We start from the raw sequence: 57,671 nt of genomic DNA on the forward strand, positions 1-57,671 counted from the left end.
AAAATCGATTTTTTGTTGTTCAAATGTATGCAATACTTTATTTTTTTTAGGTGTTCGATCTAAATCGTTTTTAGGAATTAATATTCTATCTTTAAATGCATGTCTAATTTTTTCAATAATTAAATTATAAAGTTGTTCTTCTTTTGAAAGTCTAACTTCAAGTTTCGTTGGATGCACATTGACATCTACTAAAATTGGATCCATTTCTATATTGATATAGCAAATAGGGTAACGACCTATGGTTAGAAGTGTATGATATCCTTCAGTAATAGCTTTATTTAAAGCGAAATTTTTGATATATCGACCATTAATAAAAATTGAAATATAATGTTTATTACTACGAGAATGTTCCGGTTTAGCAACAAATCCTTCTAAATGATAGTCACTAGTATCGCCAGAAATGTGAACTAAATCTTTTGCAACTTTAATACCATATATTTCAGCCATCACTTCATTTGTTCTTCCAGAACCATTCGTTTTTAACATCGTTTTTCCATCAGATATAAGTGAAAAGCGAATGTTTGGATGACTCATTGCCATTCGATTAACAATATCTGTAATTTTTCCTAATTCTGTATATAAACTTTTAATATATTTTAACCGAGCTGGCGTATTATAAAATAATGATTCTACTTTAATATCTGTTCCTTTTTTGGCTTTTGCTGGTTTTTGAGATAATATTTCACCATTTTCAGCATAAATTTCGTGACCATTTTCATTATCTGTACACGTTTTAAGTGTCACTTTAGCTACAGATGAAATACTGGCCAGTGCTTCACCTCGAAACCCTAATGTTCTGATATGAAACAAATCGTCATCATCATTTATTTTACTGGTAGCATGGCGATGAAAAACAAGTTGCAAATCATCTTGCTCAATTCCAGTTCCATTGTCGACTACACGAATTGAGGAAATACCTGATTGTTCTACTTCTATATTAATTTCAGTCGCCTTAGCATCAATTGCATTTTCAAGTAATTCTTTTACTACTGAACTAGGACGTTCAACCACTTCTCCTGCAGCAATTTTATTTGCTAAAGATGTTTGTAATTCTTTAATTTTACCCATGTATTAACACCTCTATCTTAACTGATTTTGTAATTCGCTTAACTTAAGTAATGCTTCAATAGGTGTCATATTTGAAATATTTAAATTTTTAATTTGTGCTTCTATTTCACTTTGTGTTTCATTCGAATTAAATAAGTCAAAACTTGTTTGTTCAAACACATCTGTTTGTTTAATAGTTGAGTGTTCTTCCTTATTATTTAAATGATTCTTATTTTCAATATCTTTAGAGTTGTCATTATAATGTTGACGATGGACATTCTCATCTAATACTCCATTTTGTTCAAACGCATTTAAAATAACTTGAGCTCTTTCAATTACTTTCTCAGGAAGATTTGCTAATTTAGCAACTTGAATACCATAACTATCATCAACAGCACCCTCTTTAACTTTATGAAGGAAAATAAGTTCACCTTGATACTCATCTGCTGCTACATGTACATTTTTTAAACTAGATAGCTGTTGATCTAATGTTGTTAATTCATGATAATGGGTTGAAAAAAGCGTCTTAGCATGTGATGTTTCAGATACATATTCAATCATAGCTTGCGCTAGAGATAAGCCATCATATGTTGACGTTCCTCGTCCGATTTCATCAAAGATGATTAAACTATCTGCTGTTGCGTATGTTAATGCTTTTTGTGCTTCTAGCATTTCAACCATAAAGGTACTTTTACCGGATACTAAATCATCTGCTGCACCAATTCTTGTAAAAATTTGATCAAAAATCGGTAATATTGCATTATCACATGGTACATAAGCTCCCATTTGTGCCATGATACTAATGATTGCCACTTGTCGCATATAAGTTGATTTACCGGACATATTTGGGCCAGTAATCAAATAAATAAAGTTATTTTGATCAAGATAACAATCATTTGGTACATAATCATTATAATCCATCACACGTTCTACAACAGGATGTCTAGAATTTTCTAAGTTCAATGTTTTATCATCACTAAATTTTGGTCTAACATAGTTATATTTTTGTGCAATTTCTGCAAAACTTTGTAAACAATCAAGCTCTGATATCACTTTTGCTTGTCTTTGTAATCTTTCAGTATATGATTTAACATGCTCTCTCAATCGAATAAACAGTTGATATTCTAATTCAATTGCTTTATCTTCTGCACCTAAAATAATATCTTCTTTTTCTTTTAATTCGTCTGTAATAAATCTTTCTGCATTAGATAAAGTTTGTTTACGATGATAGCCATGCTCGCTTGGTTCGAATCCTTGAAGATTAGCACGTGTGATTTCAATAAAGTAACCAAAAACTTTATTGTAGCTAATTTTTAAAGATTTGATACCTGTTCTTTCACGTTCTTTCGCTTGAAGTTGTGCGAGCCAATCTTTTCCATTTTTAGATGCTTCTAAATACTCATCTAGTTGTTTACTGAATCCTTGTTTGAACAGCCCCCCATCTTTAACTGAAATAGGTGGTTCTTCTACTAAACTATCTTCCAAGACTGTCAGTAAATCTTCTAATGGTTCTAATGTGCTAAACTGCGTTGTTGTCACACTATTCATTTGTTCAAGAAGTGATTTAATATTTGGAATTTCAGAAATAGAATGTTTGAGTTGAATCAAATCACGAGCATTTACATTTCCATAACTTACTCGTCCTACTAATCTTTCAATATCATATACTTGATTAAGGTAACCTCTTAGAGTATCTCTTTCTATAAAATGATCAATAAATGATTCTACGATATCTAATCGTTGTTCAATATTGTCTTTATGAATAAGTGGGCGATCAATCCACTGTTTCAAGCGTCTTGCACCCATAGGTGTTTTTGTTTCATCCATTAACCATAACAATGTTCCTTTTTTACTTTTTAAACGTATGCTTTCAGTAAGCTCTAAATTGCGTTTTGCATAATAATCCATTTTCATAAAGTCAATCGCCGCATAGGTTATCACGTCTTCAATATGAGACAAATCTCTTTTTTGAGTATGATGAATATAATCTAACAATAATTGTGTTGTCAAAAACATTAAATTATTTTCTAATGTATTGACACTATATTCCATATCAGAAATTTCTTCTCTAACTGTAATCGTTTCTGTAGTAAGTGAAATTTGTTTTTTTAAATCTTCATTTATGTCTTCTCGTACTACAATTTCATTTGGGTTAATCGTAATGATTTCATTAATTAACGTGCTTTCATCTTCAAAATTGGTAGCTTTTAATTCACCAGTAGAAACATCACAATAACTTAATGCGTATCCATTTTCATTCTGAATGAAGCTAAGAATATAATTATTTTGATTTTCATCCATTCCGCCTTGTTCCATCATTGTTCCAGGTGTGACTACTTTAACTACTTCTCTTTTAACCATGCCTTTAGTTTGTTTTGGATCTTCCATCTGTTCACAAATAGCAACTTTATATCCATTGTTAATAAGTGTTTCAATATAGCTATTTGCTGAGTGATACGGAACACCACACATTGGAATTGGATTTTCTTTTTTAGCATCTCTTTTAGTTAAAGTAATTTCTAATACTCTAGATGCTTCTTTAGCATCTTCAAAGAACATTTCATAAAAATCACCTAATCTAAAAAACAATAAGCAATCTTGATATTGAGATTTTATTTTTAAATATTGTTGCATCATAGGTGTCACATTAGCCATATTTTTTTCACAACCTTACTGATATATACTTGTTTCTCACATTTTAACTTGTATATTTTAACATATGTCATACTGAAGCGCTCGTTATCTAAATTAGAATATTATTCTACAACTTAAAAATAAAAGATTATCATCTCTTTATTCCGCTTAATAAACACTAAACTTATTAAGCGTATGAAATGATAATCTTAAATAAAATATTTATTTGAATTTATCTAATAATCCACGTTTTTTTAACACTATAAGTAAGATATAACTAATCGCCGCACCAAGGAAACTTGAAACTAAAAATACAAGCATTAATGGTTTGATAAAGAAATGTTGCAAACCTAATATCCAAGATAGTGGAATGCACATTAAACTACCAATGATTCCAGTTCCAATCACTTCTCCAACTACAGCCATAAATATGTGCTTTCTATACATATAGAAGATGCTAGCTAGAAACACACCAATCATACTACCAGGAAAGGCAAATGCACTGCCAGTTCCAAATATTATTCTTATTAAAGAAGAAATCAAAGCCTGTGCTAAACCATACCATGGTCCTACAAAAACAGCACATAGTACATTTACAAAATGTTGTACTGGGGCTGCTTTTACTGGACCTAAAGGTATAATAATAAAACTACTAAATACGACATTAAAAGCAATGAGTAAAGCTGTAATGGTAAGTTTTTTAGTTTTCATCTTTGAATATTCCCTTCTGTTTATGAGTCATGATGTGCTTTTTCATTATGCTTATTTAAACTTTGTTCCATAGTAGAAACCATCAATTGCAACAACTCATTTGCTTCAAATTGCGCTGACCGAAACTCTTCAACAATAGGTAATGCATTGATTTCTTTTTCAAGTTGAGAAATTTCTTTTTCAGATTTTTGATAAGCCTGATGCTTGCCATAATTTTGAAAATTTACTGACTGTTTTTGTTGCAATTTTAATTGTTTCATTTTTTGGTCAATTGATGAATTCTCATGAATTTGTTGCTCTACATTTTGATATTGTTTAATCAATTCTAGTCCCTTTATTTTGTTCGATACACTATCTGCTTGTTTTAGAATATCTTCTTTCTCATACATATTAATTAGTCACCATAACTTGATTATGAAAATGTAAAAATTCACCATTTAATGAGTATTGTTTTGCTTCTTTAACTTTAACATCAACAAGTTGACCAATGGCTTCACGTGGTCCTTTAAAGTTAACTAATTTATTTTTTTCAGTATAACCTGCTAGAACTGTTTCATCTTTTTTACTTGTTCCTTCACATAAAACAGTAACAACTTGTCCTTCATAATGTTGCATTGCTTTTTCTGAATATTGACCAACTTTTTTATTTAAACGTTGCAAGCGATCTTTTTTCACTTCAGTTGGAACATTATCTTTCATTTTAGCAGCAGGCGTACCATCTCTTTGTGAATACAAATACGTATAAGCATGTTCAAATTGAACTTCATCGTATAATGAAAGTGTTTCTTCAAATTGTTCTTCTGTTTCGTTAGGATATCCTACTATTATGTCAGTAGTAAGGGCGACATTAGGAATAGCTTCTTTAATTCTATCAACTAAATCCAAGTAACTTTCACGTGAATATTTACGTCCCATTATTTTTAATACAGCATTATTTCCAGATTGCACAGGTAAATGAATGTGAGGAACGATATTTCCACCTTTTGCAATCACTTCAATCATTCTATCTGTAAAATCCCAAGGATGACTCGTTGTAAAACGTACACGTGGAATGTCAATTTTAGAAATATCCTCTAATAAATCACCTAGACCATAATCTAAATCTTTAATATCTTTTCCATATGAATTAACGTTTTGTCCTAGAAGCGTAATTTCCTTATAACCTTCACGAGCGAGACATCGAACTTCTTCAATGATATCTTGTGGTCTACGACTGCGTTCTTTTCCTCGTGTAAAAGGTACAATACAATATGTACAGAATTTATCACATCCATACATAATATTAACCCATGCTTTTGTACTTCCTTCACGCACTTTAGGTAGGTTTTCAATAACGTCGCCTTCTTTAGACCAAACCTCAACGACCATGGCTTTTGATAAATATGCTTCTTCTAAAATTTCAGGTAATTTATGGATATTATGTGTTCCAAAAATCATATCCACATTTTGATATGATTTTAAGATTTTATTTACAACAGATTCTTCTTGTGACATACAACCGCATACACCAATTAATGTTTCAGGTCTATTTTTCTTTAAATGTTTTAAATTACCTATTTCACTAAATACTTTATTTTCAGCATTTTCACGAATAGCACATGTATTAATTAATATAACATCCGCTTCATTAATATCATCAGTTGCTTGATAGTCTAAAGCTTGCAAAATTCCTGCCATTACTTCAGTATCATGTGCATTCATTTGACAACCATATGTTTTAATTAAAAATGTTCGTCCTTTCCCCATACCTTTATATTTATCTTCAATATGAAAATCTCGATTATATTGAACATCTTGTTTACCACGCTTTTTTGCTTCTTTAAGATTAGGTGGTTGATAAACATGTTCGAAATATTTACTATAGTCTTTTTCTGCTTTTTTATTACGTTCGTTTAAAATATCTATCGTACCAGCTTTTCTTTGCTCTTCATTCACTTTACAAAAATCCTTTCTATATGCCCTAATATCATTAGTACATTATATTAAAATTAGCATTAAAGTGCAAAAAGAGTTTACAAATTAATATATTCTATTATTAAATATTGAATAAAAAAGTGGAATAGATGTCATCTTGAATCTTACTCCACTTTAACTAAACTTCATTTAACTTTAACATATGTTATGCTTCATCATATTTACCAGTTAGAGTTTCAATAGATATCCCTTCTGGCACATGATAAAACTTCACTTGGCTAATAATACTAGGACATTCTAATTCAACCATTCTTTCATTCAATTTTTGAATTAAAATTAAGCATTCACTCATATCACCTTGGACAGTCGTTTCAAGAGGACCTACTCTGTAATGTAGCCCCGACTGATCGATAATTTTAATAGCTTCATCTACATAAGGAATAACATCATCATTATTAGGTGTTTTAGGAACTATTTGTACACTCATTAACGTATCTTGCATAAATTTCACCTCTATGATTTATTTATAATTTTATTTTATCATGATTATCTTTATAAATCTGAGTTATTCTATATTTTCTATTGCAGATTTTATGGCTTTTGCAAAGTCGTACATTAATTTATCCCAATTTGACTGATTTTCTCTACTTTTTCGATTTATTTTATTATTTTTGAAAAAAGCCTTACGTAATGAGGTAGTTAACTCAATTTGTACACCTCTACCTCTAGTTGTACAATTAACAATATTATTATCCTGTTGACCTGAAATATGGCTTGGTGCTTCTTTTGCTTTTATACCAATATGATTTAATTGTTCTTTGATGAGTGATTTTAGACGTTCATCTTTTCCACCAACATAAGCAATGCTCTCGTTCCCTTCACAACCATGAATAGCAATAGCTTGGTTACTTTCAGTTACCAGATTCATTGCATCTTTATTATCATAACGTGTAGAAGTTACGTGCAATTCTTTATTTCCTTTACTACGTAAACCTTCGAAAATAAAGTAATTATATCCTCCTTCATCAGCAATTATACTTGCTAATTCAGTTGTAGCAGGTTCAATGCCTCCACCATGAATTGCTAATATTGAAACACTACTATTTCGATTTCTAGTTATTATTTTCCAGTCTTCATTTTCTATCGTTTCTTTTTCCAATTCTTGCATTGATTTAAATTTGTCCAACATCCCCACTCCTTTTATTTACTATATTATTTTCTTCCCTAATAAAAATAAATAAATGAAGTTTAACAAGATTTTTATAAATTTAAACTTAAATTAAAAGACATTCTTGAAGTCATATGATACTTTCAAGAATGCCTTTAAAAAAATTATACAAATTGAGCAGTTAAGTCATTAAACTCTTGTTCAGAAAGACGGATATCTCTTTTAGTTAATGCACTTTCATCTAATTCTTCAATTTGTGATTCATATGAAGGTGTTGTTGTGTCTTGATATACAATACCTTTAACTAGTGATTCATGTTCTAATACAGTTTTCATCGCTAATTGTTTATCTGTTGGATCATAATTTTCAATATCTTCTATACTAGTTAAGTGTTCTTTAAACCAATCATACGTATTCACTTTATTATATGTTACACATGGAGAAAACACATTTACAAATGAAAAACCATCATGATTAATTGCATCTTCAATTAATTTCGTCAATGCTTTAATATCACTTGAAAAACCTTGTGCTACAAATGTAGCACCTGATGATAGTGCTAATTCTAATGGCGCAACATTTTTTTCTATATTTCCTTTAGGTGTTGATTTAGTTACAAATCCAACAGCAGAAGATGGGGACGTTTGACCTTTAGTTAGGCCATAAATTTGGTTATCCATAACAATATAAGTAATATTCATATTGCGACGTAATGCATGAATTGTATGACCCATGCCAATCGCATAACCATCTCCGTCGCCACCTGAAGCAATGACTGTTAAGTCTTTATTAGCCATTTTCACTCCCTGTGCAAGAGGTAATGCACGACCATGAATACCATGTACCCCATAAGAGTTAATATAACCTGATAAACGACCTGAACAACCTATTCCAGTAATTAATGCCACTTCTTCAGGTTCTAAACCTAAATTTGCTGCCGCTTTTTGGATTGCAGCTTGTACTGAAAAGTCTCCACACCCTGGGCACCAGTTTGGCTTCACACTGTTTCTAAAATCTTTAAATGTAGCCAATTACATCATCTCCTTCATATCTTTAGCTACTGAAAGTCCTTTTTCTTCTATTTCATGTGGTAAAAAAGGTGTACCATCATATTTAGTTTGATTAACTAATTTGTCTTGAATGGCAGTATTCATTTTTAAGATATTTGATAATTGGCCTTGATAGTTATGCTCAGCTACTATGACGCTTGAAGCTTTATCAATAGCTTGTTGAATAATATCTTTTGGTAATGGGTGAAGTTGGCGAATTTGCATCGTATTAACTTTAATACCATTATTATTTAATCGTTTACTTCCTTCTTCAATTGCACCTTTACTTGAAATAAATCCGATATATAAAATATCTGCTTTCTCATGTTTCTCATCATAATCAACAGGTGTTTCAATAAGTAAGTTCGCAGTTTTACTCATACGTTTTTCCATTTGTTCACGTCTGTTGTCAGCAGCTTCACTTGGCTTACCTTCTTGATTATGTTCAACACCAGTAACATGGTGAATACCACCTTTAACACCAGGGATTGGACGTTGTGAAATTCCAGATGTTGTAAGTGCATAACGTTTAAAGTATGATCTATCATCTTCATCACGTTCAATATCTGATTGAATAAGCTCTCCACGTTTAATTTGAATTCTATTGTAATCGAGTTGTTTTACTGTTTGTTTACCTAATGACAATTGCAAATCGCTTAATACGATAACCGGACATTGATATTCTTCAGCTAAATTAAAAGCTTCCATAGTTAAATAAAAAGCATCTTCAGCATCAGTTGGTGCTACTACTATCTTAGGAATATCTCCATGTGTTCCATATATCATTTGCATTAAATCTGACTGTTCTTGTTTTGTAGGTAATCCAGTTGAAGGGCCTCCACGTTGCGTATTAACAATAACTAGTGGTGTTTCAGTCATACCTGATAAACCAATGGCTTCCATCATTAAAGATAAACCTGGTCCCGCACTCGCAGTAAATGCTCTAACTCCTGCATAGTTCGCACCAATTGCCATATTCGCTGCAGCAATTTCATCTTCAGTTTGTACTACAGTTCCTCCTACTTTTGGAACATTTGCAATCATATACTCCATAATTTCTGAAGCGGGCGTAATTGGATAAGCTGCCATAAATCTTGAACCAGCCGAAATCGCGCCTAATCCAATTGCATCGTTACCAATCATGTATAAATGTGGTGTACCCTCACTATCTTCTAGTAAATAATCACCATTTACTGTATCTAATTTATCCTTCATCAACTCATAACCCTGATGAAGCGCTTCTATATTCATTTCAACAACTTTTTGACCTTTTTTAGTAAACATATTTGTAATTAACGTTTCGAAAGTTGTTGTATCTAATTTCATTACTGCGCAAGTTGCACCAATCGCTACCATATTTTTCATCAGTGCAGTACCTAATTCTTTAGCTGTTAATGTTAACGGTAATTCAATCAGTTGAGCGCGACAATGTTCTGGTTTAGAAGGTTTAGCTTTAGCATCTGCAATAATAATACTATCTTCTCTCATTTCATGATGATTTAATTCAATTGTCTCTTGATCAAATGCAACTAAAATATCTAAATCATCACTAATTGCATGAACTGGAGAAGTTGAGACTCTTATTTTATTATTTGTATGACCGCCTTTAATTCGGCTTGAGAAATGTCGATATCCATATAAATAATAACCTTTTCGATTCATTGCAGTAGCAAATATTTCTCCAGTTGACTCAATACCTTCACCTTGTTGTCCGCCCACTTTCCATGATATTTGTGGTTTCATATCATTAGCCTCCTGTGGAATTAATTCATACTAAATCATAACAAAAATAACCACCGTCTTACTATGTCAACAGTGGCTTTTATTTAAATTCATACTAATGGACTATACACTATTTATCAAAAGGATGATCCTCATTGATTAAAATGCGTTCTATGAGTTTGGTTCTTCCATTTTTATCTAAATCTATAATAACACCTGAAAGTACACTTCTACCATTATCAGGCACTACATGTCGTTGTGGCAAACTTGTAATAAAACGCTTAATAACTTCCTCGCGATTAATCCCTAGTATTCCATCATAATAACCAGTCATACCTACATCTGTAATATAGCCTGTACCATTGGGCAAAATACGCTCATCAGATGTTTGAATATGAGTATGTGTGCCTACAACAGCGCTGACTCTTCCATCTAAATACCAACCCATTGCATTTTTCTCTGAAGTAGTTTCTGCATGAAAATCTACAAAAATATAATTAGTTTCTTTTTTAGCTTCTTCAATCAATTGATCTGCTTTTTTAAATGGATCATCAATATCTTGCATAAATGAGCGTCCTTGCAAGTTAATGATGGCAACTTTAATATCATTAACCTGAATAAAACGCATACCAACACCTGGCGCTTCACTCGGAAAATTAGCAGGTCTTATCATTCTTTTAGCATCATCAATAAAGTCATAAATTTCTCTTTGACCATAAGTATGATTACCCATTGTCATAAAATCCACGCCATCTCTAAGCAATTGTTTATATAATTTTTCAGTTAAACCTTTTCCATGAGCAGCATTTTCTGCATTAACAATGCTCAACGTAGGCTTATAAGCTTGCTTTAATTTAGGCAAATATTCAGCAATGGTATTTCTCCCTACTTTTCCTACGATATCTCCAATAAATAAAATTCGCATTAATGTTCATCCTCTCACAATATAGTGTAATTGAAATAACTATATAATTAAAGGTAGAGTTTCATATTTTTTAAAATTACACAGTCTTAACTTTAGCATGCATACAGCATATGTTATTATAATATTATAAAAATTTAGGAGTTGTATAATTAAATGTCTATTAATATCGATCCAGAAAAATTTGCAGAACTAGTTGTAAAAGCAAACCCATCAAAATCAGAAGATGCAGAAGATATGGCCAAAGAAAGCTTAGAATTATATATTAACGCATACCGTTTAGCAGAAAGATATTCTAATATTGCTACAAATTGTTATGATACAGCTGAAATTCTTTCTGAAATCAAAAAAACTGATTTACAACTTAAATAATGAAAAACCTGAGACATTTTAAACATGTCTCAGGTTTTTTAGTACTCAGTGAGTCCCTATTTAATTTTAAAAATTACTTCGCATACTCTACTGCTCTAGTCTCTCTAACAACTGTCACTTTAATATGTCCTGGATATTGTAATTCTTCTTCAATTTGATTTTTTATATCTCTAGCTAATCGGTAAGATTTTAAATCATCTATTTCTTCAGGAGAAACAATAACTCTAATCTCTCTACCAGCTTGAATTGCGAACGCTTTTTCAACACCTTCATAACTTTCTGAAAGAGTTTCTAAGCGTTCTAATCTACGAATATAATTTTCAAGTGTTTCTTTACGTGCTCCTGGACGCGCGGCCGATAATGCATCTGCAGCAGCTACTAGAATTGAAATTATAGATGTTGGTTCAACATCTCCATGATGTGAATGAATCGCATTAATAACAGTTTCAACTTCACCGTATTTTTTAGCTAATTCAACACCAATTTCAACATGGCTACCTTCAACTTCATGATCAATTGCTTTACCTACATCATGTAGTAATCCAGCTCTTTTTGCTAAACTAACATCCTCGCCTAATTCAGCAGCTAACATTCCAGAAAGATGTGCGACTTCCATAGAATGTTTTAAGACATTTTGGCCGTAACTTGTTCTATAGTTTAAACGGCCTAAAATTTTCACTAAATCTGGATGCATATTGTGAACATTGATTTCAAATGTTGCTTGTTCACCTGCATCTCTAATGATGTCATCTACTTCTTTTCTAGCTTTATCTACCATTTCTTCGATACGACCTGGATGAATTCTTCCATCAGAGACCAAATTCACTAATGCAGTCCTAGCGATTTCACGTCTAATTGGATCAAATCCAGATAAAATCACTGCTTCAGGAGTATCATCAATAATCAAGTCGATACCTGTTAACGTTTCTAAAGTACGAATATTTCTACCTTCTCTACCAATAATTCGACCTTTCATCTCATCATTTGGTAAATTAACTACTGAAACAGTAGATTCCGTTGTATGATCAGCAGCTAATCTTTGTACAGTAGTAGCTAACAATTCTTTTGCTGTTTTGTTAACTTTTTCTTTTGCTTCTCTTTCTTTTTCCTTAACAAGCACTGCAATATCTTGTGACAGTTCTTCTTCCACTCTATGAAGTTGTTCATTAACTGCTTCCTCTTGAGTGAGACCGGAGATGCGTTCTAATTCTTGTTCATGCTTCATTATTAACGTCTGAACACTACTCTCTTTTGCATCTACTTGTTGTTGTCTTTCTTCAATTTTGGATTCTTTTTGATCTAAAATCTCATCTTTTTTATCCAATAATTCTGATTTACGATCTAAATTTTCCTCTTTTTGAAGATTTCGGGCTTCTTGTCTTTGAAGCTCACTACGTCTTTCACGTAGCTCTGTTTCAACTTGTTCTCTAATGATTTGATTTTCTTCTTTTGCCTCTAATAATTTCTCTTTTTTGATATTATCTGCTTCTTTTTGTCCTTGTTTGATAATATCATTAGCAGTTTGTCTAGCTTGAATTTGCTTTTGATGTAATATATTTCGGGCTAAAAAATACCCTACAACAACCCCTAGAATAATCCCCAGCAAAATGAGTAGGAGGTCTAATAAATTCACATAAACACCTCCTTTTTCTAGGTATTTGCTTGTATATTAAAATCTCTATGATTTTTTATAAATTGTATAAATAATATACATATTAATTGTACGTTTATGTACTCAGTAGTGTCAAGATATGAAATTTCACTTCAATTTCACTACACATACTTATAAAAGAAAGAGAGTGACATTGAATTCATTTCGAACTCATCATTCACTCTCACACAAAATAATTTTAATATTTTTAAGTATATTCTAGTTAAAGCATTAAAAATTTAACATTATTCTTCATCGAATAATGTTTGTGATGATTTATCTTCATTTTCTTCAACATCACCATCGAAAATGCCTAATTTTTCACGTAATTTGCGATCGATTTCATCTTTAATTTGAGGGTTTTCTTTAAGATATGTTTTAACATTTTCCTTACCTTGACCCATTCTCTCACCATTATATGAGTACCAAGCACCAGATTTATCGACAATATCATTTTCTACACCTAAGTCAATTAATTCGCCCTCTTTTGAAATACCTTGACCATACATGATATCTACTTCAGCAATTCTAAATGGTGGTGCTACTTTATTTTTAACAACTTTAATTTTAGTTCTGTTACCTACAATATCTTGACCTTGTTTTAATTGTTCTGCACGACGCACTTCTAAACGTACTGAGCTATAGAATTTTAATGCTCTACCACCTGGTGTAGTTTCTGGATTACCAAACATTACTCCAACTTTTTCACGAATTTGGTTAATAAATATAGCTGTAGTATTTGATTTTGAAATTGCACCTGAAAGTTTACGCAAAGCCTGAGACATTAAACGTGCTTGAAGACCAACATGTGTATCTCCCATTTCACCTTCAATTTCAGCTTTAGGAGTCAAAGCAGCAACTGAGTCTACAACAACAATGTCAACTGCTCCACTTCTTACGAAAGCTTCTGCTATTTCTAAACCTTGTTCACCATGGTCGGGTTGAGAAAGATATAAATTATCTATATCAACACCTAATGCTTCAGCATATACTGGATCAAGTGCATGTTCAGCATCGATAAACGCAGCAACGCCTCCATTTTTTTGTACTTCAGCAATGGCATGAAGTGCTACTGTTGTTTTACCGGAACTTTCAGGACCATATATTTCAATAATTCTTCCTTTAGGATAACCACCTACACCTAGTGCATTATCTAAAGTAACTGAACCACTTGATACACTAGATACACGACGACCTTTATTATCGCCTAATTTCATTACTGCACCCTTACCAAAGGATTTTTCCATATTTTTTATAACTGTATCTAAAGCTTTTTGACGATCATTATCCAAAGCGAAACCTCCTATATGAGATAGTTATCTATTTAATATTATATATATATTATACTCTTAACCATATTCAAACACAAGTATTTTGCGAATATTTGTTCGTATAAAAAGAGAACAATGAATACAAAATCGAACAAATGTGCCCGAAAATTATAACCATTTTTTAATTTAAGTACATTTTAGTGCCAATTTAATAATCTTATTAATACATAATTTTGACTTCTGTTGGGCAGTATATTTCTTGATTGTGTTATCTTAAATGTAGTCATTTTAAAATCATCTTTTGTATTAATTGCTAGATAAACTTCCTCTTTCTCATGTAATATTGCTATACCCATTTCAGTTTTATATAAATCTTTTACATATGAAGAGGCGTCTCTTAATTGCATTTCAATACTTGAATGATGATTTAAAAATATATCATTATCTGGTAATATTCCTTTTAATATATTTTGTTTATCAAAGCGTTTTAAACGAGTATAAATCGCTCCATCCGTTACCCCGTCATATATACTTACTGTAGAATTCATTTGTTCCATTACAGATTGTTCTAACAATGTGTCATCTGAACCATAATAAAATTGACCAATTCGTTCTAGTATTTCTTCTTTTATAGGTTGAATCAATGTTTTACATTCACTTTGTGTAGAAGCATTTGCTGTTAATCTAATATATACTTCATGTTTCCCTGCTAACGGAGCTATCGTAGGATTAGTTTGTTTTTCAATTAAATCCATAAGTTCTGTTTCAACTTTCGATTCTCCAATTCCTGCAAATCTCAGTTGCTCTGAAAAAATAGTATTGTCATTATCTATAAGTAATGGAAGCAACTCATTTTTAGCCATAGGTTGCATTTCACTCGGAGGACCAGGTAACAGAATTACTTTTTTATTATCCATTTCAATAAACATACCTGGAGCCATACCATAATGATTTTTTAATACTTTCGCTCCCTCTACTACAAGTGCTTGTTGTTTATTATTAGGTGTCATTTCTTGCCCTTGTTCTTTGAAAAAATCTTCAATATAATTTAATGCTTCTTCATTAGTCACTAAGTTTTTATTTAATACTTTTGCTACTGTCTGTTTAGTTAAATCGTCTTTAGTTGGGCCCAATCCACCAGTGAGCACTAATGTGTCAAATCTTTTTAGTCCTTCTCTAATAATAAATTCTAAACGATCAGGATTATCACCGATAACTGTATGTTCAACTATATTCTTTCCAATTTGATTGAAAAGTTTTGATAAATATTGGCCATTTGTATTTGCTATTTGACCTAATAATAATTCTGAACCTACTGCTATGATAGATATATTCATATGTCCCTCTCCCTTATATAGTCTTAATTCATATTTTATACTTAATCTATTATATAATCTAAAAAATAACTCAAAAAAATGAGAGTCATTTTATGCGACTCTCATTACATTTCACTTTATTTGATTATACTTTTATTGCTTAAACACATCTCTACCTTTATAGAAATATTCAATTCCTGATAATATTGTAAAGAATACGCCAATGTATAATAATACTTGTCCTAATTGGAATCCAATCCAGTTTGAGAATAAATCACCAAGTAAAATCCAAATAATTGCTACCATTGTAACAGCTGTTTTAATTTTACCTAATTGGCCTGCTGCGCTCACAAATCCTTGTTCAATTTGAAGTAAACGTAAACCTGTAACCGCAAACTCACGAGCAATGATAATAATTGCTACAACTGAATTAGTTAGCCCTAATTGAACCATAACAATAAGAGCACTAGAAACTAATAATTTATCCGCTAATGGATCTAAAAACTTACCCATATTTGTTACAAGTTGCCATTTTCTTGCTAAATAACCATCTAAAAAATCACTTAAAGAAGCTACAATAAAAATAATAGCAGCAATAAGTTGCTCTATTCTTATGTCATATCCACCTAATACAGATACACTTCCAAAACCAAAGTTTACTAGAGCAAATAATATAAATACTGGAATCAAAATCACTCTAAAAACTGTAATCTGGTTAGGTATATTCATTTTAATACCTCATTTCTTAATTTATATGTATATTATATTAATAATACTGCTAATACCCACATAATAAAAGTAATAATTATAACAATACTAATCATAATCAATAATTGAATAGGTTCTTTATTTTTAGTACGATATTCGGGCACTTCGTTGTGTCGATAATGATGTAAAAGTGTATCGAGTTGATTATGTTGATTAGGAATTTCTTCATGATGCACTTTAATGAGTTGATTTACATCCATATTAACTACACTTGCATAACGTCTAATAAAACCTTCAGCGTAATCCACTTTGGCAAGTTGATCAAATTTATTCTCTTCAATATATTTTAACGTTTCTCGCTTTAATTGTGTACGTTGTTCTAATTCTGTTAATGTCATTCCTAATCTTTCTCTTCTACCTTTTAAGGTTTCACCAATTGTTTTCACTTTTGACGCCTCCACCTTCATTACTCAAAAAAACCGAAGCCACCGCCAAACACATCTTCTCCAAAATCTAATGTGTTTTTGCTTTTAATTGCTTGTTGTTTAACTTGTTGTTTCATGTGATCATATTCAATTTTTTGATTCTCATGTTCACGTAGCTCGATAATATAATCAAAATCATCGATGCTATATTGATTTGTTTCTATAAATAAATCTGGATGCTCAACTACTTTTATTGACGGTAAAGTCATCACTTCTTCAACTAACTGTTGATGTTTAGGATTTGTTTCTCTAGCAGTTACCGCACCATCAATAATATAAACATGATTAGCATCATATTCACCTTTTATAAGAGAACTACGAACTGTCTGTTTAATTAATGTTGAACTTATAAATAGCCATCGTTTATGCGCACAGACACTACCTGCGACAATCGATTCTGTTTTTCCAACACGAGGCATCCCTCTAATACCTATTAATTTATGACCATCTTCTTTAAATAATTCTGCTAAAAAGTCGACAAGTAAACCTAAATCTTCACGTTCAAAACGAAATGTTTTTTTGTCACCAGCATCTTGTTCAATATAGCGACCATGACGCACTGCTAAACGATCACGTAACTCTGGAATTCTTAACTTTGTTATTTCTATTTCTTTCAATTCATGAATGATATTTTCAAAACGTGTGACTTTTTCAAGACTATCTGTCTTAATAAGTAATCCACGACGCCCTTGATCAACACCATTTATAGTAATAATACTAATTCCTAACATACCAAGTAAACTCGATACGTCGCCTAAAAGTCCAGCCCGATTAACAATTATCTCGTATTCTAAATACCATTCCTTTTTTTTAGCAACAGTCATCTAACCAACCCCTTGTTTAAATACAATTTGAAATATTCCCCTTATATAATTAAATTTATTATATCATTGATTATAAAAAACGAATCGTCAAATCTGCATTTAAAATTTAGGATACTTTTTAAATATACCAACCACCATTAACCTTTTGGACTGTTCCTGTAATACTCTTAGCATTAGGATGGCATAAATAAGCACACACATGTGCTACTTCTTGTGGAGCTATCATTCTTTGTTGTGGTAGTTCAGATAAGATAACTGCTTTTTCTTCATCACTGAATGCTTTAGCCATACGTCCTGAAACAAAACCAGGTGCTATAGCATTCACAGTGACATTCGTCAATGCTAGCTCTTGACTGAGGGCCTTTACAAATCCAATTTGAGCACTTTTCATTGCTGAATAAATAGTTTCCATACTTGCTCCCGTCTCGCCCCAAATTGATGAGATAACAATAATTCTACCATTTGTACTTTTTCTCAATAGGTCTATGAAATATCGACAGCATCGAATCAACTGTTTGACATGAATATGATAACATTCATCTATCTCTTTATCTTTCATATCTTGTAGCATGCCATATAATGATGTACCACTACTATAAATTAAACAGTCTAACTGTTTTATATGACTAAATATATCATTTAAATCAATATCATGAGTCAAATCCATTTGAATGAATTCTACGGCTTCACCTTTATACTTTTTTTCTAAGGATGAAATATCAGATTGATAATATTGAAGTACTACTTCATATCCCTCTTTTAATAAACGATCTACAATCGCACTACCAATACTACCAGAACCACCAAATACTAATGCCTTCATATTTAATCTATCTCCAAACGGCTATCAACAAGACGATCAATATTTAGATATTGTTTAGCAGTTTCATTAATACTATCTAAAGTAATATTTTCTACAATATCTAACATATCAAATACACTTACACCCTCAAAATACAATTTTGCATATTGATTTGCAATATATTCTGGGGAATTCAAACTAGAGATAAATTCACCAATAAATTGCTTCTTCAATAATTCAAACGCTTCTGAATCTTTTAAGTTTCCTCTATATTTCTTTAATTCAGTAAGTAACCTATCCTTTAATTGATCTGGTTCATGAGTAGCACTTGTAATAATTGAGAAACTATAAGTAGGTTCAAGAACAAATTGATATCCAAATGAATCATCAATTAAATCATCATTAAGAAGAGATTGATAGAAATCTGTTTCTTCACCGAATACGAGTTCAAAAAATAAAGTCATTTCTAAATCTCTTTGAACATATTTCTCAGGTGCTTCATCCAAAGGTTCATTTTTAAACCCTAGCATTAAACGTGGAGACTGTAATTTCATTTTTTCAGATATAAATGATTGAACTACTTCATTTGGTTCTTTTATTGCTCCTCTTTGAATAGAAGGTTGATTTGTTTTATGACGACGATTTTCATGTTCTTCAATAACATTACAAATACGTTTAGGATCCACATCTCCTACGACAAATAATACCATATTGGATGGATGATAAAACGTTTCATAACATAAGTATAAATCATCTTTAGTGATACTATAAATACTCTCAACACTACCTGCAATATCTACTTTAATTGGATGATGATGATACATTGCACGTAATGTATTGAACATAATTTTATATCCTGGTTGTTCTTGATACATTTTAATTTCTTCAGCAATAATTCCTTTTTCTTTGTCTACTGTTTCTTTTGAAAAATAGGGTGTTTCCACCATATCAAGTAAACGTAGAATATTTCGTTCAACTTGATCAGTTGCACTAAACAAATAACTCGTACGATCAAAACTTGTAAATGCATTGACTTGAGCATTATCATTGGCAAATGCAGTAAATAAATCTTCATCATTGTCTTTTTCAAATAACTTATGCTCTAAAAAATGTGCTACTCCATCTGGTACAGTCACATATTGATCTTTATGATGAGGTTTAAATGTATTATCCAACGAACCGAATTGAGTTGTATAGGTCACATATGTTTTTTGAAATCCTTTTTTAGGAATTACAAATAAGCGTAATCCATTATTTAGTTCATGTTTATAGACGCGTTCATCAATCAATTCATAATATTGTTCTTGCACTATGATTGACCTCCCTTCGTTAATACATATATCGTATCTAAATAGGCTTGATTTGCCATTTTAACGACATCTTCTTTAGTCACTTTATTAACTAATTCCATGTATTCTTTATCTGATTGAGGCTGATTTAAAAGTAGTTGATTTTGCATGACTTCAATAATACCTTTAGGTCTATCTGCAATTTCTTGTCGTTGTGAAATGATAATTTTTTTAGCTAATGCTAATTTTTCTTCAGAGAAATCTCCTACTTTAAACTTCTCGAATTCTTCAATAATTGTAGTTTTTGCAATATCGTATTTTTCAACAGATACACCACTTAATACAAATAAATAGCCATTTTTTCCATCTAATTGCGAATGAATAGAATAAGCTAGACTTTGTTTTTCACGTACTTCATTAAATAGTACTGAAGAAGGATCACCGCCAAACATAGTATTTAATACGACAAGTGCATAGTAATCTTCGTTTCCATAATGAGTTGGAAAACGATAACCTAAATTTAATTTAGCTTGGTCAACGGTATCTTTTTCAATGATTGTTTCAGTAGATTGGTCGGTACAGTCAGTATTTACATTATGATTAAAGTCAAACGTCGTTGAGCTAAGACTAAATGAATTTTCTATGAGTGATGTAACTTCTTTTTCATTTACATTTCCCACTACATACACTGAACACATGTCATTATTTATCATAGATTTATATGTATCATACAAACTTTCATTTGTAATACGCGCAATATTTTCTATTTGACCTATAGCTAAATAACGATAAGCTTCATTTTTGAACATATATTTTAATAAATTAATAAATGAATATTGCGCTTTATTGTCAATCATCGCTTCTATTTTTTTATGTAATAATGATTTTTCTTGAGTAACAAATGTAGAGTTGAATGAATTATTCTCAACAAGTGGATTCATGATGACTTCTTTTAATAAATTCAAACCTTTTTCAAATAATGGTGTAGTATCTTTAAGATAATGTTCATTTACAATTTCTAAAGAAATAGTAATGACATGTTTATCTTTAAATTTAGAAACAAAGCTATTAATATAAGCTCCATAAAGCTCTGATAATTGTTTATTAAATGATTTATCTGTTGGCCATTTTTTTGTGGCACGAACCAATACTTTACTTAGTAATGAACGAGCAGTAATTGTTTCGTAATCAAGTGGTGCTATAAATTTAAATGTGATCATCGTTGTTTTAAATTTCTCAGTTGGAAGAATATCAATATGTATTTGATGATTAGTATGTTGTTTCAAAATAATCAATCACTCCTTTACCTGTTATTAAATTTTTGTGCGTGTTAATTTAAACTTCACTAGGCTACTTTTTATATAATTTAATGAGTATAAAATAGGTTTACCCATTTCATCATAATGGACAACCTTTAATAACATTAATCCCTCATGTGGTTCAGCATTCAATATGCTAGAAATATGAGGTTCATAACTGATTGCTTCAATTTCAGTTTCAGCAGAAGCTACCTTATGCCCAGTATTAAGTTCAATTGCATTAAGCATCGATCCATCACTTTCTTGATATTCGGTACAAGTTAAATGATGTTCAGCAATCTTATCTAAACAATAAATAACTGGATGATGATTCGCAGTACGTAGTCTTTCAATAATTGTTATAGGCTGCTTATCTTCAATATCTAACATTTTTGCATCTAATAAAGAAGCGGGTTGCTGCTCTAAACTCAAATATTCTGTACTTGCTTCATATCCCGCTTTTTTAATCATTTCACTAATACTAAATAATTTATTTAAAGGATAATAAAAGGGCTGTAGAGCCTTTATACTTGTTCCTTCTTCAAAATTATCAGTTAAAACTTGTTCAATAATAAGTTCTCCAATCGCTTCATAGACATCATCTGTTTTAACGTTAACTTCTCTAGCAATGGATAAATTGCTAGGAAGTTTATCACCAGGTTTTAAAGAATGATTTTTTATTTTTTTAAAAATATATTCTTTTACTTTAAAAACTGAGTTCAATTCAGTCATACTCACACCTCTTCATTCTCAAAATCTATTAAAACTTGTCTTGGTTTACTGCCTTTTTGTGGACCAATAACATTATTTCTCTCTAAATCGTCCATTAATCTTGATGCACGATTATATCCAATTCTGAATTGTCTTTGTAAAAGCGACGTACTTGCTTTTTGTTTCTCAATTACAAAAGCGTATGCATCATCATATAGTGCATCTTCACTTTTCATTTCTGATTTCTCTACAGGAGCATCAGGTTCCATTTCTTTTACGTAATTTGCTTTTTGTTGTTCAACTACATAATTTACAACTTCTTGTACTTCTTGATCACTTAAAAATGCACCTTGAACACGTGTCTGTGTGGATTCACCATTACCAACATAAAGCATGTCGCCTTTGCCTAATAATTTCTCTGCTCCTCCAGAGCCTATGATTGTTCTAGAGTCTGTTTGTGAACTTACAGCAAATGCAATTCTTGAAGGGATATTATTTTTAATAATCCCCGTGATAACATCTACAGAAGGACGTTGTGTTGCTACAATTAAATGTATACCCGCTGCACGGGCCATTTGTGTAATACGCTGTATTGCATTTTCAACTTCTTTTCCTGCCACCATCATTAAATCTGCTAATTCATCAACAATGACAACGATATAAGGAAGTTCTGATTGCTTTTCATCAAGTTCTTCATTTTGACGTCTTATAAATTGATTGTATCCTTCAATGTTTCTAGTAGACGAATGTTGAAATAAATCGTAACGACGTTCCATTTCAGCTACAATTTTCTCTAATGCCTGTGATGCTTTATGAGGATTTGTTACTACAGGTATTAATAAATGTGGAACACCATTATATACATTTAATTCTACCATTTTAGGATCAATTAACATTAATTTTACCTCGTGTGGCTTAGCGTTTAATAAAATGCTCGTAATAATACCGTTGATACATACTGACTTACCACTACCTGTAGAACCAGCCACTAATAAGTGAGGTGTTTCATTCAATTCAATAGTCATTGGTTCTCCGGAGATGTCTCGTCCTAAACCGACTTCTAATTTATTTTTTGCTGGAAACTTTGATTCTAAAACTTCTTTTAGCGTAACTAAAGAAATTTTATCATTTGGAACCTCAATGCCTACAGCTGAACGTCCAGGTATAGGCGCTTCAATACGAATGTCCTTCGCAGCAAGTGCTAAAGCTATATCATTATGTAAATTAACGATTTTATTTACTTTAACACCTTGAGCTGGTTGAACTTCATATTGAGTGACAGCCGGTCCAATTTTAATTTGAGTCACTTTAGCATTAACTCCAAAATTTTTCATGGTTGATTCTAATATTTGACCTTTACGTTGTACTTCAGCTCTTGAAGTTGTCGTTTGTTTTGTTGGCTGTTTAAGTAATGATAAAGGAGGAATGTGATAGGCTACATTGCCAACTTCTCCTGCTTCTATGATCGAACTATTATTCGTATCGTCATCATTAGAAACGTGTTTTATTTTATCTTTTTTCATAGAATTTGACGCAGACACATGCGTAGGTTCTTTATCTTGATGGTCTATGTCAAATTGACGTTTTTTACGTTTAGATCGTACTTTTTCTTCATCCGTTGCTGCATGATGGCTATATATAGGAATATCTTCATGTTGCTGTTTCACTTCTGGGAAGTCACTCACATCTTTCATGACTTCATCTTTCCTTTGTTGTTCTTCTAATTCTCTTTGGTGTGCCAATGCTTGACGCTGTTCTTCTTTTTCACGTAATCGTTCTTCTCTTCTAATTTTATTTGCTTCTCTTTTTTCTTTTAAAGTAGATGAGGCACTCTGAGTAGAACGTTTAAAATAATCAATTGTGTTTCTCGCCACATCTCTATGATGTAATTTTAGTAATAGGATAAAACTTGATATCAGTAAAATCAAAGTCACAATGATAATCCCAGCAATAGAGATTAAAGGTACAAATAATTTTAATAAATAAAAGCCAATAATACCTCCACCGAAATTTGGAAAATGAGTATGTTCATAAGATTTATAAACGTAAGACAATACCGGTTCTCTTTTCGCAACTTCTCCTTTAGAAAAATAATAAATGAGTTGAGAAACAATCAGTAATACAAATTGTAATAAAATGAGACCGAATGTACGACGTGTTTTTGGAAAATGTCTTTGCATTGCAATATAAATTGTAATTAAACTTACTAAAATATATGTAAGGTAACGACTTGCGCCAAATAAATAATTGAAAAAGCTATCAATCATTCTACCAAAAAGCCCTAATTGAAATATTCCTAAAATAGATATAATCACAATTACAATAGCAATAATATACCTTACAGAACTATCTGTTTTTTGTTGCTTTTTCTTTTTAGTTTGGCGTGCTTTCGTTTTCGACTTTGAATTGGTTTTTCTAGTCGTTGTTTTTTTCTTAGTTCGTGGCAAATGTTACACCTTCTTTTATTTTTAATTATAATAATGACATTTTCAAAAATATAAAAAAATGTAAGTTATGTTTTAGAGTTAAAAGTATGAAAGAGGTTGAGACAATATGTATCACATAGACCTTTAAGCCCATTTTTAAATAATTAAAAATAAATGAGTCAAATCATCTTTTAAAATTATAGAGTTCACTATAAAAGTTAGGGTAAATGTCTTATCTTTTATATACTTTCAATTTAATACATCAATGAATCTATAAATAAGAATGATAAACGTTTATATTTTTAATTATTTTATAAAAGTGATATTGTCCCGACCTCTTTATTAAATGTATATCTTTTAAATTTCAGAAATAACTGGAATAATCATTGGGCGACGTTTTGTACTTTCGAATAAAAGCTTGCTAATTTGGTCGCGCATATTTTGTTTAATTTCAGACCACTCTATACGTTTTTCTTGTAGTCCAGCTTCCACAATTTCTCGAACTTTATCTTCCGCTTCTTGCATTAATTCTTCACTTTCACGTACGTAAACGAATCCGCGTGATTGAATTTCAGGTCCAGCAGCTATACGTCTATTTTTAGGGTCTAATGTTACTACTGCAATAAAGATACCATCTTCTGCAAGAAGATGACGATCTCTTAACACAATATTTCCAACGTCTCCTACACCTATACCATCGATGAGAATATTACCTGAATTTACTTTTTCATTTAATACCATGTGTGAGCCATCAAAATGAATCACATCACCTTTTTCGACAAGGAAAATCTTTTCAGGTGCAACGCCTGCTTCATTTGCTAATTTTGCATGCGCAATTTGCATTTTAAATTCACCTTGAACAGGAATAAAGTATTCAGGTTTCATAATATTAATCATCATTTTTAATTCTTCCATACAACCATGACTAGAGGCATGAATTTTTTTATTATTTGGAATAATATGTGCACCTGCTCGAACAAGTTCATTTAACGTATTGGCTATAATAACTTCCATATTTGCTGAAGCAGTGATGGCTAAATAAACTGAATCGCCTTCTTCAATATTTAAAATCTTATGTTTATGTTGGGCCATTTGACTCAACGCTTCAATAGGTTCGCCTTCCATACCTGTTGCTATAATAACGACTTCATTTTTAGGATAGTTTTCAACTTCATTGATTGGAAGCAATAAATCTTTAGGAATATCAAAATATCCCATTTTGCGTGCAGTATTAAATGAACTTTCAAGAGATTTTCCTAAGAAAGATACTTTACGATTTAATTTACTAGCAACATTTAATACTTGTTGAATTCTAATAAAATTCGATGCATAGCATGAAACAATTAAACGACCTTTTACTTTAGCAAATGCATCATAAATATGCGATTCTATGACATTTTCTGGAGTATTATAACCAGGTTTTTCTGCTTCAGTTGAATCACTAATCAAAGCAAAAACACCTTCTTCTCCAATTTCAGCCATGCGTTTCATATCAGGAGCATAATGCCCTTGTAAACTTTGGTCAAATTTAAATTCACCTGTATATACAATTGAACCGTGTGAAGTATGAATACAGATACCTAAACTATCTGGAATACTATGTGATGTATTAAAGAAAGTAATATTGACGTTTTTAAATCTCATCACTGAATCATGATTTACAGTATAATATCGTACTTTTTTCTTTATATTTCTTTCTTTGATACTTTCTTTAACTAAAGCTAAAGTAAGTTTTGAACCATAAATTGGTGCATCAACTTGCTCTAAAATATAACTCACTGCACCAATTGCATGTTCATGACCATGACTTAAAAATATCCCTTTTAATTTATCTTTGTTTTCTACTACATATTGGATGTCAGGAATAACAATATCTACTCCTAACATTTCATCTTCAGGAAACATTAATCCTGCATCTAACATAAACATCTCATCGTCTACTTCGACGATATACATATTTTTAGCGATTTCGCCTACGCCCCCAAGTGGAATAATGCGAATATCGTCATTCTTTTTCTTTACTAAACTCAAAATGTTACCTCCTATAATTAATTCCCGTCCATATAAACTCATAATTTATTATAATTTAATTTACGAAGGATGTACACTATTAAAGTGTGTTGTAACTAAGGAGTAAAAGACCTTTAATAAAAATATATATACTTTCATAAAATCATTCTTTATATATATAAAGAAGGTTAGGACTTCATTTTGTCCTAACCTTAACTTCATTCATTTATTCATCTAAAACTTTATGAGACGCATTTACACGGCCTTGTTTATCAATTTCTGTAATTTTAACTTGAATCGTATCACCGATTTTTAAAACGTCTTCAACTTTATTTATTCTATCTTTAGAAATTTGAGAAATGTGTAATAAAGCATCTTTACCTGGGAATAATTCTACAAAAGCACCATATTTTTCAATACGCTTAACTTTTGCATGGTATACCTGGCCAACTTCAGCTTCGCGGGTAATTTCATTAATAATTTCTCGAGCTCTATTTATCATTTCTTGATCAACAGCGCCAATAAAGATAGTGCCATCTTGTTCAATATCTAACTTAACGCCAGTTTCGTCAATAATTTCATTAATTTTTTTACCACCTGGACCAATGACATCACGAATTTTTTCAGGTTTGATATGCATAATTTCTACCTTAGGTGCATATGCACTTAATTCACTACGTGGTTGATCGATTGTTTGTAACATATGATCCATAATCGCTAAACGACCTTGACGAGCTTGTTCAAGAGCTTCTTCAATCACTTCACGTGTTAAACCATCAATTTTGATATCCATTTGAATCGCAGTAATTCCCTCTTTAGTTCCAGCAACTTTGAAGTCCATATCACCTAAAGCATCTTCCATACCTTGAATATCAGTTAAAATTGTATAACTATCTTCACGAGTGACAAGACCCATAGCAATACCAGCTACTGGAGCTTTAATAGGCACACCAGCATCCATTAACGCTAATGTTGATCCACAAATTGAAGCTTGTGAAGATGAGCCATTTGACTCTAATACTTCACTCACAATACGAATTGTGTAAGGGAACTCTGTAGTGTCAGGAATGATATATCTAAGCGCTCTTTCACCTAGTGCACCATGACCAATTTCACGACGACCTGGCGCTCTCACTGGACCCGTTTCACCTACTGAGAAATTAGGGAAATTATAGTGGTGCATAAAACGTTTTTCAATTTCAGGTCCTAATCCATCAATAAGTTGATAGTCTCCTAATGCTCCTAAAGTAAGTACAGATAATGCTTGAGTTTGTCCACGGGTAAACAATCCAGAACCATGTGCACGTGGTAATAAACCAACTTCTGATTCAAGCGGACGAATTTCATCTGGTTTACGTCCATCAGGTCTAATTTTTTCATCTGCAATTAATCGACGAACTTCTTCTTTTACTAAATCATTTAAAATCGCATATACTTCATCGATAAGCAACTCATTTTCTGGATCCGCTTCGTCTACAAATTCAGTAGCGATTTCTGCTTTAAGTGCATCTAAATTTTCATCACGTTGTTGTTTGTCAAATGTTAATACAGTTTCTTTTAATCCTTTTTCTTCCGTTAAAGATTTTACTCGTTGTACTAATTCTTCATCACGTTCAACAGGAATAAATTCTTTTTTTACAGGTTGAATATGCTCAACAACTTTTTCTTGGAAAGCAACTAAGCGTTTTATCTCTTCATGACCAAAGAAAATCGCTTCAAGCATTTCTTGTTCTGTAATTTCACTCGCACCTGCTTCAACCATATTTACAGCATCTTTATGACCAGCAACTTCTAAATCTAAACGAGATACTTCTTTTTGTTCAAGTGTTGGATTAATCACGTATTTTCCATCAATATATCCTACATTTACACCGGCAATTGGTCCTTGGAATGGAATATCAGACACGCTCAATGCCATTGACGATCCAATCATTGCTGCCATTTCTGGGGAGCAGTCTGGATCCGCACTTAATACAGTATTCATAATTTGAACGTCATGTCGATAACCTTTAGGGAATAATGGTCTAATTGGTCTATCAATTAAACGTGCAGTAAGTGTCGCTTCATCTCCAGGACGACCTTCGCGTTTTTTAAATCCACCTGGAATTTTACCAGCCGCATACATTTTTTCTTCATAGTTAACTGTTAAGGGGAAAAAATCACCATCACGTGGCTCTTTAGAAGCAACTGCTGTAGATAATACAACAGTATCACCATAACGTACTAAAACTGCACCATTAGCTTGTTTCGCTAATTGACCTGTCTCAATCGTTAACGATCTTCCAGCCCATTCAGTTTTGAACACTTTCTTTTCTTGAGACATTATGAATCTCCTCTCTGAAATCTAATACTTACATCATATCATTTATTTATATATTTTTATATTAGTGTTTATGATAAAAATACAAAAAAAGGAAAGTACCAATCTAAATGGTGCTTTCCCTTCAATATATTTAAAATTAACGACGAATACCTAATGATTTAATTAATTCACGGTAACGTTGAATATCTTTACTACGTAAGTAGTTTAATAAGTGTCTACGACGACCAACCATTTTTAATAATCCACGACGTGAATGGTGATCTTTTTTGTGTTCACGTAAGTGTTCGTTTAATGCAGAGATTTCTGCAGTTAAAACAGCGATTTGTACTTCTGGTGAACCAGTATCTGTTTCGTGTACACGATATTCTTTAATAATTTCATTTTTACGTTCTTGAGTAATAGCCATAATTAAATTCCTCCTAATTTTTGTTTACACCTTAATCTGAGCAAGGCGTCGGAGTTTCAACCTGCCAAGATAAAGGATTCAATAGTAATAAGTTTTTCAAAAACTCAACTTTAAATATTATACGATACATCATCACCAAAATCAACTGCTAAAAGATATTTTGCACGTTCTTTATCGTCATTCATTTGACTTACTAAAGCATCTATACCATCAAATTTTACCTCTGGTCTTAAATAATGGTGCCAATATACGATTACACGTTCTCCATAAATATTTTCTTCAAAATCAAAAATATTTACTTCTATCACTACTTCTGCTTTAGATGGATCGTGGAATGTCGGCTTAACACCTACGTTAGCTACCCCACGATATATTTTGTGTTCGGCACCTATTTCAATACTTACCGCATATACCCCTTTTTTAGGAAGGACATAATCATCGCTAGGTTGGACATTAGCTGTTGGAAAACCGATTGTTCGACCTCTTTTTTCTCCTTGAACAACTGTGCCTTTAATTCGATATAAATACCCTAATTCATCATTAGCTTTTTGTAGATTGCCTTCATGTAACGCTTGTCTAATTGATGTTGTTGAAATTTTTTCAGAATCTAAATCTAATTTACCGACTATTGTAGTATTAAATTCATCTATTTCATTTAACACGGCCATATTTCCTTTACCAAATTTACCAAATGTAAAATCAAATCCAGCAACAACTTCTTTAACATGATTATTAATAATATAGTCTTTGATAAACTCTTCAGCTGTGACGTTAGCGAAACGTGATGAGAAATTGATAACAATACAATAATCAATATCATGCTGTTCTATCATTTCTAATTTATCAGATAGTGGCGTTAAGTAATCTGTACGTTTACGTTCAGGATTTAATACTACTGATGGATGCGGATCAAATGTTGTTACTGCCTTTTTTAAATTTTTTTCTTTTGCACGTATATCTAATGCTTCAAATACTTTACTGTGACCACGATGCATACCATCAAAAAAACCAAATGCCATTGCAACATCTTCTTTTATGAGTTGTTCATTTTGTATTGGATGTGTTATTTCTATCACTTTCATATCAATCAAAGGCTCCTTTAATTAAATACTTTTTTAGGCTTTATTTCATTAATTTTGTCAGGATGATGTTCATAAATGGCTAATGCTTTTTCACTTATCTTATCAATAAACACAAATTGCTTTTCTAATGATAGAGTAAAATCTTTTTTTAGGAGTTTTTGACCATTTAAGATTCTATACTTTAAAGTGTCATCATCAATGACTACATGTTGTAAACTTTTCAAACCATATTCTATAGGAAATAGATAATGTTGTAATGTTTCATGCTCATGTAATTCAGAAATTTTTTCAAGTGATAAACTTTCATTTATATTAAATCCACCCGAATTTATACGAGTTAACAACGACATATGAGCAGGATAGCCTAAAGCTTTGCCAATATCTGTTGCTAACGTTCTGATATAGGTGCCTTTTCCACACGTTACTTTTATATCAAAATGACATGTTTGTTCTATAAATGTTAAATCAGATATTCGTTCAATTTCATCAATTTTAACTTGTCGTTTTGGCCGTTCAATAGTTTCTCCTTTTCTAGCATATTCATATAATTTTTTTCCATTTACTTTTACAGAGGAATACATTGGAGGAATCTGCTCTATTACTCCTTTAAATTCTTCTAAAACACGATCAACTTCTATAGAAGTAATCGTATTCGATGATATATTTACTTTTTCTATTACTTCTCCAGTTTGATCTTCAGTTGTCGTACTTTCACCTAATGTAATGGTTGCTTGATAAGATTTCCCCATATCCATGACATAGTCGCTTACTCTTGTTGCTGTCCCTATACAGATAGGTAGTACACCTGAAACTTCAGGATCTAATGTTCCAGTATGACCTATCTTTTTAGTTTTTAAGATTTTTCTAAGTTTAAATACAACATCATGACTGGTCAAACCACGTTCTTTATACACTGGTAATATACCGTTGTACATTTTTTCACACCCTTTAGTTTATTATGTCTCACTATGTATTATTAAATCATCTAATGTCTTATCCATATTTTATCAGTATTAATCATATAAAAAGGAGTAGGACTGAATTCATGTAAATGTTATCGTCCTACCCCCATCATATGTTGCATCTAAACTTCTTTTTCTGAAGTTATTTGATTGAATGTCACTGATTAATAACAATGATAAAGTATTATTTATCTTGTTTGTGTAAATCTTGAATCATTTTTTCAATTTTATTACCGTATTCAATTGATTCATCATATTCAAAGAATAACTCTGGTACTATACGTAATCTCATTCTTGAACCTAGCTCAGATTTAATGAATCCTTTTGCTTTATCTAAAGCTTTAAACGTATCATTAACTTCCTTCTTATTGCCAAGCACTGTTAAGAAAACTTTGGCTTGTGATAAATCATTTGTTAATTCAACGTCAGTAATAGTAATAAATCCTACTCTTGGATCTTTTACTTTATTATTAATGATATCCATAACTTCTTTTTTCATTTGTTCGCCAACACGTTCAGCTCTCATATTACTCATGGATATGTCACCTCTTTATTATTTAACATATGATTAGAAGAGAATGCTAAAGTGCCTACCTATATCATATACACTTTAGCCTCTTACAAATTAGTTATCTTTCAATTTCTACCATTTCGAATGCTTCAATAATGTCGCCTTCTTTAATGTCATTAAAGTTTGCAATTGTAATACCACATTCGTAACCTTGTGATACTTCTTTAGCGTCATCTTTAAAACGTTTTAACGTATCAAGTTCACCTTCGAATTGAACAATACCATCACGAATGACACGTACGCCTGCGTTACGAGTGATTTTACCTTCAGTCACGTAACTACCAGCAATGGTTCCAACTTTTGAAACTTTGAATGTTTGACGTACTTCAGCTTGTCCGATAACTTGTTCTTCAAATTCAGGATCTAATAAACCTTTCATCGCTGATTCAATTTCTTCTATAACATTATAGATGACTCTATGAAGACGCATATCAACATTTTCAGCTTCTGCTGCACGTTTCGCACCTGCATCAGGACGTACGTTAAATCCAACAATAATACCATTTGAAGCATTAGCTAATGTAACATCTGATTCATTGATTGCCCCAACAGCTGTATGAATAATACGAACATTTACGCCTTCAACATCAATTTTCATAAGAGATGCAGCTAAAGCTTCTACAGAACCTTGTACATCACCTTTAATAATGACATTAAGATCTTTCATTTCTCCTTGTTTCATTTGTTCGAATAAATTATCTAATGAAACATTTTTGCTTTCTTGACGTTGTTGAATCACACTTGCTTCATGACGAGCTTCACCAATACGACGCGCTTGTTTTTCATCTTTGAAAATAACGAAGCGGTCACCTGCTTGAGGTACATCGTTAATACCAGTAATTTCAACCGGTGTAGAAGGGCCAGCTGTTTTAATTCTTTGACCCAAATCATTTACCATAGCTCTTACGCGCCCATACGTATTACCAACTACAATTGAATCACCTACATGTAACGTACCATTTTGAACTAATAATGACGCAGCTGGTCCACGTGATTTATCTAATTCTGCTTCAATAACAGTACCTACTGCTTGCTTATCAGGATTAGCTTTTAATTCTTGTACTTCGGCAACTAAACCAATCATTTCTAATAAGTCATCAATACCATCACCATTTAATGCTGAAAGTGGTACAAAGATTGTGTCGCCACCCCAATCTTCTGGAATTAAACCATATTCAGTTAACTCTTGCATCACTCGGTCTGGATTTGCAGTTGGTTTATCAACTTTGTTGACCGCAACAATTGTTGGTACATCCGCTTCTTTAGCATGGTTAATTGCTTCAATTGTTTGAGGCATAACGCCATCATCTGCTGCTACTACTAAAATAGTGATATCTGTTACTTGAGCACCACGTGCACGCATTGTTGTGAAAGCTGCATGTCCAGGTGTATCTAAGAAAGTAATTTTTTTACCATTATTTTCAATTTGATATGCACCAATGTGTTGTGTGATACCGCCTGCTTCTCCTGCTGTGACTTTAGTATTTCTAATTGAGTCTAGTAATGTTGTTTTACCATGGTCAACGTGTCCCATAATTGTTACAACTGCTGGTCGTTCAATTGCATCTGGATCGTCTTCTTCATCATCAAAATAAGTTGTTAGGTCTTCTTCATTAACAACAACTTCTTTTTCAATTTCAACACCATAATCATCTGCGATAAGTTCTAATGTTTCTTCATCTAATGATTGGTTAATATTAGCAACAATACCTAACAAGAATAATTTTTTAATAATACCAGATGATTCGATATTTAATTTATCAGCAAGTTCTCCTACTGTAATACCTTCCTCATACGTGATTTTTGAAGGCATTTCTTTAGGTTCAGCAGCAGATTTGTTATTCTTACCTTTATTATTATTTTTGTTGTTTTTATTGTTTTTATTGTTTTTGCTATTTTTATTGTTTTTTTTCTTTGAATTAGATTTGTTTTGATTATTATCTTTTTTACTTTGTTGTTTTTGGTGATTATTTTGAGTGTTTTGTTTTTTATTTTCTTCATTTTGTGATGATTTGAACTTTTTATCAAGCATCTTAATTTGGTCATCTTCTAATGCTTGCATGTGATTGGATACTTCAACGTCCATTTTCTTTAACTCATCTATAATCTCTTTACTTTTAACATTTAATTCTTTCGCATATTCGTAAATTCTCTTTTTACTCATATAATCACTCCTTACAATATTCATCAATCATCGACATAAGTTTTTTAGCAAAACCTGAATCTGTCACGCCAACATTTACACGTTCTTCTTTGCCCAATGATTGTCCTAATTCTACTCTCGTACCGAAAACTCTAAACGGAACATGATATGTGTCACATTTATTCTTTATATTCTTTTTAGCGTTATCTGAAGCATCAGTAGATAAAATCACAAGTTTAATATTACGTTTTTTTATCTCAGATATGAGTACTGATTCTCCAACTTTAACTTTTCTAGCTCTCATCGCTAAGCCTAAAAAATTAAATATCTGTTCTTTTATCATTTAGGAATCTCTTCTCTATAAATTAATCGAATTACTTCTTTATATACAGGATCTAATTTTTCAGGACTTTCATTAAAGTACTTCTCGAGTACACCATTTTTTTGAGCATCTTCTACGCTTTTAACATCTTTTGAAACATATGCACCTCTACCTTGTTGTTTTCCAGTACCATCAGCGAAAATTTCGCCTTCTTTATTAATTACTACTCGAATCATGTCTTTTTTAGGACGCATTTCATTCGTGATGATGCATTTGCGCATTGGAATTTTCTTCTTCTTCATTTACTACTCACCCCATATGCTTAAACGTATTAATGTTCTTCTTTATTATCTGAAGCGTCTTGTGCTTCATTTGAAGTTTCATCAACTTCCGCTGATAATTCAGCTGTTGTTAAGTTTGTTTCTTCTAAATTTATGTCATCAATTTCAATATCTTTATCTTCAGAAAATACTATTTCATCAGCTTTTTCTTCAGATTCAATTACAGGATAAATCCCTGCTTCGCGAGCATCTGTTTCAGATTTAATATCAATTTTCCATCCTGTAAGTTTGGCAGCTAAGCGCGCATTTTGTCCACGTTTACCAATAGCTAATGATAATTGATAATCAGGTACTACCACTACAGTAGATTGGTTATCTTCATCAACAATAACTTCTAAAACTTGTGATGGGCTTAAAGCATTACGTACAAAAACGTTTGGATCTTCATCCCATTGAACAATATCGATTTTTTCTCCACCTAATTCTTCAACAACCGCTTCAACACGTGAACCTTTTGCACCTACACAAGCTCCCACTGCATCTATATCTGGATTTTCAGAGTATACACTAATTTTAGAACGATCTCCTGCTTCACGTGCAACTGATTTCACAATAACAGTTCCATCATAAATTTCTGGAACTTCTTGTTCAAATAAACGTTTTAATAAACCCGGATGACTTCTTGACACATAAATTTGTGGACCTTTTGTTGTTTGCTCTACTTTATTAACATAGACTTTAATTCTTTCATTTGGAATGTATGTCTCATTAGGACTTCTTTCAGCTTCAGATAAAACCGCTTCGATTCTACCTAAATTAACATACACATATCGATGATCAACACGATCAATCACACCTGTTAAAATATCTTCTTCTTTATCAATAAACTCAGAGTATAAAATTTCTCTTTCAGCATCTCTTAGACGTTGCATTACTGCTTGTTTAGCAGCTTGTGCGCCCACACGACCAAAGTCTTTAGGTGTGACATCTTCTTCGTAAATATCACCTATTTCATAAGCAGGATTTTTAACTAAAGCTGTGCTTAAATCAACTTCTTCACGATCATCAAATACTTCTTCTACAACTTCTTTACGTGCGATGACTTTAAATGTGCCTTCATCCATATTTAATTCTACACGGACGTTTCTAGCACTATCATAATTTTTCTTATATGCAGTAATTAAAGCTGCTTCAATTGCATCAATCAAAACTTCTCTTGGAATTTTCTTTTCCTTTTCTAAGTATTCAGTTGCTAATAATAATTCATTACTTGCCACAATTATTCCTCCTCATCACGTTAAATCATTACAGCGTGACGTGCTTTTGCAATTTTATTTCTTGGTATCTCAATTGTTTTTTTCTTTGCTTTTTCTTTAACTTCCATAGTTATTGTGTCATCATCGACAGACTTCAGAATGCCTAACCATTCTTTATCACCTTCAATTGGCGCATAAAGAGATACAAATACAGGTTGCTCTATCGCATTTTGATAATCTTTTTCTTTTTTTAGTGGACGTTCAGCTCCAGGTGAAGCTACATCAAGATAATACATTTCAGGAATAGGATCATTTTGATCCATTGCTTCACTTATTTTTTCAGAAGCAAGCGTACAATCATTTAAATCCACGCCACCTTCTTTATCAATAGAGATTCTCAAAAAACGATCTTTGCCTTCTTTTGCATATTCAACATCAACTAATTCAAAGTTTAAATCATCTAAAATGGGAGTAATGATAGTTTCTACTTCTTCAGTAATTTTACTCATACAGGCCTCCTTTTTTGGCAAATAGAAAAGAGCGGGTATATGCCCACTCTTTCTGCCTGAGTCTAAATTTTTACACAAACTAATTATAACATACTTTATATGCTTAAACAAATGAAGCTACTATTAATACTTCTAAGTTGTCCATTTACATATCAAAAATGGACAATTGTGCTTTATCTGGTAAATCTGGTAATGAACCCAAATCATCAAGGTATTCAATAATTTTTTGAGATAAACCTGCTTTTTTATTAAGGTCTTCTTTGGATAAAAATGGACCGTCTTCACGTGCCTCAACAATACGTTTAGCTACGTTTTCACCTAATCCTGGCACAGCAATAAATGGTGGGATCAATGTATCATCTTCAATAATGAAATCAAAAGCTTGACTTTTTTCTAAGCTAATCGGCTGCATTTTAAATCCACGATGTGCCATTTCATTCATTATTTCTAATACTGTTAATACATCTTTTTCTTTTTTTCCTAAATCCATATAACGAGAATACATATCTTTAACTGTGTTCTTAATACTTTCTTTATCTTTAATCATTGTAATTAAATCAAAGTCTGATGCACGAATTGTAAAATATGCTGCATAATAGTATAACGGATGATGCACTTTAAAGTATGCAATACGTACAGCCATAAGTACGTAAGCAGCTGCGTGAGCTTTAGGGAACATGTATTTAATTTTTAAGCATGAATCTAAATACCAATCAGGTACATCATTCGCTTTCATCGCATCTATCATTTCATCCGTAAGTCCTTTACCTTTACGCACAGACTCCATTGTTTTGAAGGCCATTGATGGTTCAAGCCCAGCATACATAAGATATACCATAATATCGTCACGACAACCAATTACACTGGATAAATCGCAGATGCCTGAGCGAATTAACTCTTGTGCATTACCAAGCCACACATCGGTACCATGTGATAAACCTGAAATTTGTACAAGTTCAGAAAATGTTGTTGGCTTAGTGTCTTCTAACATTTGACGAACGAAACCTGTACCAAATTCAGGTACACCAAATGTGCCTGTCTTACATAAAATATCCTCTTCTGTTACACCTAAAGAAGCCGGACTACTAAATATTTGCATTGTCTCCTTATCATCAACAGGAATCGTTTTAGGATCGATACCCGATAAATCCTGTAACATCCGTATCATTGTAGGATCATCGTGTCCAAGTATATCGAGTTTTAACACATTATCATGAATCGAGTGGAAATCAAAGTGTGTGGTCATCCAAGATGCACTTTGATCATCTGCTGGATATTGTATCGGTGTAAAATCGTAAATATCCATATAATCAGGAACTACAATAATTCCTCCTGGATGCTGTCCAGTTGTACGTTTAACACCTGTACATCCTTTGACAAGTCTATCGATTTCCGCACCACGTTTATGAATACCTTGATCATTTAGATATCCTTTAACGAAGCCAAATGCCGTTTTTTCAGCCACTGTACCAATTGTACCTGCTCGGAATACTTTATCTTCTCCAAAAAGTACTTTCGTATAGTTATGGGCATGCGGTTGATATTCACCACTAAAGTTCAAGTCAATATCTGGTACTTTATCTCCTTTAAATCCTAAGAAAGTCTCAAATGGAATATCTTGACCTTCTTTAATTAATTCGCCACCACATGTTTCACATGTTTTATCAGGTAAGTCGAATCCTGAACCTACCGACCCATCATCAAAAAATTCACTCGTCTTACAATGTGGACATATATAGTGTGGAGGGAGCGGATTCACTTCTGTTATCTCTGTCATCGTTGCAACAAAGCTCGAACCTACAGAACCACGTGACCCTACCAAATATCCATCATCTAATGACTTTTTAACTAACCGTTGTGATATGAGATAGATAACTGAAAAGCCATTACCAATAATACTATCTAATTCTTTTTCGAGACGATCAATGACAATTTGCGGTAAGTCATCACCATACAATTTTTTCGCATTTGTATAGCTTAATTCACGTATTTCTTCGTTAGCGCCCTCCATACGTGGCGTAAATAATTGATCTTTAATTGGAATTACTTTCTCAATTCGGTCTGCTAATTCATTCGTATTTTTAACAACAATATCATAGGCTTTATCTTCTCCTAAAAAATGAAATTCATCTAACATTTCATCTGTTGTTCTAAAATGTGCTTCTGGAAGTGTGGAACGATTTAATGGATTACCTGGTTGTGATGCAATTAAAATTTTACGAGCAATAGCATCATGCTCAAATAAGTAATGAGCATTACCAGTAGCTATCACAGGTATTCCTGTACTTTCTCCCGCTTTTAAAATACGATCATATATTTCATACAATGTTTCAGTATCACGGATTAATTCACGATCGATTAAATCTTGATAAAGCTTAGGTGGTTGTACTTCTATAAAATCATAATACTTTGCTATTTTTTCAACTTCAGATTGATCACGTTGCATCACAGCTGTAAATAATTCCCCTTCATCACAAGCTGTACCTACTAGAATGCCTTCTCGATATTCATTTAATAATGATCGTGGAATTCTAGGTGTTCTATAATAATATTTTACTAAAGAAGCACTTACGATTTTAAATAAATTCTTGAGTCCATCTTGATTTTGAACTATGAGTGTGACATGGGTTGGTCGTGCACGTTTATAGGCATCTTCATTTGATAATTTTTTATTAATATCTTTATGATTAGTCACACCTAGTTCTTTCATCTGTTGAACCATTTTAATGAAAATATAAGCTGTTGCTTCAGTATCATAAATCGCTCTATGGTGTTGAGTAAGTTCAACGCCATATTTTTTAGCTAAGAAATTTAATCCATGTTTACCATATTCAGTGTTAATGGTACGTGATAATTCAAGAGTATCAATCACTCCATTAGTTGATGGACCGAAACCTAATCGTTCGTACCCTGTATCAATAAAGCCCATATCGAATGAAGCATTATGCGCTACAAAAATGGCATCTCCTACCCATTCCTTAAATTCTGTTAGTACTTCTTCAATTTCTGGTGCATCCACTAGCATGTCATCTGTAATGTGTGTCAGATTAATTATTGTTTCTGATAATTTTTCATGTGGATTACTAAATCTTTCAAATTTATCTATAATTTCGCCGTCTTTAACTTTGACAGCAGCAAGTTCGATAATTTGATCATATTGATTAGATAAACCTGTTGTTTCGACGTCAAACACTACATATGTAGCTTCTTTTAAATTTCTATCAGTAGGTTTATAGGCAATAGGCACACCATCATCGACTAACATGCCTTCCATCCCGTAAATCATTTTAATTCCATTTTTTTCCGCTGCACTATGAGCATCAGGAAAAGCTTGAACCACATTATGATCAGTAACAGCTATTGCTTTATGTCCCCATGCTGCAGCCTGATTAACGTACGCACTGATGTTTGGAATACCATCCATTTGACTCATTGATGAATGTAAATGAAATTCGACACGTTTCTCTTCTGCTTTATCTTGTTTAGGTGTCTTTTTGATTTCTTCAATATCTGACATCATCATGACTAAATCACGTACAAACGTATCTTCTTCTATACGACCTTGTGCACGTACCCATTTACCTACACTTAAGGCTTTAAAGTGATTTAAATCATCCTTATTTTTTCTAGTAAACATTTTTAATACTAAAGAATCTGTATAGTCTGTCACTTTAAGTTCAACAATGTGACGTCCACTTTTTAGTTCTTTAATGTTAATATCAAAGATAACCCCTTCAATGGCTACTTTAAATTCTTCTTCAATAATTGTTTCAATAGGTTTAATATTTTCAACGTGAATTGGCTTTCCTATTTGACATTTTTCAACACTACTGCCGTTATTATCTTGTTGTTTTGCTTTTTCAGCTTTTATTTTTTCAATTTTTTCTGTAGCTTCTTTAGCACTTTGTTGATCTTCTTCTTGAATATGTGCCTCTAATGAAGCAAGATCTTCATCTCTATTCGAATCATCAGTTTCAAATATTACTTTATCTATATCAAAGCCACATTTTTGAAATGCTTTTACTAAACTACCATTACATACTTTATCAAAATGATTTCTTTCAATATCATTTGAAGTCATTACTTTTAAAACATTACCTGACATAATTAAACGTTTTTGTTTAAGTTGACCCTTCACTTTTGGTGATAAAGCTGTGTGTTCAATACAATGTCCAAAATATTTAATCACATGTTCATCTTGATTCGATGTATTTTGAATTGTAAAATGCCAGTCCACATGTGCAATATCTTTAAACTCTTCTTTAATTGCATGAGTAAAGATTAAATAATCTTCATTTGAAAGAAAATAAGGTAACGTAATTTGAAATTCCCAACTTCTATTTTTATTTGATACATCTATTCGTGTGAGTTCACCTTTTTCAAGTATTTCTTTATCCAATTGATTTGAAATCTTAATTTGATCGGCAAGTACTCTAAATTTTTCCTGACTTGTCATTGCCACAAAGAATAACCACCTTATTTCGAACTTATCATTTACTTTAAAAAACTTGATTTATATTATACTACTTTCACATTTATTTTTCATGATTACAGTTTAACTAATAAAAACAATAAAAGAGGTTGGAAACAACAAAATGTTCCAACCATTTTTATTCATGTGCACCTATAGTTTTTCATAGAGTGAAGCAATGTGATTGTCTAATTCATTAACATGAACTTCTTCACTTTCACCCGTTTGACGCACTTTAACTTCAACAATACCTTCACTTGCATTTTTACCTACAACAATTCTTATCGGTAAACCAATTAAATCAGCGTCATTAAATTTAACGCCTGCACGCTCTTTACGATCATCATAAAGTACATCATATTTAGATTGTAATTCTGAGTATAATTTATCTCCTAATTCAAGTTGTTCTTCTTTTTTAGGATTGATTGTAATTAAATGTAAATCAAATGGAGTGACTGACTTTGGCCAAATAATACCATTTTCATCATTATTTTGCTCAACAATCGCACTTAATGTTCTAGACACTCCGATACCATAGCAACCCATAATTAAAGGTTGCGCTTTACCTTGATTATCTAAAAATTTAGCATTCATTGCTTCAGAATATTTCGTTCCCAGTTTAAATACTTGTCCAACTTCAATACCTTCTGCAAATTTTGCATTTCCAGAACCATCACTTAACGGTTCACCTTCTAAAATAAATCTAAAGTCTCCGTATTCATCGATATTAAAATCACGCTCAACATTTGCATTAATATAGTGATAGCCATCTTCATTAGCACCTACCACTATGTTATTTAAATCTTTAACAAAATTATCAGCAATAATTTTAATGTCTTTATTATGAATAGGTCCTAATGAACCAGGATTTGCTCCAAGTAAATTTACAATTTCATCTTGAGTCGCCATTTCCACATTATCAGTTTCAAAGTATGCTTTCACCTTCACATCATTGAGCTCGTGATGGCCTCTTACTAAGAACATCATGAATTCTCCATCCACTTTGAAAATCATTGTTTTTACAATTTCATCAATTGGACGATTTAAAAAGTCAGCCAATTCTTGAGCTGTTTTAATATTTGGCGTTTCTATTTTTTCTAGTGATTTAATGTCTGTATGTTTCTCATTTGGATAATACTTAACTTCAGCTTTTTCAATATTTGCTGCATAATCACTATTTTCACTATACACAATCGTATCTTCACCAATTTCACTTAAAGCCATAAATTCATGTGTATGATTACCGCCAATAGCACCTGAATCAGCTACTACTGGACGCGCATTAATTCCAACACGTTTAAAAATACGACTATAAGCATTGTACATCTCTTGATATGTTTGATCTAATGATGCTTCATCAGCATGGAAAGAATAAGCATCTTTCATGATGAACTCTCTTCCACGTAATAAACCAAAACGTGGACGTTTTTCATCACGGAACTTAGATTGAATTTGGAATAATGTTAATGGTAATTGTTTATAAGACTTTAATTCGTCTCTAACGATAGAAGTCACTACTTCTTCGTGAGTAGGTCCTAAAGCAAATTCTCTTCCATTACGGTCTTTTAATCGCATTAATTCAGGACCATAAGCGCCCCAACGTCCCGACTCTTCCCAAAGTTCTGCTTGCTGCAATGCTGGCATTAAAATCTCAACTGCATCAATATTTTCCATTTCTTCACGAATGATTTTAGAAATATGATTTAGTACACGTGTTGCTAAGGGTAAATAACTATAAATACCACTTGTGCTTTGTTTAATTAAACCTGCTTTTAATAACAACTGATGACTTAAAGCCTCAGCTTCAGAAGGGACTTCTCTCATTGTTGGTATAAAGACTTTCGATTGTTTCATTTTTTATCCTCCTAAATTATAAGAAATAACGTTGTATATCATTCCAAGTGACTAAGACCATAATAATCACTACAAATATAGCTCCAACAGCAATAATTGCAGTTTCAGCTTTTTTGTTTACTGGTCTTCTAAATATCGCTTCATAAATAACAAATAAAATTCTACCACCATCTAAAGCTGGAATAGGTAATAAGTTCATAATCCCTAAGTTAACACTCAGCAATGCCGTATAGTATGCTAATGCAATAATACCTTGTTTTACTACAGAATCTACATTGTGATAAATACCCACTGGACCATTTAACATATCAAAAGTAAAGCCACCTGTGAAAATACTTCCAATCATTGTTCCAACTGCTTTAAAAATAAGTACACTTGCATCTAAAAATTGTTGTACGCCTAATGCTAATGGCTTAAATAGTGAATGTTCATTCGCAGGTTGAAAACCTAATACATAAGAAGTTTTAGAATTTAATTTTGTCTGTTTAATCACTTGTTTTTTAGGTGTAACATCTAGTGATTTGGTGTGACCATCTCGTACAATTTTAATTGTTGTTTGATGGTCTTTCGTTTTATTAAGTGCACTTTGAATATCGCTAAAATCGTTAATTTTATAGTGTCCAACTTGAACAATTTTATCTCCAGCTTTTAATCCAGCTTCTTGTGCTGGATAATTGTCTGCTAATTGTTTTACTGTAGGGGTAGGCGTACCTTGATAATAAGCTAAGCCAATAAATAGTACGAGAGCTAAAATAAAGTTAAATAATGGGCCCGCAAATAAAGTTAAAAACTTAGGTAATGGTTTTTTATGTGTAAATTGACGATGCCTTGGTGCAATTTGAATTAAACTACCATTTTCAACAAAGTAAGCTTTTTTAGCAATATTAAAATGATGTCTTTCATTATCATATGCTGTAATACCTTCAATATATAAATCATCTTTAAAATCACATCGTTTAACTTCAATCGCTTCAATTTTTTGGAATTTATGTTGATCATCTAAAATAATATGTGTAATTTCATCTTGTTCATTTAGTTTTATTTTAACATTCATTCCTGGCTGAACGGGTGGTTCTTCTAATCCATCTCCTGCCATTCTTACATACCCACCAACTGGAAGTAAACGTATTGTATATAACGTTTCATCTTTACGGAAACTGAAAATTTTGGGTCCCATTCCAATCGCAAATTCTGGACACATAATACCTGCACGTTTTGCAAAAAACATATGTCCATATTCATGTACTGTAACGAGTACACCAAATACGATAATAAATGAGACGATTGTGATTAAATAACTCACTTACAACACCTCAATTAATTTTAATATTTAAATTATCTAGATTATAAGATTTTAGATTTTAAATTTTATAATAATTTCTAGTATAAAAAAACAGTTTTAAAAAAAGAGCTATAAAGTACACGATTGTATAATATTAATCAAATGTGAACTCAATAACTCCTCAATTATATCATTATATGCTTTTCATAAATAAATAAAACGTTAATTTTTTATTACATTTGTAGTAATAGAATGTTTAACAGTGGTAAAACAAACATAAAGCTATCAAATCTATCTAAAATACCGCCATGTCCTGGCAAGATTCTGCCTGAATCTTTAACACCAAAATGACGTTTAAAACCAGATTCTACTAAGTCACCTAATTGACCAAATACACTTAAAATAATTGTAATTAATAATAACAGCCAGATATTTAGATGAAAATCTACAAAAAACATCATTACAAGTGGAACAATTAAACTACAAATGAGTCCTCCAATAAAACCTTCAATCGTTTTGTTTGGACTAATAACTGGCCATAGTTTGTGTTTTCCCATTAATCGTCCAAATATATATGCGCCAGTATCTGTTAACCATACGATTAAAAATGCAAAAAGTATATAATGTAAACCATAAGAACGTGTAGCATAAAAATACATAAATCCTATTCCAACGTATGCTACAGACATTAAACAAAATGCAGCGTCCATAAAGCTAAATCTGTTTTTCGAAAGTACAGTATAACTTAATAGTATGAAGCTCATTGCAATTAAACTTTTTAATTGAACATCACTCACCCAATCTCCGGCAGACTGAGGAAGCATAATAATAATAAGCGCTATAGCACTGAAAATACCTGGAATTGATAAAAATTTAATCATATTCATATTTAACAATTCTTTTAAAGCAATGAGCGCCAGCAAATAAGCAAAAAGCATTAAAATAGTTCCACCTTTTAATAATATAGGTAGAAAAATAAGCAATGCTATAATCGCGGTCAATGTTCTTACTTTCATAATTTACTCCTCACTTAATCCTCCAAAACGTCTTTGGCGAGATTGATATATTTTTATACATTGTTTTAATTCTTCACCATCAAAGTCTGGCCATAACTTCTCATTAAAAATAAATTCACTATACGAAGCCTGCCAAATTAAGAAGTTACTAAGGCGTTGTTCTCCAGATGTACGTATTAATAAATCTGGATCTGGATCTGGATGGGTCATTAAATGTTTGGAAATCATCAATTCATCAATATCATCACTGTTTTGACCATTACGTTGAAGTTCATCATAAATTGATTTCATACTTTGAACAAGTTCAGCTCGTCCACCATAATTAATGGCAAATACTAATTTCAAGCCTGTATTATTTTTGGTTTTTTCTTTAGCATAATTAATCGCCTCAATTGTTGATTGGGGTACTGCATCTAAAAAACCAATAGTTTCTATCTTAACATTTTTCTCTATAAGTTCTGGTAGAAATGTTTTTAAAAAATTCACAGGTAAATTCATGATATAATTAACTTCACTTTCAGGTCTTGACCAATTTTCCGTTGAAAAAGCGTATAAAGTTAAATATTTAATACCTAAATGACTTGCTTCACGTGTCACTTTTTTTATGGTTTGCATACCTTCATAGTGACCTTTAATTCTAGGCATTTTACGCTTTTTTGCCCAACGACCATTTCCGTCCATGATAATTGCTATATGTTCAGGTAAATTATGTATATCTAAATCATCATTTTGATTGATTTTAGTCTTATTTCTTTTTATTAGCTTTCTAAACATGGTCTTTCCTCCGAGCCTGATCATTTCTGTTATATTATATAGGTTATTTAAGAAATCATCTATCATTTTATCATACTAAATAATGGCATTGAATAAGCAAATTAAAAAACTGTACCAAAGTCTGACTTGGCACAGTTTAGACTAAAACAATTTATAATCTTGTCATAGAAGAGTATGATGAAATATTAAACAGACATAATATCTTTTTCTTTTTCATCAACTAAATTATCAATTTCTTTAATTGAATTGTCTGTTACTTTTTGAACATCTTCTGTTTGGCTTCTTAAATCATCTTCAGTAATGTCTCCATTTTTTTCGTCTTTTTTCAATTGATCATTGATATCACGACGAATATTACGGATTGAAACTTTTGAATCTTCACCGATTTTTTTAACATTTTTAACTAATTCTTTACGACGTTCTTCAGTTAAAGCAGGAACAGTGATACGAATAACTTCACCGTCACTAGTAGGGTTCACACCTAGGTTAGCAGCAATAATCGCTTTTTCAATATCAGCTACAGATGATTTATCATATGGAGAAATGACAAGTAAGCGTGCTTCAGGCACGTTTATACTCGCTAACTGTTGAACTGGTGTTGGGGCACCATAATAATCAACATTTACTCCGTTTAATAAATTAGAATTCGCTCTACCCGCACTAATATTAGCTAATTCACGTGATAAATTTTCAATTGATTTTTTCATTCTAGATTTTGTATCTTGAATTATCTCACTCATACATTTACACCTCTAATTATTTAGTAATTAATGTACCAATTTTTTCGCCCATAACGGCACGTTTAATATTGCCTTCTTCCATAATAGAGAATACATTTAATGGAATGTTATTATCCATACAGAATGAAGAAGCAGTTGAATCCATAACTTGTAGGCCTTCTTGTAACATTTGAATATGTGTTAGATGATCATATTTTACAGCATTTTTATCAATTTTTGGGTCGGCAGAATACACACCATCAACATTATTTTTACCCATTAAAATGACATCGGCCTCTACTTCAGCTGCACGTAGTGCTGCAGTTGTGTCAGTAGAGAAGTATGGATTACCAATACCAGCTGCAAAAATAACTACGCGTTTTTTCTCTAAATGTCTAATTGCGCGACGACGAATATAAGGCTCAGCAACCTGTTTCATTTCAATTGAAGTTAATACTCGTGTATCACAATCTAATTGCTCTAAACTATCTTGTAATGCCAATGCATTCATTACAGTAGCAAGCATGCCCATATAATCAGCTGTACCTCGGTCCATGCCTAAATCGCTACCTGTTTTACCTCTCCAAATATTACCGCCACCAACGATAACAGCTATTTCACAATCCATTTTAGCTACTTCAGCGACTTGTTTTGCTACACTTTTAATGATGATAGGATTGATACCAAAACCTTTTTCACCTGCAAGTGCTTCACCACTAAGTTTCAGTACTACACGTTTATATTTAGAAGTCTGCGCCATTATTTTTTCCTCTCTATGATTAATGATATGTAATATATACAAGTAAAGAAGACACTAATGGTCTTCTATAATAAAAGAATTTTATTATATAGAATTCCTTAAAGGTGTCTTCTTTCTTGTTAGAATAATGTGAACAAATTATTTCATTTGACCTTTAACTTCATCAGCAAAGTTTTCTTCGCGTTTTTCCATACCTTCGCCTACTTCATAACGTACGAAGTCAGCTAATTTACCGCCTTTAGATTTTAAGAAAGCTTCAACTGTTTGATCTGGGTCTTTAACGAAGTTTTGGTCAACAGCACAAATTTCTTGAAGATATTTACGTAAACGACCTTCAACCATTTTTTCAACGATATTTTCAGGTTTACCTTCATTTAATGCTTGTTGTTTTAATACTTCTCTTTCGTGATTAATTTCTTCGTCACTTACTTGGTCTGAAGAAACATATTTAGGATTAATTGCAGCGATGTGCATTGCTACATCTTTAGCTGCTTCTTCATCAGTAGAACCTTCAACAACAGTCAATACACCGATACGTCCACCCATGTGTAAGTATGCACCAAAAGCATCGTTATCAGATTTAGTTCTAATAGCAAAACGACGGATGCTTAATTTTTCACCGATTGTTGAGATAGCCTCTTTCATTCTTTCATCAACTGTTTGACCACTTGCTAATTTAGTTTCTAATAAAGCTTCTACTGTTTCAGCTTTACTTTCAAGGATTTGATTAGCAATTTCTTTAACTAATTCTTGGAATCCTTCGTTTCGAGCAACGAAATCAGTTTCAGAGTTAATTTCAACGATTGCTGCTTCATTACCTTTTACTTCTACATGTACTAAACCTTCAGCAGCGATTCGATCAGCTTTTTTAGCTGCTTTAGCAATACCTTTTTCACGTAAGTAGTCGATTGCTTTATCGATATCTCCATCAGTTTCAGTTAGCGCTTTTTTACAATCCATCATACCTGCGCCAGTTCTTTCACGTAATTCTTTAACAAGTTTTGCTGAAATTGCCATTAATTATTCCTCCAATATGTCTAATTGTAATAATAGATGATATTTAAATATTACCATTAAAGGTACTATTATTTCCAATACTCTATTACGATTTATTAATAATTTTTTAAATTAAGGTTATTTTAAAAATAAAATCTGATTTAAAAGTATAATTGAATATTTATCTTTTATATTTATACCCAATTTACTATCCATTTTAAATAAATATTTTAAAAAAAGGGCGATAAGCATTACATCTTATCACCCATTTAAACTATATCTTAGTTTGATTCAACAGTAGTATTTTCTTCAGTTGATTCTGCTTTTTGAGTTTCTTCACTTTCATCTAAATCGATGTTTTGTTCTGCAGCTACTTCATCGTTTGAAATACCTTGTTGACCTTCTAAGACAGCGTCAGCCATTTTACCAGTTAATAATTTAACGGCACGAATAGCATCATCATTCGCTGGGATAACATAGTCGATTTCATCAGGATCACAGTTAGTGTCAACGATACCAACGATAGGGATATTTAATTTACGTGCTTCAGCAATCGCATTGCGCTCTTTACGAGGGTCAACTACGAATAATGCTTGAGGCATAGATTTCATATCACGAATACCGCCTAAGAATTTGATTAAACGGTCATATTCTTTTTTAAGTTCAACAACTTCTTTTTTAGGTAAAACGTCAAATAAACCGTCTTCTTCCATTTTTTCAATTTCAGAAATACGTTTAATACGTTTTGAGATTGTTTTATAATTAGTTAAGATTCCACCTAACCATCTTTGGTTAACGTAGAATTGACCAGCACGTTCTGCTTCAGCTTTAACTGATTCTTGTGCTTGTTTTTTAGTACCTACGAATAAGACTTTACCGCCATCTTCAGATACTTGTTTTAAGAAGTTATAAGCTTCTTCAACTTTTTTTACTGTTTTTTGTAAGTCAATGATATAAATACCATTTCTTTCAGTAAAGATATATTTTTTCATTTTTGGGTTCCAACGGCGTGTTTGGTGACCGAAGTGAACACCGGCTTCTAGTAATTGTTTCATTGAAATTACTGCCATGTTAAATTCCTCCTATTGGTTAATTACCTCCATAGTAAACTAATATAAAGACAATACTTAAGACTGCACCCTTTATATTTACATTCACTACGTGTGTATTGGCTTTATAGCCGTCAATAATAATATCATATCTAGAATCATTACGCAACATTTTTTAACTGTGTAAAATAAAAAACTACTATCTTAATTTTAATAGCTAGATAGTAGTTTTAAAAAATATTTATTCACTTCGATTAAGTTCATCTAAGAATTTTTCTTTTTTAACTTTAATAAATGTACCTTTCATGCCAAGCGATCGTGATTCTATTACACCAGCACTTTCTAATTTACGTAACGCATTTACAATTACAGAACGTGTAATACCTACTCTATCTGCTACTTTAGATGCAATTAATAGACCTTCATTACCACCAAGTTCCTCAAAAATATGTTCAATCGCTTCTTTTTCAGAATAAGATAATGAATTGATTGCCATTGTAATAGCAGCTTTATCACGTGCTTCTTTCTCAACTTCATTATGTTTCTCACGTAAAATTTCCATACCAATAACAGTTGCAGCGTATTCGCCAAGCACTAAATCATTTTCATTAAAGTCATCTTTAACTCTTCCTAGAATCAGTGTACCTAAGCGTTCGCCTCCCCCTAAAATCGGGAAGATGGTTGTTCTACTATTAATAAATACATCTCTGTGTTCTGGAGGGAATACTGTCAAGTCTGAATCAATATCAATATTCGCTTCAGTTTGTTGAACTTGCATAAGTAGTTCAGTGTATTCACTTGGAATATGTTTACTTTCAGTCAACATATTACTAATTCGTTCACTCTTTAAAAGTTCATTTAAACTTGAACCTAAAATTTTACCTCTACGAGAAACGATGAAGACATTTGTAACAGTTACATTACTAATAGTCTGAGCAACATCTTTAAAGTCTACCGCAATGCCTTTATGTTTTTGTAATAATGTATTTAATTCTCTAGTTTTAGATAATAAGCTCATAAAATTTCTCCTTTATTTATATTATAAAATAAATGCACTTAAATCTTTGTTTGTTGAAATAGATTTCAACTTATCATCAACATACTGTGGTGTTATATCTACTACTGCATTTGGCATATTTGGTGCTTCAAAAGATAAATCTTCTAACATTTTTTCTAAAATAGTGTGTAATCGACGTGCACCAATATTGTCTGTATCTTGATTCACTTGATATGCCATTTCAGCTAATCGTGTTATCGCTTCATCAGAGAAGTTGACCGTAACTTCTTCAGTTTTTAACAGTGCTTCATACTGCTTTATAAGAGATAACTTAGGTTCAGTCAATATTCTATAGAAATCATTGACTGTTAAGCTTTCAAGTTCAACTCGAATTGGAAAACGCCCTTGTAACTCAGGAATCAAGTCACTTGGTTTAGAAACATGGAAAGCGCCAGCACCAATAAATAGCATGTGCTCAGTATTTACAGTACCATACTTAGTTTGAATCATGCTACCTTCAAGGATTGGTAATATATCTCTTTGAACACCTTGTCTTGATACATCTTGACCACTATTGGAATTGTTTGTAGCGACTTTATCAATCTCATCGATAAAGATAATTCCCATTTGTTCTGCTAATTCTAAAGCTTCTTGATTAGCAGTTTCTTGATCAATTAATTCATCTGCAAAATCATCAGTAAGAATTTTACGTGCTGTTTTTACTGGTACTTCTCTTTCTACTTTTCGTTTAGGCATCAATTGATTCATCATATCTTGCATTTGTTGATTTTGACTCGTGCCTAACATTCCTAATGCGCCAGGGTCTTGTTCAACTTTGATTCTAACTTTTTCTTCTTCTAGCTTACCTGCTAAAAGTTGTTGTCTTATTTCTGACCGTTTTGTTTTGATTTCTTCTGTAGGGGCTTCTTCTTCCTCGTCATTCTGATTAAAATTAGGAATAGCACCACCTAAAAGAGATTCAAGTGGATTATTATTTTGAGCTGCTTTTTTCTTCATACTAGGAACAAGTAATTTTACTAATTTTTCATTAGCTTTTTGTGTTGCTTCATCTTCAACTAATGATTTCTTTTGCTCTTTTACGAGTCTTACAGACACGTCCACCAAGTCTCTAACCATACTTTCTACATCACGTCCAACATATCCAACTTCAGTGAATTTTGTAGCTTCTACTTTAATGAATGGTGCACCTACGACTTTTGCCATACGGCGTGCAATTTCTGTTTTACCTACACCAGTTGGGCCAATCATTAAAATATTTTTGGGTGCAATTTCTTGCTTAGTTTCTTCATCAAGAAGACTTCTTCTGTATCTATTTCTTAACGCGATTGCTACTTTACGTTTTGCATCTTCTTGACCTACAATATATTCGTCCAATTTAGATACGATATCTTTAGGTGTTAATTTTATACCGTTTGCATCCATTTACTATTACCTCCACCTTAATGTATGTCCATATCAATTCATTTCCGTTTTGTTTATATATGTTATTTATAAAGTCTCAACAATAATATTATCATTTGTAAATACACAAATATCTGAAGCCACTTTTAAGCTTTCATATGCCATTTCTTTAGCAGTCATATGTGAAGCATGACGTTTAAGTGCTCTTCCTGCACTTAATGCATAGTTTCCTCCTGAACCAATAGCGATTAAATCATCGTCAGGCGCAATGACTTCACCTGTACCACTTACCACTAAAATACCATCTTTATCCATTACGATAAGCATGGCTTCCAGTTGACGTAATTGCTTATCTCCACGCCATTCTTGAGCAAGTTCTACAGCAGCGCGTTCTAAATTACCGCTAAATTGTTGTAATTTAGTTTCAAATTTTTCAAATAATGTAAATGCATCGGCTACGCTTCCTGCAAATCCTGCTAACACTTTACCTTCGTATAAGCGTCTTACTTTTCTAGCTGTTTGCTTCATAATTACTTGTTCACCAAGTGTAACTTGACCGTCTCCAGCCATTGCCGCTTCTCCATTGTGTCTTACAGCATATATCGTTGTAGCATGTAATGATGTCTTACTCATTTATTTACTCTCCTTTTTTGCTCGAGGATGTGCATTTAAATACACTTTGCGCAATTGTTGATTAGATACATGTGTATACTTACCAGTTGTAGAAAGGTTAACGTGTCCTAATAAAGATTGAACTGTTCTTAGGTCTGCACCTTGATTCAATAAATGTGTAGCAAATGTATGTCTTAATTTATGAGGGTGGATTTCAGTTACCCCCGCTGTACGTTTAACTACATCATTGAGAAGATATCTAATACCTCTCTCAGTAATAGGATCACCTTTCATATTAACAATTAAATAAGGATGACTTTTACCTTTAAGTGGTTTGAATTTTTCTAAATATTGTTCAATACTTTGTCTACAAAACTCTCCAAAAGGCACAAATCGTTCTTTATTTCCCTTACCCAATACCTTTACCCCTGGAAGATTCATATCTAAATCCATAACCTTTATATTCACAAGTTCTGAAACACGAATGCCTGTTGCATATAATAATTCAATTACTACTCTATCTCTTAATCCTTTTTTTGCATCGTTTGAAACAGTATTAAATAATGCTTCCATTTCTTCTTCATAAAAAAATTGAGGAAGATATTGCTCTTTCTTAGGATGTACAAGTTGTATAAAAGGATTATTTACAGATGTATCTTGAGTCATCCAGAACTCATAAAATGTTCTTAATGTTGATATTTTTCTTGATACAGTAGTACGTTTCAAATTATTGGAATATAAATAACTTAGATAATTTCTTGCATCTTTATATTCAAACGTTCTTAAATTTAAAAGTTCTTGTTCTAAAAACTGATTAAATTGAGCTAAATCGTCATGATACGCTTTTAATGTATGGTCGGAGAAATTTCTTTCAACTTTAAGCATATTCAAAAATTTCTTTTGGATTTCTTCCACTAAAAATCCCCTCCATCATATGCATTGTAGCATATAAACTGAGGGGGACTAAAATAATTAGCTATAGAATTCAAAATCTTTTGAGAATTTGTGAATAATTTAAAAATTCCTTCAAAATATTTTATTATAATTTAAATCTATAACGTTTTTTTGAAATTTTCTAAATAGTCTAGTGCACGATATGCTTGTGCTTCATAACGTTCTTTTTTATCTTTAATGCGGCGATCAAGTGACGGCAATAAACCAAAGTTAGCATTCATTGGTTGGAAGTTTTTTTCATTTTTAGCATGAGAAATATAATAAGCCATACTGCCTATCATTGTTTCTCTTGGAAAAATCACTTCTCCTTTTCCAAGTAACTTATGCGCTAAATTGATACCTGCTACAAGTCCACTTGCTGCACTTTCAACATATCCTTCCACACCTGTCATTTGTCCTGCAAATTGAATTCTATCATTATTAATTAATTCATATTTTTCATTTAAAACATCAGGTGAATTAATGAAGGTATTTCTATGCATCACACCATATCTAACAATATCAACATTTTCTAAACCTGGAATTAATTGAATGACTTCTTTTTGAGCGCCCCATTTTAAATGTGTTTGGAAGCCGACAATATTATAAAGCGTACCAGCCGCGTCATCTTGACGTAATTGCACTACTGCATATGGACGTTTACCAGTTTTAGGGTCTTCTAATCCTACTGGTTTCATTGGACCAAATAGTAATGTTTTACGACCTCTACCAGCCATCACTTCAAATGGCATACATCCTTCAAAATATTTTTCTTTTTCAAATTCATTTACAGGTGCAACTTCAGCTTCTAATACCGCATCATAAAAACGATTGAATTCTTCTTCAGTCATAGGGCAGTTTAAATATGCTGCTTCACCTTTATCATAGCGTGATTTCAAATAGACTTTATCCATATCAATTGAATCTTTTTCAATGATTGGAGCTGCTGCATCGTAGAAATATAGTTGATCTTTACCTGTAATTTCTACAATTTCTTTAGCTAAATGTTCAGTTGTTAACGGGCCTGTTGCAATGATTGTATGTCCTTCTGGAATACTGTGAATTTCTTTATTCAAAACAGTTACATTAGGATGATTTTTCAATGTATCTGTAATATAACCAGCAAAGTCATGTCTATCTACTGCTAATGCACCACCAGCTGGAACTCTAGCTTTATCAGCTGCTGCGATGATTAATGAATCTAAACGTCGCATTTCTTCTTTAAGCACACCTACACCATTTGTTAATGCATTACCACGTAGTGAATTAGAACATACTAACTCAGCAAATTTATCTGTATGATGGGCAGGCGTTTGTTTAACAGGACGCATTTCGATTAAATTCACTTTAATACCACGTTCTGCTAATTGATAAGCTGCTTCTGAACCAGCTAATCCTGCGCCTATAACATTAACAGTTTGACTCATATACATTCTCCTTTAATAAAACTCTATTTTTGTACTTCTTCTTTATAGTCACAATTAGAACAAATCACTTGAGAACTACGTCCTTTTTTATGTTGCATCAAGTAATGATTACATTTTGGACAATCTCTTCCTATTGGTTTATCCCAAGAAATAAAATCACACTCTGGATAATTCGAACAACCATAAAATAATCTATTTTTCTTAGATTTTCTCTCAACTACATCGCCATCTTTGCATTTTGGACAAGTGACACCAATAGTTTTAACAATAGCTTTTGTATTTCGACAATCTGGGAAATTCGAGCACGCCATAAATTTACCATAACGTCCCATTTTTATTACCATAGGAGCTCCACATACTTCACAATCTTCGCCGGCTGGTTCATCTTTAATTTCAACTTTTTCCATTTCTTCCTCTGCACGTGCAACATCTAATTTAAAACTACCATAGAAATTATCGATAACTTTTCTCCAACCGATATCACCTTCAGCAATTTTATCGAGCAAGGTTTCCATATTAACTGTAAATTCAACATCAATAATTTCTGGGAAGTAATCCTTCACTTGCTCATACACGATTTCTCCTAGTTCAGTTGGTACAAAACGTTTACTTTCAAGTTTAACATAATTACGTTTTTGAATTGTGTCAATCGTTGGAGCATATGTTGAAGGTCTACCAATTTTTAATTCTTCTAATGTTTTAACTAATCGTGCCTCTGTGTATCGTGGAGGTGGTTGAGTGAAATGTTGTGCCGGTTCAATTTGTGTTGCAGTTACTTTGTCACCTTGATTTAATTTTGGTAATTTATTTTCTTTATCATTATCTTTGTCATCTTTTGCTTCAACATATAATGTCATAAAGCCTTTAAATTTGATTGTTTGTCCATTTGCTCTAAATTTAATGTCATTTTGTGTTACATCTAAAGCCACAGTATCTAAAACTGCAGGAGCCATTTGACTTGCTACAAAACGTTCCCAAATTAATTTATACAAGCGATGTTGATCACGTGTTAAATATGCTTTCATTTCATCTGGTGTACGTAATGTACTTGTTGGACGAATAGCTTCATGGGCATCTTGATCCCCTTGTTTACCTTTTGTTTTACGGTTTGAAGTATACTCAGTACCATATTTCTCTTCAATATATGATTTTGCTTCATCTTTAGCAGTTTGTGAGATTCGTGTTGAATCTGTTCTCATATATGTGATTAATCCAACTGTACCTTGTCGTTTCAAATCGATACCTTCATATAATTGCTGTGCTAACATCATAGTCTTACGTGCTTTAAAATTAAGTTTACGTGCTGCTTCTTGTTGTAACGTAGACGTTGTAAATGGATTTGCAGGGTATCTCGTTTTTTCTTTTTTATTTACATTAGTGATTTCAAATTCATCACCATTTAATTCGGATGTAATTTTTTCAACATCTTTTTTTGTTTTTAATTTGTACGGTTTGTTTTTATAATGTAAGAATTTAGCAGTGAACTTTGATTTTTTATATCTAAATTCACCTTCAATTGACCAATATTCTTCTGGTTTAAAATTACGGATTTCATTTTCACGATCAATGACTAATCTTAAAGCAACTGATTGTACTCGACCAGCTGACAATCCTTTTTTTACTTTCTTCCATAGTACTGGAGAAATATTATAACCTACAAGTCTATCTAAAATACGACGCGCTTGTTGTGCATCAACTAAATTCATTTCAATACCACGAGGATGTTTAAAACTTTCTTTTACTGCATCCTTAGTGATTTCATTAAATACAACTCTATTTTCTTTTGATTCTTCAAGTTCTAAAATTTTTGATAAATGCCAAGCAATCGCTTCACCTTCGCGGTCAGGGTCACTAGCTAAGAAAACTTTTTTAGCTTTTTTCGCATATTTTTTTAAATCTTTAACAACAGGACCTTTACCTCGAATAGTTATATATTTTGGTTCATAGTTATCTTCTACGTCTACACCCATTTGACTTCTTGGTAAATCTCGTACGTGTCCCATAGAAGCAATAACTTTATATCGTTTACCTAAATATTTTTCAATGGTTTTCGCTTTTGCAGGCGACTCAACGATGACTAAATTATCTGCCAAAGTGAATTCCCCCTTGCTTTTTCAATTACTAAAGATAAATGATAAACGGTTAATTTTGTTTTTGTCAATATTTTAATCCAATATAGATATTTTTTTGTGAAATATCCTTTGAATTTTCACAATTAATTATTTATATATTTAATCGTTTAAAAAGCGATAATCATATAATATATCTTCTGCTTCTGAAACAATCATTGCACCTTCTTGAGCACGTAATAAATTTCCTCTTGTCAAAGGATTAAACATTGATCCAGGCAGTACATAAACATTTCTATTTTGATCTAAAGCACAATCTATTGTAATTTGACTACCACTTTTAATTTTAGCTTCAGTAATTAATACACCACGAGACAACCCGCTTATCAGACGATTTCTTTCAGGGAATTGATATTTGTTTATTTTTGTTAAAGGAGGATATTCACTTATGACTAAACCAGTTTCTTCAATTATATTGCGTAACTTTCGTGTTTCCTTTGGATAATGATTTAAATGACCAAAACCTAGAACTGCAATAGTTGGAAGATGATGTTTTAATGCGAATTGATGAGCTATGCTATCAGCACCTTTCGCTAAACCGGATACAATCGTTAGTGGAATATTTATAAAGTGAGGAAATAGATAATCTAGTGCACACTTAGAATAATTTGTGGCCTCACGTGAACCTACAACACCTAAAGTATACGTAGATGATAATAAATGTATATTTCCACGATAAAATAATATAAAAGGATAGTCGTAAATAGTTTTAAGCAATGAAGGATATTGAGAAGAAAATGAAGTAACATAGTTAACCTGATATCTAGAAAGTTGGGTTTGAATATAATCGTAAGAAATCTCTGTTAATTGAGTAAAACGCTTCTTTTTTAAATATAGAGATTCCCATTCATTGATCATTTCAAATTGATCATGTTCATTAACATTGAAAAATTTTGGAAATACATTGAGTAAATGATGAATATGTTGGGTCGTATACCCTATCCATCTCATTTTTAATAAAATAAAATCATTCATGAAGTAAATGTCTCCTTTTAATTTATTATACCGTGAATCATTAACAGTAAAATTTCATTTATAAGACAAA

The 57,671-nt window shown here is 32.0% G+C and carries 48 protein-coding genes and 2 pseudogenes (1 of these 50 only partly in view); 1 reads left to right on the forward strand and 49 read right to left on the reverse strand.

From position 1 onward, the window contains the following. From mutL to NSU06_RS07315, 10 genes are all read right to left on the reverse strand, one after another. Positions 1 to 1,068: the 5' portion of a DNA mismatch repair endonuclease MutL gene (gene mutL, locus NSU06_RS07270; protein WP_049379243.1), read on the reverse strand. 957 nt of this gene lie to the left of the window's left edge; 1,068 of the gene's 2,025 nt are visible here — the first part of the coding sequence; the start codon lies at positions 1,066 to 1,068; its stop codon lies beyond the left edge, outside the window. A 12-nt stretch (positions 1,069 to 1,080) separates the two neighbouring features. Next, positions 1,081 to 3,702, reverse strand: coding sequence for a DNA mismatch repair protein MutS (gene mutS, locus NSU06_RS07275; protein ID WP_017174632.1), 2,622 nt, complete (start codon positions 3,700 to 3,702; stop codon positions 1,081 to 1,083). Positions 3,703 to 3,903: 201 nt separating this feature from the next. Next, positions 3,904 to 4,392, reverse strand: coding sequence for an energy coupling factor transporter S component ThiW (gene thiW, locus NSU06_RS07280; RefSeq protein WP_340779693.1), 489 nt, complete (start codon positions 4,390 to 4,392; stop codon positions 3,904 to 3,906). Between the two features lie 20 nt (positions 4,393 to 4,412). Then, complete coding sequence (locus tag NSU06_RS07285; RefSeq protein WP_017174630.1) at positions 4,413 to 4,781, reverse strand: RicAFT regulatory complex protein RicA family protein; 369 nt, start codon at positions 4,779 to 4,781, stop codon at positions 4,413 to 4,415. Between the two features lies 1 nt (position 4,782). Further along, positions 4,783 to 6,327, reverse strand: a complete 1,545-nt coding sequence (miaB, locus tag NSU06_RS07290; RefSeq protein WP_048681039.1) for a tRNA (N6-isopentenyl adenosine(37)-C2)-methylthiotransferase MiaB — start codon at positions 6,325 to 6,327, stop codon at positions 4,783 to 4,785. Positions 6,328 to 6,511: 184 nt separating this feature from the next. Further along, the gene (locus NSU06_RS07295; RefSeq protein ID WP_002448768.1) at positions 6,512 to 6,808 is read right to left on the reverse strand and encodes a thiamine-binding protein; all 297 of its coding nucleotides are present in this window, start codon (positions 6,806 to 6,808) and stop codon (positions 6,512 to 6,514) included. Between the two features lie 63 nt (positions 6,809 to 6,871). Continuing rightward, the gene (locus tag NSU06_RS07300) at positions 6,872 to 7,492 is read right to left on the reverse strand and encodes a poly-gamma-glutamate hydrolase family protein (protein ID WP_017174628.1); all 621 of its coding nucleotides are present in this window, start codon (positions 7,490 to 7,492) and stop codon (positions 6,872 to 6,874) included. A gap of 146 nt (positions 7,493 to 7,638) precedes the next feature. Continuing rightward, entirely contained in the window at positions 7,639 to 8,505 is an 867-nt protein-coding gene (locus tag NSU06_RS07305) for a 2-oxoacid:ferredoxin oxidoreductase subunit beta (RefSeq protein ID WP_017174627.1), read from the reverse strand. Further along, positions 8,506 to 10,266: a 2-oxoacid:acceptor oxidoreductase subunit alpha gene (locus tag NSU06_RS07310; RefSeq protein ID WP_017174626.1), complete on the reverse strand. Its 1,761-nt coding sequence runs from the start codon at positions 10,264 to 10,266 to the stop codon at positions 8,506 to 8,508. A 109-nt stretch (positions 10,267 to 10,375) separates the two neighbouring features. Further along, positions 10,376 to 11,170, reverse strand: coding sequence for a TIGR00282 family metallophosphoesterase (locus NSU06_RS07315; RefSeq protein WP_017174625.1), 795 nt, complete (start codon positions 11,168 to 11,170; stop codon positions 10,376 to 10,378). A 153-nt stretch (positions 11,171 to 11,323) separates the two neighbouring features. Here NSU06_RS07315 and NSU06_RS07320 point away from each other — a divergent pair, with 153 nt between their 5' ends. Next, positions 11,324 to 11,539: a hypothetical protein gene (locus NSU06_RS07320; RefSeq protein ID WP_002448781.1), complete on the forward strand. Its 216-nt coding sequence runs from the start codon at positions 11,324 to 11,326 to the stop codon at positions 11,537 to 11,539. Positions 11,540 to 11,612: 73 nt separating this feature from the next. Here the strand turns inward: NSU06_RS07320 and rny are convergent, their stop codons facing one another. The 39 genes and pseudogenes from rny to dprA all read right to left on the reverse strand — a co-directional run bounded on the left by rny (position 11,613) and on the right by dprA (position 57,601). Continuing rightward, positions 11,613 to 13,172, reverse strand: coding sequence for a ribonuclease Y (gene rny, locus NSU06_RS07325; protein WP_002448856.1), 1,560 nt, complete (start codon positions 13,170 to 13,172; stop codon positions 11,613 to 11,615). A 263-nt stretch (positions 13,173 to 13,435) separates the two neighbouring features. Next, positions 13,436 to 14,482, reverse strand: coding sequence for a recombinase RecA (gene recA / locus NSU06_RS07330; protein ID WP_002448773.1), 1,047 nt, complete (start codon positions 14,480 to 14,482; stop codon positions 13,436 to 13,438). Between the two features lie 176 nt (positions 14,483 to 14,658). Continuing rightward, positions 14,659 to 15,798, reverse strand: coding sequence for a CinA family nicotinamide mononucleotide deamidase-related protein (locus tag NSU06_RS07335; RefSeq protein WP_019835105.1), 1,140 nt, complete (start codon positions 15,796 to 15,798; stop codon positions 14,659 to 14,661). A gap of 132 nt (positions 15,799 to 15,930) precedes the next feature. Then, positions 15,931 to 16,506 (reverse strand): CDP-diacylglycerol--glycerol-3-phosphate 3-phosphatidyltransferase, encoded by a 576-nt coding sequence (gene pgsA, locus NSU06_RS07340; RefSeq protein ID WP_017174623.1) that lies wholly within the window; start codon positions 16,504 to 16,506, stop codon positions 15,931 to 15,933. A 32-nt stretch (positions 16,507 to 16,538) separates the two neighbouring features. Beyond that, the gene (locus NSU06_RS07345) at positions 16,539 to 16,931 is read right to left on the reverse strand and encodes a helix-turn-helix domain-containing protein (protein ID WP_017174622.1); all 393 of its coding nucleotides are present in this window, start codon (positions 16,929 to 16,931) and stop codon (positions 16,539 to 16,541) included. Between the two features lie 20 nt (positions 16,932 to 16,951). Next, positions 16,952 to 17,794, reverse strand: a complete 843-nt coding sequence (locus NSU06_RS07350; RefSeq protein WP_002448864.1) for a DUF3388 domain-containing protein — start codon at positions 17,792 to 17,794, stop codon at positions 16,952 to 16,954. A gap of 118 nt (positions 17,795 to 17,912) precedes the next feature. Continuing rightward, positions 17,913 to 18,617 (reverse strand): elongation factor P 5-aminopentanone reductase, encoded by a 705-nt coding sequence (gene ymfI / locus NSU06_RS07355; RefSeq protein WP_017174621.1) that lies wholly within the window; start codon positions 18,615 to 18,617, stop codon positions 17,913 to 17,915. A gap of 2 nt (positions 18,618 to 18,619) precedes the next feature. Continuing rightward, complete coding sequence (gene yfmH / locus NSU06_RS07360; RefSeq protein ID WP_017174620.1) at positions 18,620 to 19,906, reverse strand: EF-P 5-aminopentanol modification-associated protein YfmH; 1,287 nt, start codon at positions 19,904 to 19,906, stop codon at positions 18,620 to 18,622. Further along, the gene (yfmF, locus tag NSU06_RS07365; protein WP_371089537.1) at positions 19,906 to 21,105 is read right to left on the reverse strand and encodes an EF-P 5-aminopentanol modification-associated protein YfmF; all 1,200 of its coding nucleotides are present in this window, start codon (positions 21,103 to 21,105) and stop codon (positions 19,906 to 19,908) included. Before yfmF ends, yfmH begins: the two co-directional genes overlap by 1 nt. Before the next feature lie 93 nt (positions 21,106 to 21,198). Next, positions 21,199 to 21,915, reverse strand: a complete 717-nt coding sequence (locus NSU06_RS07370; RefSeq protein WP_048762400.1) for a GntR family transcriptional regulator — start codon at positions 21,913 to 21,915, stop codon at positions 21,199 to 21,201. A gap of 2 nt (positions 21,916 to 21,917) precedes the next feature. Next, positions 21,918 to 23,591, reverse strand: a pseudogene (locus tag NSU06_RS07375) (DNA translocase FtsK); the annotation flags it as partial. Positions 23,592 to 23,668: 77 nt separating this feature from the next. Then, positions 23,669 to 24,341, reverse strand: a pseudogene (locus NSU06_RS11580) (cell division protein FtsK); the annotation flags it as partial. A 336-nt stretch (positions 24,342 to 24,677) separates the two neighbouring features. Beyond that, on the reverse strand, positions 24,678 to 26,351 hold the full coding sequence (gene rnjB, locus NSU06_RS07380) for a ribonuclease J2 (RefSeq protein WP_017174616.1): 1,674 nt from the start codon (positions 26,349 to 26,351) through the stop codon (positions 24,678 to 24,680). Positions 26,352 to 26,556: 205 nt separating this feature from the next. Further along, on the reverse strand, positions 26,557 to 28,653 hold the full coding sequence (gene pnp, locus NSU06_RS07385; RefSeq protein ID WP_017174615.1) for a polyribonucleotide nucleotidyltransferase: 2,097 nt from the start codon (positions 28,651 to 28,653) through the stop codon (positions 26,557 to 26,559). 136 nt (positions 28,654 to 28,789) lie between these two features. Beyond that, complete coding sequence (rpsO, locus tag NSU06_RS07390) at positions 28,790 to 29,059, reverse strand: 30S ribosomal protein S15 (protein ID WP_017174614.1); 270 nt, start codon at positions 29,057 to 29,059, stop codon at positions 28,790 to 28,792. Between the two features lie 110 nt (positions 29,060 to 29,169). Continuing rightward, positions 29,170 to 30,141: a riboflavin biosynthesis protein RibF gene (gene ribF / locus NSU06_RS07395; protein WP_002448787.1), complete on the reverse strand. Its 972-nt coding sequence runs from the start codon at positions 30,139 to 30,141 to the stop codon at positions 29,170 to 29,172. A gap of 17 nt (positions 30,142 to 30,158) precedes the next feature. Then, entirely contained in the window at positions 30,159 to 31,076 is a 918-nt protein-coding gene (gene truB, locus NSU06_RS07400) for a tRNA pseudouridine(55) synthase TruB (protein WP_017174613.1), read from the reverse strand. A gap of 211 nt (positions 31,077 to 31,287) precedes the next feature. Next, positions 31,288 to 31,638, reverse strand: coding sequence for a 30S ribosome-binding factor RbfA (gene rbfA, locus NSU06_RS07405; RefSeq protein ID WP_002448740.1), 351 nt, complete (start codon positions 31,636 to 31,638; stop codon positions 31,288 to 31,290). Positions 31,639 to 31,732: 94 nt separating this feature from the next. Then, entirely contained in the window at positions 31,733 to 33,838 is a 2,106-nt protein-coding gene (gene infB, locus NSU06_RS07410) for a translation initiation factor IF-2 (RefSeq protein ID WP_017174612.1), read from the reverse strand. Positions 33,839 to 33,842: 4 nt separating this feature from the next. Then, positions 33,843 to 34,160: a YlxQ family RNA-binding protein gene (locus NSU06_RS07415; protein WP_017174611.1), complete on the reverse strand. Its 318-nt coding sequence runs from the start codon at positions 34,158 to 34,160 to the stop codon at positions 33,843 to 33,845. Continuing rightward, complete coding sequence (gene rnpM / locus NSU06_RS07420) at positions 34,157 to 34,441, reverse strand: RNase P modulator RnpM (RefSeq protein ID WP_002448835.1); 285 nt, start codon at positions 34,439 to 34,441, stop codon at positions 34,157 to 34,159. The genes NSU06_RS07415 and rnpM overlap by 4 nt, the downstream gene beginning before the upstream one ends. Before the next feature lie 29 nt (positions 34,442 to 34,470). After that, positions 34,471 to 35,697 carry a transcription termination factor NusA gene (nusA, locus tag NSU06_RS07425; RefSeq protein ID WP_019835114.1) on the reverse strand — a complete coding sequence of 409 codons (1,227 nt, stop codon included), beginning with the start codon at positions 35,695 to 35,697 and terminating at the stop codon, positions 34,471 to 34,473. A 20-nt stretch (positions 35,698 to 35,717) separates the two neighbouring features. After that, positions 35,718 to 36,185: a ribosome maturation factor RimP gene (gene rimP / locus NSU06_RS07430; RefSeq protein ID WP_019835115.1), complete on the reverse strand. Its 468-nt coding sequence runs from the start codon at positions 36,183 to 36,185 to the stop codon at positions 35,718 to 35,720. 145 nt (positions 36,186 to 36,330) lie between these two features. Further along, positions 36,331 to 40,641 carry a PolC-type DNA polymerase III gene (locus NSU06_RS07435; RefSeq protein ID WP_128805165.1) on the reverse strand — a complete coding sequence of 1,437 codons (4,311 nt, stop codon included), beginning with the start codon at positions 40,639 to 40,641 and terminating at the stop codon, positions 36,331 to 36,333. A gap of 168 nt (positions 40,642 to 40,809) precedes the next feature. Further along, a complete protein-coding gene (locus NSU06_RS07440; RefSeq protein ID WP_017174607.1) occupies positions 40,810 to 42,510 on the reverse strand; it encodes a proline--tRNA ligase in 1,701 nt (566 codons plus the stop codon). Positions 42,511 to 42,526: 16 nt separating this feature from the next. Continuing rightward, the gene (gene rseP, locus NSU06_RS07445; protein WP_049415301.1) at positions 42,527 to 43,813 is read right to left on the reverse strand and encodes an RIP metalloprotease RseP; all 1,287 of its coding nucleotides are present in this window, start codon (positions 43,811 to 43,813) and stop codon (positions 42,527 to 42,529) included. 212 nt (positions 43,814 to 44,025) lie between these two features. Continuing rightward, entirely contained in the window at positions 44,026 to 44,808 is a 783-nt protein-coding gene (locus NSU06_RS07450) for a phosphatidate cytidylyltransferase (protein ID WP_017174605.1), read from the reverse strand. A gap of 3 nt (positions 44,809 to 44,811) precedes the next feature. Then, positions 44,812 to 45,582, reverse strand: a complete 771-nt coding sequence (locus tag NSU06_RS07455) for an isoprenyl transferase (RefSeq protein ID WP_017174604.1) — start codon at positions 45,580 to 45,582, stop codon at positions 44,812 to 44,814. 185 nt (positions 45,583 to 45,767) lie between these two features. Then, a complete protein-coding gene (gene frr, locus NSU06_RS07460; RefSeq protein WP_017174603.1) occupies positions 45,768 to 46,322 on the reverse strand; it encodes a ribosome recycling factor in 555 nt (184 codons plus the stop codon). Between the two features lie 16 nt (positions 46,323 to 46,338). After that, positions 46,339 to 47,061, reverse strand: coding sequence for a UMP kinase (gene pyrH, locus NSU06_RS07465; RefSeq protein WP_017174602.1), 723 nt, complete (start codon positions 47,059 to 47,061; stop codon positions 46,339 to 46,341). A gap of 138 nt (positions 47,062 to 47,199) precedes the next feature. Beyond that, the gene (gene tsf, locus NSU06_RS07470; protein WP_017174601.1) at positions 47,200 to 48,078 is read right to left on the reverse strand and encodes a translation elongation factor Ts; all 879 of its coding nucleotides are present in this window, start codon (positions 48,076 to 48,078) and stop codon (positions 47,200 to 47,202) included. A gap of 260 nt (positions 48,079 to 48,338) precedes the next feature. After that, positions 48,339 to 49,127, reverse strand: a complete 789-nt coding sequence (rpsB, locus tag NSU06_RS07475) for a 30S ribosomal protein S2 (RefSeq protein WP_002448842.1) — start codon at positions 49,125 to 49,127, stop codon at positions 48,339 to 48,341. 220 nt (positions 49,128 to 49,347) lie between these two features. Further along, complete coding sequence (codY, locus tag NSU06_RS07480) at positions 49,348 to 50,124, reverse strand: GTP-sensing pleiotropic transcriptional regulator CodY (protein ID WP_017174600.1); 777 nt, start codon at positions 50,122 to 50,124, stop codon at positions 49,348 to 49,350. Between the two features lie 21 nt (positions 50,125 to 50,145). Beyond that, the gene (gene hslU, locus NSU06_RS07485; protein WP_017174599.1) at positions 50,146 to 51,546 is read right to left on the reverse strand and encodes an ATP-dependent protease ATPase subunit HslU; all 1,401 of its coding nucleotides are present in this window, start codon (positions 51,544 to 51,546) and stop codon (positions 50,146 to 50,148) included. Positions 51,547 to 51,612: 66 nt separating this feature from the next. Further along, entirely contained in the window at positions 51,613 to 52,158 is a 546-nt protein-coding gene (gene hslV, locus NSU06_RS07490) for an ATP-dependent protease subunit HslV (protein ID WP_002448739.1), read from the reverse strand. Next, positions 52,159 to 53,052 carry a tyrosine recombinase XerC gene (gene xerC / locus NSU06_RS07495; RefSeq protein ID WP_017174598.1) on the reverse strand — a complete coding sequence of 298 codons (894 nt, stop codon included), beginning with the start codon at positions 53,050 to 53,052 and terminating at the stop codon, positions 52,159 to 52,161. Positions 53,053 to 53,189: 137 nt separating this feature from the next. Further along, positions 53,190 to 54,497: an FADH(2)-oxidizing methylenetetrahydrofolate--tRNA-(uracil(54)-C(5))-methyltransferase TrmFO gene (gene trmFO, locus NSU06_RS07500; protein ID WP_002455420.1), complete on the reverse strand. Its 1,308-nt coding sequence runs from the start codon at positions 54,495 to 54,497 to the stop codon at positions 53,190 to 53,192. 23 nt (positions 54,498 to 54,520) lie between these two features. Continuing rightward, complete coding sequence (topA, locus tag NSU06_RS07505) at positions 54,521 to 56,590, reverse strand: type I DNA topoisomerase (protein WP_017174596.1); 2,070 nt, start codon at positions 56,588 to 56,590, stop codon at positions 54,521 to 54,523. Between the two features lie 138 nt (positions 56,591 to 56,728). Then, a complete protein-coding gene (gene dprA, locus NSU06_RS07510; RefSeq protein WP_049434046.1) occupies positions 56,729 to 57,601 on the reverse strand; it encodes a DNA-processing protein DprA in 873 nt (290 codons plus the stop codon). Positions 57,602 to 57,671: the final 70 nt, after the last annotated feature.

Source organism: Staphylococcus sp. FSL W8-1270 (assembly GCF_038007165.1).
GTDB lineage: Bacteria > Bacillota > Bacilli > Staphylococcales > Staphylococcaceae > Staphylococcus > Staphylococcus hominis.

What these genes read in the sequence shown, in the direction of transcription:
- rbfA (WP_002448740.1), bottom strand. Translation starts at nt 31,638, where the DNA reads ATGAGTAATATGAGAGCTGAACGTGTTGGCGAACAAATGAAAAAAGAA.
- rnpM (WP_002448835.1), bottom strand. Translation starts at nt 34,441, where the DNA reads ATGAAGAAGAAGAAAATTCCAATGCGCAAATGCATCATCACGAATGAA.
- rpsO (WP_017174614.1), bottom strand. Translation starts at nt 29,059, where the DNA reads ATGGCTATTACTCAAGAACGTAAAAATGAAATTATTAAAGAATATCGT.
- rimP (WP_019835115.1), bottom strand. Translation starts at nt 36,185, where the DNA reads ATGAGTAAAATTACTGAAGAAGTAGAAACTATCATTACTCCCATTTTA.
- thiW (WP_340779693.1), bottom strand. Translation starts at nt 4,392, where the DNA reads ATGAAAACTAAAAAACTTACCATTACAGCTTTACTCATTGCTTTTAAT.
- NSU06_RS07370 (WP_048762400.1), bottom strand. Translation starts at nt 21,915, where the DNA reads ATGACTGAATTGAACTCAGTTTTTAAAGTAAAAGAATATATTTTTAAA.
- yfmF (WP_371089537.1), bottom strand. Translation starts at nt 21,105, where the DNA reads ATGATCACATTTAAATTTATAGCACCACTTGATTACGAAACAATTACT.
- NSU06_RS07435 (WP_128805165.1), bottom strand. Translation starts at nt 40,641, where the DNA reads ATGACAAGTCAGGAAAAATTTAGAGTACTTGCCGATCAAATTAAGATT.
- NSU06_RS07295 (WP_002448768.1), bottom strand. Translation starts at nt 6,808, where the DNA reads ATGCAAGATACGTTAATGAGTGTACAAATAGTTCCTAAAACACCTAAT.
- ribF (WP_002448787.1), bottom strand. Translation starts at nt 30,141, where the DNA reads ATGAAAGTGATAGAAATAACACATCCAATACAAAATGAACAACTCATA.
- NSU06_RS07455 (WP_017174604.1), bottom strand. Translation starts at nt 45,582, where the DNA reads ATGTTTAGAAAGCTAATAAAAAGAAATAAGACTAAAATCAATCAAAAT.
- NSU06_RS07415 (WP_017174611.1), bottom strand. Translation starts at nt 34,160, where the DNA reads ATGATAAAAGAACAGATATTTAATTTTTTAGGCTTAGCGATGAGAGCT.
- NSU06_RS07440 (WP_017174607.1), bottom strand. Translation starts at nt 42,510, where the DNA reads ATGAAACAATCGAAAGTCTTTATACCAACAATGAGAGAAGTCCCTTCT.
- pyrH (WP_017174602.1), bottom strand. Translation starts at nt 47,061, where the DNA reads ATGGCGCAGACTTCTAAATATAAACGTGTAGTACTGAAACTTAGTGGT.
- NSU06_RS07310 (WP_017174626.1), bottom strand. Translation starts at nt 10,266, where the DNA reads ATGAAACCACAAATATCATGGAAAGTGGGCGGACAACAAGGTGAAGGT.
- trmFO (WP_002455420.1), bottom strand. Translation starts at nt 54,497, where the DNA reads ATGAGTCAAACTGTTAATGTTATAGGCGCAGGATTAGCTGGTTCAGAA.
- hslV (WP_002448739.1), bottom strand. Translation starts at nt 52,158, where the DNA reads ATGAGTAAGACATCATTACATGCTACAACGATATATGCTGTAAGACAC.
- NSU06_RS07335 (WP_019835105.1), bottom strand. Translation starts at nt 15,798, where the DNA reads ATGAATATATCTATCATAGCAGTAGGTTCAGAATTATTATTAGGTCAA.
- pnp (WP_017174615.1), bottom strand. Translation starts at nt 28,653, where the DNA reads ATGTCTCAAGAAAAGAAAGTGTTCAAAACTGAATGGGCTGGAAGATCG.
- rpsB (WP_002448842.1), bottom strand. Translation starts at nt 49,127, where the DNA reads ATGGCAGTAATTTCAATGAAACAATTACTAGAAGCCGGTGTTCACTTC.
- NSU06_RS07320 (WP_002448781.1), top strand. Translation starts at nt 11,324, where the DNA reads ATGTCTATTAATATCGATCCAGAAAAATTTGCAGAACTAGTTGTAAAA.
- ymfI (WP_017174621.1), bottom strand. Translation starts at nt 18,617, where the DNA reads ATGAAGGCATTAGTATTTGGTGGTTCTGGTAGTATTGGTAGTGCGATT.
- pgsA (WP_017174623.1), bottom strand. Translation starts at nt 16,506, where the DNA reads ATGAATATACCTAACCAGATTACAGTTTTTAGAGTGATTTTGATTCCA.
- frr (WP_017174603.1), bottom strand. Translation starts at nt 46,322, where the DNA reads ATGAGTGAGATAATTCAAGATACAAAATCTAGAATGAAAAAATCAATT.
- NSU06_RS07285 (WP_017174630.1), bottom strand. Translation starts at nt 4,781, where the DNA reads ATGTATGAGAAAGAAGATATTCTAAAACAAGCAGATAGTGTATCGAAC.
- mutS (WP_017174632.1), bottom strand. Translation starts at nt 3,702, where the DNA reads ATGGCTAATGTGACACCTATGATGCAACAATATTTAAAAATAAAATCT.
- truB (WP_017174613.1), bottom strand. Translation starts at nt 31,076, where the DNA reads ATGTACAACGGTATATTACCAGTGTATAAAGAACGTGGTTTGACCAGT.
- infB (WP_017174612.1), bottom strand. Translation starts at nt 33,838, where the DNA reads ATGAGTAAAAAGAGAATTTACGAATATGCGAAAGAATTAAATGTTAAA.
- dprA (WP_049434046.1), bottom strand. Translation starts at nt 57,601, where the DNA reads ATGAATGATTTTATTTTATTAAAAATGAGATGGATAGGGTATACGACC.
- hslU (WP_017174599.1), bottom strand. Translation starts at nt 51,546, where the DNA reads ATGGATGCAAACGGTATAAAATTAACACCTAAAGATATCGTATCTAAA.
- NSU06_RS07315 (WP_017174625.1), bottom strand. Translation starts at nt 11,170, where the DNA reads ATGCGAATTTTATTTATTGGAGATATCGTAGGAAAAGTAGGGAGAAAT.
- NSU06_RS07450 (WP_017174605.1), bottom strand. Translation starts at nt 44,808, where the DNA reads ATGAAAGTAAGAACATTGACCGCGATTATAGCATTGCTTATTTTTCTA.
- tsf (WP_017174601.1), bottom strand. Translation starts at nt 48,078, where the DNA reads ATGGCAATTTCAGCAAAACTTGTTAAAGAATTACGTGAAAGAACTGGC.
- NSU06_RS07350 (WP_002448864.1), bottom strand. Translation starts at nt 17,794, where the DNA reads ATGACTGTTGCTAAAAAAAAGGAATGGTATTTAGAATACGAGATAATT.
- codY (WP_017174600.1), bottom strand. Translation starts at nt 50,124, where the DNA reads ATGAGCTTATTATCTAAAACTAGAGAATTAAATACATTATTACAAAAA.